This window comes from Vibrio floridensis (assembly GCF_021852965.1).
Taxonomy (GTDB): Bacteria; Pseudomonadota; Gammaproteobacteria; order Enterobacterales; family Vibrionaceae; genus Vibrio; species Vibrio floridensis.
On record NZ_JAKGCY010000001.1, the window covers coordinates 461,370 to 519,040 of the forward strand.

The following is a 57,671-nucleotide window of genomic DNA, read 5'->3' on the forward strand; positions in this document are numbered from 1 at the left end:
AATCGCTATGCATATGCCTATTGATTTTGCATAAACAAACGCAAGTTATGCACTTGCTTACTCTTCACCCACCTGAGGAGAGAATGACTTAGGGTGATGACGAGCATCTTGCTGATAAGCAAAATCGGCCAAACTCGCAAAGTTCTGATGCGTCCAGACTTGCTCTTTTTTCAGGGTGTCAGGCAAGGCTGAAAAGTGTTTCTCCTCGTTGCTGGCAATCAGTTTCAGACTGATCCAATCGGAAATCGGACTACCATCAGAAAAGTACTCATTGAGCGACAGAGTATGCTCGCTTCCCGGGTAATTAGGCTGAAGGGTGTAACCTAGATGGTAGTCACGCTTGAGCAGCAGCCATTTGTCAGGCAAACGACGTGCGCTGTCCCACCACAGCCCATCGAGCGCTTCAATCTTCTGTTGAGTCATCTTTTTCGATTGCGCTTTGAGTTCGCTCAGGCGTTCTTGCAGGGCGCGATCGACGTTTTTAGAGAAGGTTTTCTTATCCAAGGTTGGGTTGGTAAGAATCACCTGTTTCGCCAGTTGAGCGCCAAGCATGTTGGAGTAGAGATCTTCTGGGGAGAAGGCCGACGCTAACTCGTCGAAGCCGCCGACGGACATCAAACCAAACCACTGGGCAATTTCATGCCATTGCGCTAATTGAAAGGCGATGAACGCAGCCGCTTCAGCACTGCGTTGCACTTTTTCGGCTTGACTGAGAGACTCAGCCTGAAACTGAGGCTGCCAATGGATCTGCCGCACACGCAGCTCTTGTTTGAGCTCAACCTGATATTCCTGACCAAGATGGGCGAGATTTTCTTGATAGAGATAGAAGGTGTAATCCGCGGTGTCTCGAACGTGGGCGGTATCAATAAAGCCTGCTTGTTGGGTAAAAATTAGGCCGTTGCTTTCATCGCCCAGACCGAGCAAATTGCCCGACACGGATTGTGAGCCATCGTTGTAGCGGTGCTGGCCAATTTTGTCGGCGTCCACCACGTTACCCACCGAAAAGAACGGGACGGGAATGCCCCCCAACTGAGCTTTTAAGTCGTAACCAAAGGCGCAACACGGTCGCACGCCCACGGGGGCATCAACTTCGGCAAACGCCGAGGAAGAGACGCTGGCGAGTAATAGAAGAAGAGTTGTTTTGTTCATTTTCATCATGATTTTCTAAAACGCCTCATTGACATGAAAATAGAAACCGCTGCTCTCTTTGCCAAATCCCATATCGACGCGGACATTGATACGCGCTTTGAAGGCAAAACGATAACCGATGCCAACGGTGGGGAGCCAAGATTGTTCGAGCAACTCGTTGTAGTGAGGGGCAATGGTGCCTGCGCCGACCCAAGCCACCATCCCATGACGTTGATTAAAACTATGGCGCACCTCCACTTGGGTGGAGAGCTGATTGCGATCGCGATATTGGCCTTGATAGTAGCCGCGCATCCGTTGGTCATCGCCCAGCATGGCTTGATCGTACCAAGGCACGTCACCGGTAAACGCTTGGCTATAGAGTTCCATCGCCACAATGGTTTGCGAAGAAACTCGCAGATAATGGCGTACATTCATCAACCATTGTTGGTAGTTGGTATCACTGCCGTACTGATGGCGAAAGTCACTCCATTCAAGATTCCAATAGCTGCCCATTTCCGGATTGGGTTCAAAATCGCGGCTGTCGTATTCCATACCCAGCAACATGCCGCTGCTTCTGCCATTACTCAGCGCTTTGGCTACGGGTGTCTCATCGTCAACGGTCACCCCTTGGTAGGTTTGCCAGTGCCATCCCGCTTTGAGATAGACGCTTGGTGCAATCTCATAAGCGATTTTGGGGTTGAATTGGTAACGTTGCGCATTGTACTGAGTTTTGTTGCTGTCGGTCTGCGCCGCGCTTTCGCCTTGGCCCCAGTAATAACCGGGTGTATGGCTCACCCAACCATCGATCAGTAGTCGAATACGATCGCCACAAAGATAGGTGCGATTTTCAACCCCTAACCCGTAAGAGCCTGAAGTCGAAGCATAGGAAGTCAGCGTTAAGGTGGAATAAGGGTCTGCAGATTGCCAGCCCGTTGGTGTATACAATCCCACGGCCGCGATGCCGATACCGAGCCCTTGCTCTGGATTGACAAAGGGGCCCGGTAACACGCCCCAGTCGATCAGTTTGCTGGTATCGACGGTGTCGCTGGAACCCAGTTTCTCCAGTAGGTTATCTACCCAACTGCTTTGTGGTTTTGCAAAGGCACTGACACTGGTGAGAGCCAGCAGAGCGTAACACCCAACTTTGCTCATGGGTTAGAATCTCCGATCGACTGAGAAGAACATGCTCTGGCGGTCACCAAAACCAAACTCACCGAGCAGATACCAACTCTCATTGATTTGATACTGCATGCCCACAATGGGGTTCCATGGGTTTTGTAGGTGTTGCTGCACCTCAAAACGGAGGTCGGATGGAAGCCAAGAAGTGACAGACGAGGGTAAGCCAAGATCCGATAGGGAGCCTTTTAAGGTTTGCTCTACATCTTGGTACATGGCGCCAGCCCACAAACGCAGTGGAATACCGTTGCTGTTGAAGTCGTAACCGACGCGAGGTGACACCACAATCGCATCGATTGTCCCGTCGATCACCGTCAAACGGCTTTGCGTGAAGCTCGCGTCCACCAACGCAAACCAGTTTTCATATCCCCCGACTAACACAGCGCCAAAGCCAGTGGTGTAGCCATCCAGATCTAAACGAAAGTCTTGGATTTTATGGGTGATAAACGGTCTGTTGGGGTTAAAGCCTGCGGTTAAGGTGACGTCTGTGGTCGAATAGCCATCTAGCTTACCCACCAAACCATACAAGTTAAGAAAGGGAAATAGCCAAACGTCAGCCCGTAATGTCAGCACTTCGGTATATTGGCGTCCGGGTTCTGCATCCAAACCGATATCGAGATAGTTGAAGTCCAACCCTTGCAGATCGATGGAATCGACATTAATACCTTGCTCCATCGTCATGTAACTCAAGTTAAAACCGATCGGTTTTGGCAAGGTGTAACCAAGCGCTTCTGCGTCTTCTTTCCAGATAGGCAGTGAAAAGGAGTCTGCTACGGTTGGGGTGGAGCAAGCAGCAAACAGTAAGGAGAGCAGAACGGCTTTTTTCATTCGTTAAACATCAATAAATAGAGCAAAACCGACATAAGTGGTTCAGCCATTGTTGTACATCGCCTTGGTTTAGGCACCTGTCAATGGTCTCTCATCCGTTGAACGCCATTTTGTCACGATCATACACCTAATTTTTTACAAGTAAACTTGAAAGTGTACTTTTGTTATTTTTGCTCTATACTAAGCGGCAATGGAAAGAGGATGGCTATGAAAGTTACCGAGCAAAAACGGCTTGCCCTTATTGAGGCCGCCAAAGATGAATTTATAGAATTTGGTTTTAATGCCGCCAACATGGATCGTGTATGCGAAAAAGCATCCACTTCAAAACGCACTCTTTATCGACACTTTGAAAGCAAAGAGTTGCTGTTCACTGCAGCCATTAATGCCATGGTGGAAAAGCAAAAAGAGCACACCACATTTTTATATCAAGCTCATGTGGCGCTGGACTCGCAGCTCAAAGCGTACTTGCAGCGCAAAGTGACCGGTCTCTACAGTGAAGTGGGTTTGCCTGTAGTGCGTATGATCGTGGGTGAATTCATTCGAGAGCCCGAGCTGGCACAGCGATACCTAGCCTTGATGGGAGGCAAAGACGTAGAACTCAAACAATGGATAGAAAATGCCATCAGTGACGGAAGACTCATCTCTGGCGATAGCCAACAAATCATGGCCACCTTGTTAAATCTGTTCCACGGTCAATTTTTATGGCCGCAATTGGTGGCGAACCTTTCGCAGCCCAATGAGCAAGAGCAACAGGCGCACATCAATGAAATTGTGCGTATCTTTCTTTGCGCGTATAGCAGTTAACGAAAAAGTGAGATTCATGCTCTAAGAGCGGACGCTGGTAGGCTAAACGACAAAAGCAGAGCGAAACTGAGCTCTGCTTCTCGTCATGTCATCAGTGTTTGATAATCACTATTTGGTCGCTAAGCCTTTGCTGTGTAAATAGGGCAAGATGTGAGGGCGAGACTCCCCCGCTAGTTTCCCTGTTACTTGTTCAGACCAACTGGCCTGTTTTTGGTTTGATGAACGCTTGCCATAGTAGTCGAGCATGGTTTGATCGTATTGCTCTACTTTACTGAGATCGAGCGGCTGATAGTGGTTCTCGTGGAGAATCACCTCCGCGGGCAACCGTGGTTTCAGTTCAGGGTCTTGGTCAGGATGGCCTAAGCACATACCAAACAAGACGGCACTGAACGGAGGCAGTTCGAGAAGCGCATCCACCTCGGCGGCTTTGTTTCTCAGCCCACCGATGTAAACGCCACCTAACCCCATTGACTCTGCGGCCAATAAGCAGTTTTGCGCCATGATGCCGGCATCCACCGCGCCGATCAATGTCAGCTCGGTAAAGCCCGCTTGTACTTCTGAATTGAGCGTGGCATGGCGTTGATAATCAATGCAAAACACGAGGAATTCGGCGGCTGTTTCGACATAGTGTTGTGGTCCTGCGAGTTCGGCAAGCTGCTGACGTTTGGCTGGATCGGTAATGCGAATGATTGAGACCACTTGCAGCAAACTGGAAGACGAAGCGGCGAGTCCCGCTTGAATGATGGTGTTGAGTTGCTCTTGCGTTATCGCTTGGTCGGTAAATTTGCGAATAGAACGGTGGGAAAGCAGAGTGTCAATAACAGCGTTCATAGCTCAATCCTTAGCAGTAAATGTGCACAAACTTTATCCGCTCTGATGAAGAATGTCGAATCTCTTGTTATTAGCCCTATTAATCGTAATGACAAATAATTGGAATGGTCAATTGCTGGCAGAAGAATAGACTGCCGTTTTCTTTTTTTGGTTGCGATTGCCATGTCCTGTCCTTATTTTGAGCAAAAGAGCTGCACTTCTTGCACACACATGAATACCCCTTACTCTCAGCAACTTGAAACTAAAGACAACGCGTTACGTACCTTGTTTTCTGATGTTGCACAAAGTGCGTGGTTGGCTCCGGTTCAAAGTGACTCAATGCATTGCCGCAACAAAGCGAAAATGGTCGCGCTTGGTGCCGCGCATCAACCCACGTTGGGGATCGAAAGTGTCCAAGACGGCACGCCCATCTCCTTAGTCCATTGCCCGCTCTATACCCAAGACAGCCAAGAAATACTTGCCTATCTGCAAGAATGGATACGCACATCAGGTATTCCACCGTACAACAAAGTGAAGAAAAAAGGTGAGCTTAAGTTTGTTCTGCTGACACGCAGTCAGGCTCGTGGCGAGTTCATGTTGCGTTTTGTGGTGAAAAGTGAGGCCGCACTTGAACGCATTCGCCACAACTTGCCGAGGTTGCAACAGGCGTTTCCTGCTGTTCGCGTCATCAGCGCGAATATTCAGCCGATCCACATGGCTCGCTTGGAAGGGGAGCAAGAGATCTTTCTCACCGATGCGCATTACTTGTTGGAAGAATTTAACGGTGTACCGATGGTGGTGAGACCAAAAAGCTTTTTCCAAACCAATCCGCATGTGGCGGCCCAGCTTTACGCCACCGCGCGCGATTGGGTGGCCGAGCTCAAACCACGCCAAATGTGGGATCTTTTCTGCGGCGTTGGTGGCTTTGCGCTTCACTGCGCACCGCACGCAGAGCAAGTGATCGGCATCGAAATTGAAGAAGAAGCGATCAACAGTGCGAAGCTGTCCGCTCAACAACTCGGCATTGATAACTTACGTTTTTCGGCGTTGGATTCGGCGGCTTATTCTCAAGCGCAAACGCAAGCCGCGGATCTTATTTTGGTTAACCCACCACGTCGCGGCTTGGGGCAAGCGCTGAGTGAACAGTTGGAGCAACTTGCGCCACAATATTTGATTTACTCCAGTTGTAACCCAGTAACGATGCAGCAAGATCTGGCGCATCTGTCCAGCTACCGAGTCGAACGTGCTCAGTGGTTCGATATGTTTCCGCATACTGATCACGCTGAAGTGATGATGCTGTTGGTGCGCCAATAAGCGATTAGCCTTAACTGAGTTCAGCTTAATTAAGTTGCGTTGCTTGTGGTGCACAAGGGCTACAATCGGTCACAGCACAGTGTTGGGCTCCATTTTCATTCATAGTCCTCATTTTTCGTGGTCAATAGCGCAACAAATGTGCGTCAGATCATTGGTTTGGTTTTTGTTACTTTGGTTGAGTATTTGTTCGACTAATATTTCATATGAAAATATGAGGTCGTTCACTGGCAGCATGGCCTAAACAAGCAACGAAAACCTGACGGGGCAAATGATGAAATCAGATTTTCCCACTTCACACGATTTTACTCATTTCAATATATCGCCTATTGAGTTGGAAGAGATCGTATTGCGCGAGTTGTCTCTCGCAGGCATCGAAAATGTGGTGTTTATGATTTTGGATCCGTATCAGGTGCCGCAGTTGCAATTTGATTTTGGCTTTTCTACGCAACAACTTGAGATATACCAACAGCATCAAGGCCATGATTCATTTTTACAGCATTACCTGCGCAAGGGATTGATTGGGCAGTATCTCTATATGCAGGAAATGTTGCCCGTTAAGCAGATCCGCAATCCGATTTTTCGTGAAGTGCTGATCCCGACCATGCAACTTCATCACTCATACTGTGGCCTATTTCGATTGGTCGAGCACCACTACTTGATGCTGAGTTGCCACAGTTTTAGTACTTTACAGCCTAAGCATCGTGATCATTTGGATCGATTGTGGTGGTTTTTGATCTCTTGGGGCAACTACTGGGTCGCTCAGCAATCCATGGCTAAACGTCTGTCCCAGTTGAATCCAGTGCGCACCCACATTCGAGAAGGCGAATCGCTGACGGATGCCGAACTGGAAGTGCTAAGCTTGTTGGCTCAGGGGATGGATGGCAGTGAAGTTGCCCGATATCGCTCTGTGTCAAAAGAGACGGTTCGTAGTCAGATAAAACGAATTTTGCACAAGACTGGGTGTCGTCATCAAAATCAATTGATCTCACGCTATTACCGTATCGGTTCCCATTCTTTGGCTGTATAGATAAGTTCTTATTATTAATTCTATTGATGCAAATCAAACCCCGCTCAATTGCTCGTGCTGCGTCACCCACATGGGTGATGAAGTGGCCGAGTTCCCTTTTTAAGCTCCATGTAACCGTTGCGTAACTGCGCAACATTGCGATGTGAGAAAGAATAAAGGAATTCGGAGGGAATCATGAGAGCCAATAAAATCGTCATAGCACTCAGCATGGCGGGGATGGTCAGTTTGGTTGGATGCGGTAGTGACTCAGCGGACAGCAGCGCACCTGTGGCGGCTAAACCATACAGCGTCACTGCCATTGATGGCTATCTTCACAATGCGAAGGTGTGGTTGGACACTACCCCAAACTGGGTTCACGATGAAGGTGAGCCCATCGCGTACTCAAATCAGCAGGGCATCGCGCAATTGGATGTCAGTGGCGTTGCTAACCACCGAAACTTCCCCGTTATCGTGCAAGCGATAGCCGGTGAAACCATCGATACGGAAGGCGGAAATGTAGAGCCCATCACTGCCGGATACGTCATGTCTGCTCCCGCAGGAGAGGCCGAAGTCACACCGCTGTCTACGCTTGTTCATATCGATATGGTGAATCACCTAGATGGTGAAACGGATGCACAATTAGTGGCGGCTCAGCAACAGAAATCAGTGGAGAACATTGCCACACAATTAGGCCTAACGCCTGAACAAGTCTTGGGTGACTTTCTTAAGGAGAAACATCAGCGAGCGGCGTTTGCTGCACGCAGTTTGGTCACCTCTGGGGTGGTGTTAGCAGAAACACCAGAGCAATATCAAACCACGATGGATGATCCTGCGGCCATCCAAAAAATGGCGCACACTACGGAACTGGTCAATAAGGACATTAAACAGACCATCGAGAATACCACGGCAGAAGATCTGGCCGATAAGAAGCCTGAGTTTAATTATGATGCCGACAACGACGGCAACATGGACGATGATGGCGATGGCGTTCCAGATTTGCTTGATGACTACCCAGACGATGCCACCGAATATCGCGATTTTGATGGTGACGAGCTGGGAGATAACGCCGACCTTGATGATGATAATGATGGTGTCGACGATGTCGATGACCTTTTCCCATTCGACCACACACAAGCAGGTGACCCAGACCAAGATGGCTATGACACCATTTTGGATGAGTTCCCACAGGATGCCACCAAAGCAGGCGACCATGATCACGATGGTGTGGACAGCCTCGTTGATGCCTACCCCGACAATGCGGACAAATCAACCCAAGACCAAAGCACAGAGCTAAGCTATCGCTGGCCAACGGTGACCCACCTCGGCAAAGAAGCCAAAGTTCTTGATGTGACCTACCACACAAGCGTCGAGACCTTTAACAGTGGCTTGGTCACCACGGAAATTGAACGGACTTTCCGTACCGTAGAGGGGGATCTGCTGGGCGAAGAACACAGCATTGAACAGACGCAAAAAGATGGCAGCTTTAGCCGCATTAGCGAATGGCGTTATGACTTTAATTTAGACGGTGAGATTCTGTTTGTTGGTCAGTCCTTGGATATCGGGAACAAAACCGCGCAGGGTGAGCAGTATTGGCGATATATTGATGAAGCCGATGCTGCCCTAGAAGGGACTGACAATGGTGGCGGTCGCACGTTTGATGAGGTTAACTTTGCCAGCCGCCAGCATCCACAATCGTTGCTTGGCATCGATACCATACAATATCTCACCGTTACTCGAGGGGCTGATGGCGAGTTAGATACCATCACCACTCAACTTGATCAATTTACCGTCAACGGCTTTGACGTTGGTGACGACGCTACCCACGTGCAGGATTACGCTTATCGCGGAGTGGAAAAACGTCGTGAACAAATTCCAATCTGGTTGGAAGAACATCGAGATTGGCAAGCTAATGGCTCGACAAACCAATACCGCTTGTTCGTTGCTGACAGCGAAAACAGTTATCGCTTAACAGAGCATCAGCCTATTTGGTCGAGCCCAACAGACAGTAGCTACGAAGAGTACGCTGACTATAACTACAACTACCTCAAATGGGAGAATCGCACCGCGTATTGGGTAGAAAGAACCACCGAGTTGTTGGCCGACAGCAGTACGAAAGTGTCTGGTTCACGCTACTTGCTTGCTGATTCGGACGCCATAAAACGCACGTCGGCAGAGAAGCCAGATGGTGAGAAATTCAGTGAGTTCTCACTCCATGAACGCACTATCTCTAGCACGGAAAAACGTGCCTACGAGACTTGGCATCATATTGCACTCGAAGGGTACGATTTTACCGCGACCGCAAATGTATTTGGCCATCAATACACGGTGTTTAATCTGTATGACGATATCTGGATGGGTTACAGCTATACCCAGTGGTTTGATCGCGATATTGATTTGATCGCCGAAGTCGATAGCTTACTAGAGCAAGGCGTACCGGTTGACCAAATCACGCCAGAAATGATCCCAAATTTGAATCTTTACGCCAAACCGGCGTTTACACCATCATTCCGTTATCACGACAGCGGCGAACCACGCGAGTGGTATTTGGTCACCGATGATCCTTTCTATGGCGCATCAGGTCATGAGTTGCAAACGATCACCTTTACTCCAGGTGGATTGGCCAATGCGTTTGATGTGTTCGATGTGGTGAACGGTATTTATTTACTGAAAGGCAAAGTTGAGCAGCCACAGCAGTGGCAGGACATCATTCCTCGAGCGATCTTTATGCTCAATGCGCAAGCGGACAGCAGCGGCATTTCGTTTATGACCGAGCGAGGCGATGAGTACTTTGCCAGTCGTGAAAAAGCGCAGCAGCGTTTGAAAGTGCTGCAAGCACAGCAATCACTCTGCACAGATGGCGACACCGTATGGGATGAACAAAATGATCGCCCTGCCGGGTCGCCAACCGAAGCGGATTTCTATCAAACGTTAGAGACGTGTTTGTATCTACCGCTGACGGCTGAGCAGCTAGTGAAAATGCAATGGCACTACTATGACGCCGAAGATCGTGTCCACGAAAGTTACCTCTTCCTGGAAGGCGGCACTGGAGTGATGCTCGAAAATAGCATTTATCTCAAGGATCTGACCTGGACAATCAATGACAAAGGGATTGTGATAATTCAGTACCCACAAACCGATGATGTCGACATGTTTGCCCTTACCGGCGAGTATCAAACGGGTTACTACCTCAAAGGCTACTTCCAATGGGACGAAGTGGTTGCGGAAGGAGAAAATGAAAGACTCTCCGAAATCGCCGCCGTTGAATACATGAAGTATCTACCACAACTCGATCTCGCGGTGAGCTGTGATACGGGCAATACCCCTTGGGATGAACCCAATGACAAACCCGTATACTACGAAAGCTTTGAGGCTTATCAAACCGCAGTGGCGCAATGTAAAGCCCAAATGGGGGATGGCAGCGTTCTAACTGCCGAGCTCATTGTTGGCACAGACAGCGGCAAAAGCGCTTATTGGGCGGTGGGCTATTACGAGTATGTTGATCAGCAACGTGTGTTTACCGCTGACGAATGGCTTTACTTTAATCCGCAGGGCACTGGGGCGTTTGTCGATGCCGAGGATGGCGAGTTTCCGTTTAACTGGGCGATAGAAAACGGTCAGTTGAGGATTGACGTCACGCATGCTGATTATGTCGGTTCTTACGAAATCAGCGAACTGATCAATTCAGATACCACCGATCTGTCCTTAAAAAGCTTTTGGCACAGTACGGAGTGGAGCGATGTGAATGCGGGAGAAGGCGAAATCCTCGATCAAGTTTATCGTTTTGATGGTTTCCGCTAACCCTTTGTGTTTAGAAGATAATCACCAAGAGTGTCGAATGGGCTGTTTTTTCAGCCCATTTTTATTGTCTCTGTGGCTCAATACATTGCGCCGTGAAAACAGGATTCTGGTTGTAATGCCTCGCTTGTTTATAACACCTTCGCATTATCACTCCTTCTACTGATATATCTATAATTAACTCGGTGCGATTTAAAGGAGAAAGCGATGAAGGTTGTTATTGAGTTCCTCGAGTCAGGACGCTTCAGGGATAACTTTTGGGATGGCGAATTCAGAGTGGAAAAAGGTGAGCACAGGGCGGTAAGTCCTTCGTTAGCAGCTCAACTTATTCACAACCGACAAGCCTCTCTTTATCATACTGATGATCCTGAACAGACGGCGTTTATCAACCCAGCTGACGGTACGCCAATGAAGTAAACCCAAATCGAATAGGTAAACGGCCACCAACGAACTTTGCTTTTTTTGGTGGCCGTTTGGTTTGTGCTGGTATGTCAGAAAAATGCATTGGCCCCGCCGAATTTGACTTCTCCGTGATGTGCAGAGTTAAACAATCCCAAGTGGGGGAGCGTCATTTGACGGCTTTCTATCATCTGTTGGCGCGCAAAAATAGCCGGGAATAGAAAAGGGACCAATGGTCCCTTTGGATAAACGCGTCATCGTGAAAGTGACTATTGGTTGGCAACATTCATTGAGGACTTATCAATGCGGTAGTCGTAACGCATTTCTAGGCCTTTATCATTCACATCAAAAACAAAATTGAGCGTTGAATCCAGCGCTAAGGCTTCACTGATTTCAGTTGGAATGGGCTCACCGCTGAGCTCAGAAGCCATTGTTGCGAACTCGAGTATGCGTGAGGTGTTGATATAGGTTTGCCACAAACCCCCTGCTTCTAACGGCTGCTTGAGCACGACTTCTGACCCTGCTGCGGCTTTATCACCAGCATAGAGCGTGAGGTGTTTGTCGTTCATGCGTGCAAAGAGTGGCGTTTTCATTCCCGTTTGCGCTTCAACCAGTGCACTGAGATCCACGGCTTGACCATTGGGTTCAATGTTCACTTCTGCCAGTTGTGGAACAAACATTTTTGCCGTTTGCACCAGCATTGACGGATCCTCTGCCGAAAGGCTGAATAGGAAATCCAGTTTTTCAAATTCAGGTCCATACTGGCCTTGTAAGTTCATCGTAATATCATTCAGGCTAAACTGAATGCCTTTTACGCCATTTACCATGCCTGCGCCCATGCTCACGGCCGCCGCTGGGTTTTCACCTCGAACCTCTCGTTGGACTTCTGCGAGGAGTTCACAAGAGTAACTTGGTTGCGTCAAATCATTCCAAATATTGCTGATCGCTGGCGCTAATTTGGCGACATCTAAGCCAAAGCTGATACCAAAGATGCTGTCACGGTTAATTTCATCACTAGGAATAAAGCCGCGTACGGTTTTGAGTGCATTGATCAGAACTTGGTTGTTGCTCTCGACGACAATGCTACCATCCATAACCAGTTGTTTGTCTTTAGATTGGTAACTCGCGACAGACACAACACGAGGCCAATTGCTGGCGATGGCCGTCAGTTCAGTATGACAAGTCGGCTGACGCAGCACGTCAATTTGATCTTCTGGAGAGATCTGTTGCAGCACATCAATTTGACGAGCCAACTGGTTGCTGCCTTTGAGCGTGATCCCTTTGATCACTTCTTGGTTATCAAGGTAGGCGTAAAATTGGTAATTTTGGCCATATTTAGTTTGAAGCGCGGCTAACTTGCCGCTATCTGCAAACGAGTGTTGAGGTTTTTCTGCCCCAAGTGCCATTTTCAATGTGTTCTCAGCGCCAAACATCGGGACATCGAGCGTGAAGGTGACTACCTTGCCTTCAAGAGCGATCACAAAACCAAGGTTTTGTTCTGCGCTTGGCTCTGTCGCGAGAACATAGCGGCGGTAATCGGCTTGGCCAAGTTTACCGACTTCATGCATCGCGCCTGTCTCTTTTTCCTTTTTATCGATGGTGGCCCAGAACGCCGTTGGGTTTTCAATCTCGAATTTGTAAACCGGTACCATGCCTAAGGTGTAGAGCAGTGGTTTCACGTTGTCGCCCGTACCGAGGTAGTTCTTGAGGCTTTGTTCATTGCTGGCGCTGTTAAGATAGCCATCAAAGTAGGTGAGAAGAAAGGCTTGCTCTGGGGTGAGCTCATTCAGATCGAACGCATCGGCGAAGCTTTCATTCTGATAACCCATAGAGGTTAAGTATTCGTAATGATTAATGGCGTTGGTCTGCAAAGAGATCAGCGGGGTATCCGCGGGTACATAAGCCAAGAAGTCATCGCCTGCTTGAGTATTGAGTCCTACTTTATAGAAATACGCGCCACTAACGGCAGCCGCTGCAACTGCAGAGGCAAGGATAAGTTTTTTCACGGCCAACTCCGTTGTCTGTTATTGACTCTCTCATTTCTCGCTCTATGCAAACGAGTGGGAGAATTTTGAACATTGATAATAAAACAAAACACCATGCTATATATGCAATTGGTTTTGTAGTTTCATCATATATAAGTTGTTTTATTATTCAATGCGTTATTTGTTGAGACGAGTGTTGTGTCTCTGCTTTTGGAATCGAGCAGACATTCAACGATGGCGTCGAGGTGAAGAAGAAGGTGGAGGAAGAGGGGACTAGGAAAAAAGCAGAGCCAGCACGTGGCTGGCTCTGGATATCGATCATTTATCGACCATAGGTTTTGACGATGTACGCTTCAAATTGATCGCACATATCGGCGTCAGAGATGGCGTTCGAAGCCAACACCTTACTGCCATCGACGATGGTGATGGTTGCGTTAAGGCTAGCAGGAGCGTGAACCTCTCGTTCGGCAAGGGCGGCGATTTTCTGCTGCTCTTTTTCCCACGCTTGCTGTGCAGTTTGGTTACAGGCGTCAGCGAGATATTTCGCATTAAACCCTTCACCCGTCAGGCGCTTAATTGACTCAGAATGAGACACACTGTTGCCTGCATGCCAGTAATGCTCTGCCAACAGAGGGCCAATCTCTGGGTTATCACATAGGTAACCAAACTTCTCGGTGAAGTAGGCGCGAGTTTGGTACACCGCCATATGAGCCAGCAAGTAACCTTGGTAGGCGCAAGAGGCTTCATCCGACAGCAGGTGTGGAATGGCCATCAGTGGGCGCGGGCTGCACGCCAAACCCAGAATGCGCATTTCGGTATCACGGGCCAGCTGGGTGACACTTTCTGCAGTGAGTTGCTCGTCACTCATTTGATAAAGCGCACGCTCAAAGTACGGCACAACGAGAATGCTGCGTTCTGCATAAGCCTTGAACGGCTGACGGTTATTGACCATGGCTTGAATGATCGAGTCTGGCACTGGACTGCCAGCGTCATCCAATGCGTAGCGCTTCAACCAATCTGCGTCGTCAAGTAGGCTATCGCAGAACATAGATTGTGTTTCAGCGTAAGCCATGGAGGTTGGCGCAAATTCTTGCGAGAAACAAGGCGCATTGAGCTTCACGTTGGCAAAGTGAGCGGCGTGGCCTCCTTCGTGGAACAAGGTATTCATGCCATCGTAGCCACAACCGACTTGGTCTGGTTTGGCATTGGAAGTGAAATTCACTTTAGCGGCGATCCACTCTCCTTGGTTATAGAAAGAAGGAATAGGGCCATGGCAGAAACCGTTCGGGTATTTGCCTTTGCGATCCAACAGATCGAGTGTGAGCTCCGCTCCGGAGTAATCAATATTGAGGCGACCAAACGATTCTACCCAACGACGTAGCGATTTAGAAAACGGCACATACGGGTCCAAGTCACGCATGACATCGCCAGAGAAAGAGTAAACAAAGTTATGCCCTTTTAAGGCACCGTTGCCTTTCTCTTGCGCCAATGCATCCAGGCTATTTTGATGACTTTGACGAGTGCGCTGTTCGAAATCCTCCAAAATCACAAACAGTTCATCACTGGTCATGTGCTCGGTTTTCACCACGGAATAATCGAAGAAGTTGGCGTAGCCCATGGTGCGGGCAAAGGCGTTACGTTTTTTCACCAGCTCAAGGAAACCGTTTTGCAGTAACCACTGTTCGAGATCCAATAACGCTTGATGCGCAGATTGGCGAACGGATTCTTGATTGTTGGCGCGGATTGCCGAGCTCAGGATCGGCAGGCTGCCTTCAACCGTTTCACCCTTCTCGTTCACGTAAGTCAGAACGTGCTTTTGCTTCTTCTCAAAAATCTCCGCTTCAAATTGAATCAGATCAGTCTTAAGCTCGCCCGCTTCGGGGGATTCAATGGCGTGCGATTGGAACATGGCTAACCAGCCATTGAGTCCTTGAATCGTCTGCGCTTTCTCGGTTGAGTCTGCGATGGTTTCTGCGGCTTCAAGTTGTTGTCTAATTTCGTTAATTTTTGAAGCTTGAGAAAGGAAGTTGGTCCATTCGGTCTGTGCTTTGGTTGAGCCTTGATGATCGTCGCTGATCCCCATGTAGGTTTCCCAGAAGAAATCTTCTTTGGTGCGATGAATCGTCAGATATTGCTGGTTTAGCTTATTAAGATAGGCAGTTGCAGTCATTTTTGTCCTTTAAAATGGTTGCCTGAAGAATCGGCGATTATGTCATGATGAAGCGAGAATGACGAATGCCCACATTGTACGGTTAATCAAACCCGCGTAAACGGAAATGTACTTAGCGTTTACAGGGAATATCAAAGATGACGAGCGATGAGACGAACCAAGGTATTGATGGCGGGTTGCCAATCGTGATCACTCGTAAAGTTCGCGACACAAAAACGCACGCAATGTTGATATTGGTTGTGTGTGCCAAATACCGTCCCCGGCAATAGGCTAATTTTTTCTTTGCGACAATCGAGATACAACGCATGGCTATCCACCCCTTCAGGCAGGATTAACCACAGCAAGAACGATCCTTGATTGAGATGCAATTGATAGCGATTTTCCAGCGCGGGAATCTGGTTTAATGCCTTGCTAAGCAGGGTGTGGAAGCGCTTACTGTGGCACTGGTATTGTCGACGCATTCTGGCGGTGTGAGCACGGTATTTGCCCGTAGTGAGAAACGACGCGACCGCACTTTGCATCAGGTTCAAACTGCCCATGCTATCGCAGAGCAGCCGCTTTTCCACTTGGTGATGATAACGTCCGGCCAACAGCCAACCGATCCGCAAACGAGAGTCGAGTGTTTTTGAAAGGGAGTTGACGTAGATGACTCGCCCTTTGCTATCAAGAGATTTCAAGCTTGGCAGAGGGGCATCAAAGCTCAATGCACCAAATACGTCGTCTTCAATGATCGGCACATCATGGCTGACTTGCAAAAGGGCCAGACGTTTTTCCAACGTCATGGTGGCGCCAGTGGGGTTGGTAAAATTCGGTGTGACTAAAATCGCTTTGATCGGCCACTCTTCCATCGCTTTGGCGAGCGCGTCGATTTCCATCCCCGTTTTAGGACAACTGGGGATCTCCAACACATTCAATCCTAGGGATTCCAGTAAAAGGAGGTTGCCAAAATAACAAGGGGATTCAACGGCAACGATGTCACCAGTCACCGTCGTGGCTCGCAGGGCCAGACTGATGGCTTGTTGCGCGCCGTGGGTCGTGATGATCTCGGAGAGCTGGACAGGGACACCAAGATCGGCGGTAATCTTGGCCAGTTGTTTGACTAAAAGGGTATCACCCGGTGGTAACTGGTAGTGGCTAGGAAGTTGACTTTGTCGTCGGCTATGGCGCCCAATTTCCGCATACAAACTTTTGATGGCAGGGGCATCGATGTTGGGGTGTGCAGAACCCGTTGGCAGTTGCTCTTTTTCTTGCGGATAGGTGAGGAATTCTTTACAGACAGAAAGCAGGTCGACCTTGGTGGGTTTAGCATGAGCGTGCTCTGGAGCGATCGCGACGGGTTTCACACGATAGCCTGAGCGTTCAACAGAATAGACCCAACCTTGCGCTTCCAGCTCTTGATAGGCACGAATCACGGTGTTTTTACTGACTGACAGCTCCTGCTGGAGACGACGAATCGAAGGCAGTCTTTCATCGTGTTGGAACAAGCCGGATTGGATGGCCGAGCGCACATATTGCTCGACCACTAAGTACTTGTTGTGTGTGATATCACGCTCATCTGTACCCATAAATTCCCTTCAAACTGTCTCTTATTTTCATTTCTGTACCCAATTACAGTAACAGCAAGTTGATAATAATAGCCACAAGGAATTTTCATGCTGCTCCGTTCGATCCCCTTTTTGTTTGTCCTGCTTTGGGCTTCAGGTTTTGTTGGGGCCAGATTGGGCCTGCAATACGCAGAACCTGCGACCTTGCTGGCGATCCGTATGTTGGCAAACATCGCGCTGTTTTTGTTGCTGATCGTGTTGCTGCGCCGCCGAGTGCCGACTGGGGCCGCCTTCTGGCACTCATGTGTTGTGGGGTTGGGCATTCATGGGTTTTACCTCGGCGGAACCTATTGGGCCATTTCGTTGGGGATGCCGGCCGGATTGAGTTCCTTATTGGTGGGGATTCAACCGATTTTAACCGCGCTGATTTTGGTGGTCACGGTTCAAGAGCGCTTTCGGTTTTCGCAGTGGTTGGGTTTAGCGCTTGGATTGCTGGGTATCAGCTTGGTGCTTTCTGGCAAGATGGATTGGCAAACCGAAGCGCACAAAACGCTTGCGATTACGCTGTGCCTAATGGCGCTGGTGGGTATTACATTGGGCACCTTGTACCAAAAACGTTTCTGCCATGGGGTGGATATGGTGGGTGGCGCTATGGTGCAGTATCTCGCCGCAGCATGCCTGTTCCTGCCTTTTGCGTGGCAGTTTGAAACCATGCAAGTGCAATGGACAACAACCTTTATTCTTACACTGGTTTGGCTAGTGGTTGTGCTGTCGTGTGCGGCCATACTGCTGTTGCTCTATATGGTGAAAAATGGCGCTGCGTCGAGTGTGGCATCGGTTTTTTATCTTGTCCCTCCCGTCACCGCGTTGCAAGCCTGGTTGATGTTTGGCGAGTCGTTTGATACCAAAGCCATGGTGGGTTTTCTATTGGCTGCGGTGGCGGTGTATTTGGTGGTAAGAAAGCCGAAATTGGCCGTCGAGCCCGTTAGATCAGAGACATGTCAGATAAAATGATTTGGTTTCTACCGGATCGTTTCGCGACATAGAGTGCGTTATCGGCGAGTTGCATCAATTCTTCAAAGCCTTGATTAGGAGAACTGGGCAGGGCAATACCAATGCTTACTGTGCACTGAATCCGATGCTGGTGATGTTCAATGGTGAGTTGTTCTACCGTCACGCGTAGAGTCTCAGCAAGGGTCATGGCTTCTTCGGCATTGACATGATGCAGCAATATGGCGAACTCTTCGCCGCCAAAGCGTGCGAGGAGATCATCAGAGCGGATCTGTTTTTTTAAGGTCGCTGCGATTTGCATCAGTACCTTGTCACCCGCAGGATGGCCAAATTGGTCGTTGATCTCTTTGAACTTGTCCAAATCGATCATTAACAGTGCGGTATGGTGATCGTAATGCCTTGGTTTGTCATTGATAAAGTAAGTCGCTTCAACAAACGCACGCCGATTGAGCGCGCCAGTGAGTGGGTCAATGTGCGCAAGCTCAATCATCTTGTTGATTTGTTGATGCTTATGTACTTGTGCAGCAACCCAGTTGGCGAGAGTTTCAAGCACTCGAGCATCCAGCTCGCTATAGGCATCAAGCTGTTTATGGGCAATGTTGAGCGTGCCATAGCATTCGCCTTTGTGCTTTAGAGGAGCAATCATAAAGGTGGTGAGGCCAGCGGCGGAGAGCCTTTTGCAATAGCTTGGCACTTCAGAACGATCATGGCTCGACATCACCACTTTTTGTTGTGTAAAAGCTTCGCCAACCAAGGTACCTCCAATTGGAATCAAACATTCTTGCGGTTGAACATCATTACCATCAAATGCATAAAGCCGCATTTCTCGCTCATTTTCGTCGAGGGTAATACTGGCGCGATCGGCCTGAAAGATCTCTCGCACCCAGTACGAGGTGCACAGTAAGACATCTTCCAAAGAGGAAGATTGCGCCAGCTCATCCAGAAAACCCAATGGCAAGGCAGCGAAGCCATCATTGTGTTCTCTTCGGTGATGAGATTTGGCGTCATTTTCTGGCGGTTTTCTTCCTTTACCTAAATATGATTCCATCGTTAGCCAACTGTAATAATTTATAAAACGAACAAAGTTTAGGATGGGGTGAGTTGAATATCTAATCACATTCTTGAGACGTCATATAATTTATTAATAGTTTTCGTTATACGTGATCCGTATGACAATCTGTGCAGATTTTTCATCTAACGCTATACTCTGGCTCTTTTTTGCAAGCGTGCGACCGATGACTAAAAAACCTGATAGACAAACTGCGATGCGCAATATCATTGACGCGGTGAAAAAAGAATTACCATTGTACGAATCAGAGACGTTTGTCTGTGGTCCGAAAGGAGAGTGTGTAGGCTGCCCGAAAAAACTGCTAGAGATGGTGGATGGTGAACTGAGCTATTGGGAACATGCAATGAACCGTGGTGTGATTCCCCATTTTGATGAAATTCGACGTTTTGGTAAGTTATGCAGCAGTGTGCGCAAGGGCTTGGCGAGAAATAACCTGATTTCAAACACCTAACTTTTGCTCTGTCCCAAATTTTGCCAAGTAAAAACGGCGTTTGTGATGATCTGGTCCTAGACGGTCATGTGATCTTTGACTAGTTTTTTAACAGGACCAAACGATTGACGGAGCGATCATGAATGGCTTTCAAAAAAGCGGCTTGGCACTTTGCGGAATACTTGCATTCACCTTTTCCGTCAGTGCAGCAACATCACCAGTCACCTCATTACAGCAACTGGCATTTTATTCAGAGTCTTACCCGCCGGCCAACTTCTTGGAAGGTAACACACCAAAAGGGTATTCCATCGACATATTGCGTCAAGCCGCAAGCATGGTCGGAGAAAACGTTGGTGATGGGCAGATTGTTATTCAGCCTTGGCCTCGTTCGTACCGAGCTGCGCTGACAAATGAGAACGCGGTGCTTTTTTCAACCACACGAACAGAGCATAGAGAGCACTTGTTTCAATGGGCGGGGCCGATTGCAGGAATTAAAGCTGTTGTGATGGCAAGAATCGATGCAGATATCGAAATCATGGAACCGATCGATATGGCCAATTATCGCATTGGGGTAATTCGCGATGATGTCGGAGAACAGATGTTGCTCGAGTTAGGCGTACCACGTGAAGCGATGCAAGAAGCCAATTACGTCACTCAATTGGCTGAACAGCTAATGAAAAGACGGATAGATTTGTTGGCGTATGATGAGAGTGCGGCTTTATGGTTTACTTCACAAGCGGGTCTTGATCCTAAGTTATTTAAGACAGTTTATGTTTTGAAAGAAGGAGAACTGTACTTTGCGTTTAACAAGCACGTGCCCAAAAACCTCGTTGAAAAACTGCAACAGGGCATTGATGCACTAAAAACAGAGAAAAACGCGCAAGGCGTGACCTATCATCAAGCGATATTGAATCAGTATCGATGACGAGTTGGCTGCCAGTAAGGTGGGTGAAAGTCGTTTGGTTTTCTTTTGGCATAAAGATTGTATGTTTTTAAATCGTCAGCCAAGTGGAACAAATTTGCCATTTTTCTGTCATAAGCAGAGGATAGAGTAGTCGATGCAACAAAAATTAACGGGATCAGTTGTTCAAAAACTAACTGTAACCATGTTGTTTTTGTAGTTAATTTGTGAAAACGATCACTGTTAAACTTCATTATCCTCGCTATGTTGTTGATGCAAAAAAATCAACCGAACAACCCAATAGATTGGGATTAATAACTAACTATAAGGAAGATGGCTATGAAAAAAACGAGAAAAGCTCAGCTTCATCGCATTCGAATTCAATACTGGAAAGACAGCAAAGAAGCAACTAAGCAAGCGTAATTGTTCATTCATTTCATTTAGACGAAAGAGAGCTGGTGCCGTTTGACAACAACGGTTTGAATACCAGCTCGTTAAACCCCTAAACCCCTAAACCCCTCAAATACTCACGGCTATCTAAACACTTTAAACATTCTTCGCTTAACCTCCATGTGCCTGGTGCTATCCGTGGCTAACATACCTTTATCCGTAATGTCTCTCAGCCCGGAAACAACAACATGATTCAGCGCTGTTGTCTCAATGATAGATACGACACTCTTGGCAATCAGAGCCTCTTCTCTTTGCAATTCATACAGAACTCAGCCGATATTCACCCAATCGATAATTTAAATGGTAATTATTTGCATTATCATCTTGTTTGGTTACAATGCGCTAGGAAATACGTTTTATATCATCTGGATTTTCGGTATCTGGCTTTCTGTCTAACCAGTGGCCTTTTGAACGTATGTCACCCGCAATAATTGCAAAAAAAACATGGTCTCTAACCGCCGGTAGGTGGAAAACCACTTTTTGACTTTCTATTCTCGATTTTGCCTTGTTAATCAAAAGGGGAGGAGAAAAGTGTGCAGTGGCCATGGAATAGGAACACAACTCAGTTGTTGATTTAGAGTTAAGGAGAAATTCAAATGGCAGCTTTACGCCCAGCGCGAGCAAACGTTGCAGATAAAAAAACCTTTAAACTGCATGCTTTGTCCGCAGTCGTGATGGGGCTTTGTGCCAATGGTCAGGCATATGCACAAACAGAGAACAACAAAACGGACAAATCAGAGCAGATGCCGGTTGTCGTTGTTATCGGTGAGAAAACAGAAAGAACGATTTATGACACGAGTGCCAGTGTTCAGGTATATGATCAAGAAACGATCAACAGCACCCCAGGTGCAACAGAAGTTGGCGACCTTCTGCAGTTAACACCAAACCTTGTCGATTCGGGCAATGGCAACAGTTTGCCCTCTGTACGTGGTATCGACGGTTCAGGCCCGTCGGTGGGAGGCTTGGCTTCCTTTGCCGGCACGACGACTCGTTTAAACTTGTCAATTGATGGCCGCTCACTCAACTATGCAGAAATTGCTTTTGGTCCTCGCTCCCTTTGGGACATGAAGCAAGTGGAAGTTTATCTGGGGCCACAAAGTTACATCCAAGGCAGCAACGCTTCTGCAGGTGCTATTGTGATGAAAACCAACGATCCTACTCACTACTTTGAAAGTGCGGTAAAGGCAGGTATGGGAGAGCGAAATTACTCGCAGACCGCAGCAATGATTTCCGCTCCGATAGTTCAAGATGAGCTCGCTTTTCGTCTCAGTTTTGATCAGCAAAAGAAAGAAAGCTATGTTGATCTCGCCGCTTATGAACCTGCTGGTAATACAAAGCAGATTGAAATGAACTCCGTCAGAGGCAAGTTGCTCTATGAGCCTTCATCGGTGGCAGGTTTTAAAACGACGTTGGGTGTTGCCTATATGGATTCACGTGCTCCACAATCTGAGAGCACAAACCTTGAGGGGCTAAACGCCTATCGAGCCGTATTTGAAACGAAATCGTTGAGTACAAGTTGGGATGTGTCATGGCAATTGAATGACCAGTTAACCTTTGAAAGCAACGTTGTTTACGCCAAATTTAGCAACGATCGCATCACTTATCCTTTGGATTTGTTTGATTTCACTACCGACGGTTCAGAGTTCCATATCGAACCGGTTTTAAAATATCTTTCTCATGATGGTCGTATCAGTGCCTTGATGGGGGCTCGTTATTACACTTCTGAGCAAGATGAGTCATTTACCAATGCGGGAGGGACGAAACCGATGGAGGGCAGCAAAGAGACACAATCGCTTTTTGCTGAAATGACGTATGCGATTACCCAATCGATCGATGTCACGCTTGCTGGTCGTTTTGAAAAACAGCAAGTGACACGTAAGGTTGATGCATTCAACATTGACTATGATGAAACGCTAGGTGTCTTCTTACCGAAGTTTGATATAGCGTATAAGCCTGCCGCGGACCAAACCATTGGTTTTAAAGTGGCAAAAGGCTACAACGCTGGCGGTGCTGGCTTAGGTTTCAAATTGTTTCAACGTGGACTTCATCCGTACGAGTTTGACGAAGAGCTCTTGTGGAACTACGAGCTCTACACTCGTCACAGCCTAGGCCATTCTCTAGAGCTATTGTCGAATGTCTTCTATAACGATTTTGATGGCATGCAGATGACTCAACAGCGAGCAAATGGCGATATGTTTGTTACCAATTTGGACGAGGCAAAAACCTATGGTGCTGAATTGGGGACACGTTGGTATCCGACAAACGCGCTTGAACTCTTCGCTAATCTGGGTTTGTTGAAGACGGAGTACAAAGAAGTTAATGGCACTTCGAGGGAGCTTGCACGAGCTCCAAGTATGACAGGTAATGTTGGTGCACTCTACAGCTTCTTTGATGGCTTTGAAGTGAGTGCCAATGCTGCTTACACGGGTGATTACTACTCCGACAGAAGCAACACAAAAATTGCCATGATTGATGCATATTGGGTTGCCAACGCTCAATTGGCCTATGTCTTTGAACACGGCCGTGCTGCATTGTTTGCAACTAACTTGTTTGATTCGGATAAGACAACGCATTACCCGTTTGAAAACAACGTCGTTGATCAGCTAAAACAGCAGCCTCGTATGATCGGTGCTTCGTTACAGTTGAACTTCTAACTCGTTTAGTATGTAAAAGCAAAACGCCTCTGATTTGCATCAGAGGCGTTTTTATTGAAGTGTGACTAAAGTTCGATGGTTCCTTTGATATCGGCAATCATTTTTTCAGTGGCAGAGACCCCCGAGATTGAGAGATACCAAGCATCGAGGTCGAGTAAGGTGATGCGCTGGTTTTTGTACGCGTTGGTGGACTTGACCAAGTCATTGTCAAGGTAGGGCATATCGACGTCATTAATCTTGCCGGAAAGTTTGTCTGCATCGATGACAAGCAGCGTACTTGGATTTGTCTTGCTGATGAATTCGTAGGAAATAACATCGCCATGGCTATTGTTTTTCAGATTCGATGCGCTTTCTTTAAAACCAAAATCTTCATAAATAGCAGAGAAGCGTGACTGAGAGCCAAAAGTCGTCACCTTGTTGCTTGATGCCATAATGGTCAGTGCGTCCACTTGCTTCTGCTGGTTATGGTGTTTTATGGTGTCGAACTCTTGACTCAACTGGTTTATTTTTTGTTCTACTTTGTTCTCTGAGTTGAAAATTTTGCCCAGGTTACGCCATTGATTCTGAGTGCTTTCCCAATACCCTTGATTCATGTCCGTTGTGAAAACAACGGTAGGAGCAATTTCGGATAGCTCTTTGTATTTCGGCGCCGCACGTGGACCGATCACAATCAAATCCGGTTTCTGTGAGTATATTGCTTCAAAATCAGGCTCAAACAGGCTGCCTGCCGAGACGTACTTACTGTCCTGAAACTTATCGAGATATTTGGGCATAATAGGCGCTTTGGCCACGGCGACAGGTTCCACACCCAAATAGGCGAGCGCATCGAGAGCGCCGTGCCCAATCACCACGACACGTTGAGGTGATTCAGAGACAGTTGTTGTTCCCATATAGTGCTCAATGACAACATCTTTTGCCCATGCACCGTTTGCGAGTAGTACGCTAATCAGCATTACACTTTGTTTAATTTTCACGTGGTTCATCCTAGTCAAACGTGGTTTATACCATTTGTTGTCTTGTGCCTTTATTTGCAGTTAAGAGTCACAAGAGTTTAGATTTGGTTGCATATTATATACAAATGATTACTATTATCATTATTATTTTCACGCTTGATCATCATTCTCTATAAGAGTTAGCGTGAGAACTCAACTGTTCAGTATTCTCGAGTTCATTATTGGATGAACCGGGTTGGCGATATTTTTAGTCATTGGTTTAAGTGAAAATGGAAGAAAAAAAAACAACGGTGGAACGGATAACTCCGATGCGTTTGGAGTTTGTTCGTAAGGCGTGGATTTGCAAAAATTTACTGAGAGTGACACTCACCGGGATAGATTTGAAAGGGTTTCCTGACGATCAAAATGGGTCGCACATCAAGGTGTTTTTCCCCAATCAACAGAGTGGTATTCTTCAATTGCCAGTGCGTCATGGTGAAGAAATTATCTGGCCTGAACATAAACCTGTGGCACGGGCCTATTCCGTGAGGCAGTACCGAAAAGCTGATAATGAGCTTGATATTGATTTTGTCACGCACGGCGCCGCTACCCCTGGTGGTGGCTGGGCACTGAAAGCAACCCTAGGTTCGACTATCGGATTAATCGGCCCGAGTGGGCCTGAACCACTATTAGCACCAGCCGATTGGCACGTTTTGGCTGGCGATCTCTCAGCGGTTCCTGCAATAAGTGCAATCCTAGAGAAACTCCCCTCTGATTCCATTGGATATGTCTATCTTGAAGTAGACGACGAAGCGGATATACACCCCATTCAAGCCCCTGTAGGCATGGAGATTACTTGGTTTGTTCGTCAGGTTGATGCAGAAAAACCAGTGTTGGCAAGTGCGATTGAAGCACTCTCGAATCGGCCGAAGTTAGGTACGCTTTCTGTGTTTGTTGCAGGCGAAAATGAAAGTGTTATCGCATGTCGCAAGATACTTAAGAATCAATTCAAATTAGAAAAGAAAGCCATTTATGCCATACCTTATTGGAAAAGGGGCAAAACAGAAGAAGCCTACCACGCAGAGCGCCATGAAGTGATGGATAGTGAGTACTAATCGTCGAAAACGAAAACCCGACACACATTGCCGGGTTTTCCTGTTCTGCGTTAGCTAACTAGGGCTTAGCGAAGGATCATTTGCTCACGACCAGGGCCAACAGAGACCATAGTCACTGGAACGCCCATCAGTTCTTCAATGCGCAACACATATCGCTGAGCGGCTTGAGGCAGATCTTCAAAACGACGGCAGGCGGTGATGTCTTCGCTCCAGCTTGGCATTTTCTCGTAAACTGGTGCTAATGCTGCGGTTTGAGGCCAAATTGGGTTCTCACTGTGATCGCCTTGGTAAGCCACACAGATTTTCAGATCGTCAAGGCCAGTCAAACAATCCAGTTTGGTTAGAGCGATCTCGGTTGCCGCTTGTAGCTCAACCCCATTTTGGGTGGCTACGGCATCAAAGTAGCCCATATCGCGAGGGCGACCGGTTGTTGCACCGAACTCGTTCGCTGCTTCACGGAAGGCGTCTTGTTCTTCCATTGCTGTGATCAGCGTACCAGTGCCCACCGATGAGCTGAAGGCTTTAGCGACAGCGATAACGCGCTCTGGGCGAAGGGCTGGTAAACCACTGCCAATGCCTGCGTACGCAGAAACCACGTTGGAAGAGGTTGTCCAAGGGTATTCACCATAGACGAGATCACGGCCAGCACCCAGTTGCGCTTCAAAAAGTAGGTTTTGCTTTTCTACTTGCAGTGCTTTTAAAGGAACAGACACGTTGCAAATCGCATCACGCCAAGGGGCAGATACCTCAAGTAGCCAATCGGCCATCTCTTGCGCCGTTTGTTCAAACTTGAACTCAGGGTAGAGTGCGCGCAGTTGTGGCAGTTTCCAATCCAACATAAATTGCAGACGCTCGACTAAGACTTCAGGTTGTTTTAGCCAGCCTAGCAGAATGCCTTTTTTCATCACGCGATCACCGTAAGCAGGAGCAATACCTTGGCGAGTGGAACCGTAAGCCTTGTCGCCTAGGCGCTGTTCTTCTAGGGTATCTTCTAGTGCGTGAAGCGGTAGACACAGCGTTGCACGATCAGAAATACACAGATTCACTTTCACGCCAGATTGTTCAACTTCCGCAAGTTCCTGAGAAAGCAGAGCTGGGCTAATTACCATGCCAGGGCCAAGCACCGCGAGGCAACCTGGGTTGAAGACACCACTAGGCAGTTGATGAAGTTTGAATGTACCAAAATGGTTCACCACGGTATGACCTGCGTTGTTTCCTCCTTGGAAACGTACGCTAGCCGCTGCGTTTTCTGCTAGAAAATCAACGATGCGGCCTTTGCCTTCATCACCCCAGTTTGCACCCACAACAACGATAGACGTCATGACAATTCCTCCGAAATAAGACCAAAGCATCTTAGGGTGATAGTCTTAATAAGAGAAATTAATTATACTCATCAAGTCAATAAGAAACTCATATGGAGTCTGCGGTGTTGGATCTGAATTGGTTGAAGACGTTTATTACCTTGGCGGAAGTGAAACATTTTGGCAAAACCGCCAACGAGCTGCACATGACACAACCCAACGTCAGCCTGCATATCAAACAGCTAGAGCAGACAACCAAAGCCAAATTGATCGAACGAAACCCGGTTCAGTTAACGCCGGCGGGGCGTCGATTGTTAAAGTCTGCTAAGTTGATGCTCAATGAACTGCAAATTTGCCAATCCGATCTCAATGCCATTAATGAATTAACACAAGGGACGCTCTCGATTGCAGCCAGTGACATTGTTTCGCGTTTGCTGCTGATTGAACCTTTTCAACGCTTCAAAAATGACTATCCGGGTATCGATTTGGCTTTGTTCAATACCACCTCTTCTCAAGCTGTCGAATTGGTCAAAAGCGCCCGCGCTGATATTGGTTTTGTGATCGCACAAAAAGAGAGTCAACCACTGCACTTCACGCCTTTGACTCAGATTAAATGGTGTGCATTTGGTGATGATTTATTGGAGAAAGAGTGGGAGGCGCAAGACAAGCCGACACTCATCTTGCTCGGGCACGATACTCGTACTCGGGAGCTGATTGATGCCTCTTTGCCGAAATTGAATCTGCCTCGTTTTCGAGTGATGGAAGTGGGGAGCGTCGAAGCGCAAATCGATTGGGCGGAGGCTGGGTTTGGCACCGCGATTGTGCCGGATTTTTCTTTGCATACCAAAACCACGTTAAGCAGGAAAGTCACGCATTTGGAGGATTTTCCTGCAACCGATTTTGGCTATATTGTTCGACAAAACCAAGTTCTGTCGAAAGCGGCGAAGCAATTACTTGGGTGGGTTGAAGAGTATGCACAATCGACCGATTGGCATTAACGCGAGACTTCTTCGAACTCACCATCGATGACTCGATGCTGCTGTCCGTGATCGTATTGTGTGCGTTGTGCTTGCGCTTGTTGTGCGGCTTGTTTTAGCTGCTTTTCGATTCTTTTACCAGTGATCAGCGCGACGATGGTCAACGGAATTGCCAAGAGCAAGCTGAACATAAGCGTGAACAGAGCGATAATCGCAGTCAATGCAGTCATAATAATGCGGTTCATAAATATTGCCTCTTTGGTGGTTCTATGGAGTCATACTGCGGTGGTGAAGATGAACGAAATATGAATATGATTCAAAAAGTACAAAGCGCTGACATTTGACCAAGTTGCTTGGTGGATGAAGAAAGCCGATGTGTGCTTCGACGGTCACAAGGTAAGATAAATACAACGATATGATGGTTAAAAGGCGCCTGTATCAGGGGGTACAGGCGCAATGGGGGAGAGATTATTATTGTCGTTATAAGAGAACAAATATTTGAACCAGCGGCTTTGCCGTAGGTAAACAAACCCGCTGGTGGTTTCGTTATCAAGGTGTCGTTAGTTGTGGAGCAAGCTAATTACACACGAGGGAAAGTTTGATAACGAACGCCCATCATTTGTTCCATACAGTGAACAACTTGGCAGCTATAGCCAAACTCGTTGTCATACCATATATACAGCACTGCGCGGTTATCTTGTGCAATCGTCGCTTGACCATCCACAACACCCGCATGACGTGAGCCGACCAGATCGCTAGAAACAATCTCTGTCGAATCGGTATAGTCAATTTGTGCAGAGAGTGGTGACGCCAGCGCCATTTCACGCAGATACTCGTTAAGTTCTTCTTTTGTCGTACCTTTTTCAAGGTTGAGATTAGCGACTGCCATCGACACGTTCGGGGTTGGAACGCGAATCGCATTGCCAGTTAAACGCCCAGCCAGTTCAGGCAGTGCCTTCGCTACTGCTTTGGCTGCACCCGTTGAGGTCAATACCATGTTCAGTGCAGCGCCTCGACCACGACGTTCGCCCTTGTGGAAGTTGTCGATCAAGTTTTGATCGTTAGTGTAAGAGTGCACTGTTTCGATGTGACCTGAGATGACGCCATATTTGTCGTTAATCACTTTCAGCACCGGTGTGATGGCGTTGGTGGTACAACTTGCGGCAGAGATGATGGTGTCGTCTGACTTAATTACATCTTCGTTCACACCAAATACCACGTTTTTGATATCGCCTTTACCTGGCGCGGTCAGTAGGACTTTTGCGGCGCCTTGGCATTGCAAATGTTGGCCTAAGCCTTCTGCATCACGCCACACGCCAGTATTGTCGACCACTAAGGCGTTTTGAATGCCATATGCGGTGTAGTCGACCTCTTCAGGTTTGTTCGCATAAATGATCTGAACGAAATTGCCGTTGATCACCAATGCGCTGTTTTCTTCATCAATGACGATACTGCCGTTGAATTGGCCGTGTACAGAGTCGCGACGAAGCAAGCTTGCGCGTTTTTGCAAATCACCATATCGTCCACCACGGACAACAATGGCCTTCAGTTTTAACGGGTAACCTGGGCCACTCTTTTCAATAAGAAGGCGGGTTAATAGACGGCCAATTCGGCCAAAACCGTACAACACAACATCTCGTGATGCGAGTGAAGAACCTGCATCTAATGCGCCAATTAATGCGGTTTGTAAGTAGTCATCCAGTGCAGACGTATCGTCGTGGCTTTCCCAATATTGATGAGCAAGTTGGCCAACATCAACACGGCAAGCAGAAATGCTCATGTCACATACTTTTTCGATGATAGGTAGTGTTTGCTCAAGAGAAAGAGGAGTGCCAGTGTAGTGTCGAGCGACACGGTGAGTTTTGAGAATGTCGATGGTGGTTGCATTAATCAGGGTTTTACCAAAAAGAATGATTTCGACACCTTTTTGGCGGTACAGCTTGCCGATGAGTGGAGTGATGGATTCCGCAATCGTTTGGCTGGTTTGCCAGTCTTGGAGATATTTCTCTGGACTCATGTTTGTATTAGACCTTTCACGTTTTTGGGGCTGACCTTACTTTCTGAATGTAGGGGGAACAGAAAGTAGGGATAAGGGTTGTAATAGTCTTGTAATATTTATGTGGCGGGATTTTACAGTTCAAGTCGTTATTCTGCTAGGAAAAATAAAGTCAGTGAAAAATACTTTAAAGTGGGAAAATTGTTGGCATTGATAGGTTTTTTGATGTCCAAAGACCTATTGACTTTTTTATTTTTGCGAACTTATTTTGTGCGAATAATGTTTATTAGCACTCTATAAATGAAAATAGATCATCGATTTGCGCTTTAAATTTGGAATTCGTCACGTTTAAAACTCAAAACGTAAACGAAATTCCTAAACTAAAGAGATCCACTTCCCCTATCGCTTGGTCGGGCGGCAATTGTGGTTGTGTAAAGTGGCCGCTAATCACACTTTTAGGGCTTTGTATGTAAAGCCATTCGCCATAAAGACTCAAATTAGGTAACAGTGAGTATTTCAAGCCCACGCTGTATGTTTCGTTTTCGACGGATTTTCTCCTTTGACTGTACGTGACGTAGGGAGTGATATCGTTCCATTGGTAGTTGAGGCTGACATACCAATGGGCGTGATAGCGATTACTGGTCAGCAACTCAGCAATAAATTGCCATTGCTGCCAGTTGTATATTGTGCCCAAACTGAACAAGGTTAACGATTGTTCCCCTCCGGGAATAATGGTGGTTGCAGCATATGTTTGTTCAAATATCGTGTGTATGAGCGCTGCACGAACAAGATTCTCATCAAAGTCGATTTCGGTGGTGATGCCATAAGAAATATCGGTATCGATGGTCAGGGGTTGTCCATATAAGGAGTAATCGTCGCTGCTCGATTTGGCAACAAAAGTAGCGAATCGCACTGGAATATCAGAGGTTATCCACTTCTGTACATCGAGAGAAAGCCCATCGTAGTTTGAAATACCTAACACGCTTTCATAGACATCGATGGGAGGTCGCAGCCATGGGTAGGCTTGTGAGACAAATAAGTACTCAGACATAAGAAAAAGTGGAATTCTCTGACGGCCTACTTTTGTGCTCCAATCATCCCAGCGATATTCGACAAAAGCCCATGCGAGCGCAGGATCTGAAAACTCATCGTGCGGTTGTTTGACGACTTGTAGTGATGCTCGCCAGTTTTCGTTCATTGACCAATCCAATTGCAAACCGAGGGTTGTTTCACAGTCGTAACACCATTCTTCGGTGAACTCTTTTTGTTGGATGATAGGGATAGATTGGTTAGATTTGCTTGCCGATGCTGAGCCAAAACCACTAAGCGAAAGTGTGTCTGATAGTGCCCACTCTCCATATGTGGGGGGGCAGAGTATTAACAGGGGTAAAATAAATTTAAGCCTCATTTATTCTTCCTCGATAGTGAATTGATAGAGCACATGCACGTCACTGGGTACCTCATTCGCTGGAAAATAAGCAATACCTGAAGGTGTAATGGCTAGCCATTCCATTACCTCTTTAATGCTTTGTTCGGAGAGCTGAAAAGGTTGTTTTGTGCGTCCTGAAAAGGTTTGCTTTGCCCAAATAGCGGCCATTTGGGAAGGGTTTTTGTTGAGTAAGTGCTGGTAAAACAAATGACGATTCTCTGAATCGGAAGGCAGATCAACTAACTCAATTGGAGTGCCTTCGATTTGAGTCATTTTTCCTCTATAGATCATCTTAACTTGACTGGTGCTTAGTGTAGGTATCTGTTTATTTAGTGAAAAAATGACAAACTGTTCACTTGCTCTGACACTGTGTGGAAAGAGCATAATAAGCACAATTATTAAAGCCAAGCGACGAAATTTAGGCATTAACCTCTCACTGTTAAACTCGTTATCTGCGACGTCAAAGAAGTTTTGTTTGGTTGTTATGAAATTGGTCTAGTATTAAGGATAGGCTAGGTCCCGATGCTTGCAAGGACGAAATAACATGATGAAATTCTCTATAAAAACTCGTCTCGCCCTGCTTTCACTATTACCCGCTATTTTTATCACGGGTTTTACGGTGCAGGAGTTAGTGAATAATCGACGTCAATTGGAGTCTCTTGATAAAACCATCAGCCGTATTCACATTCAAAATGGGATTACGGAGACCGCATTCAAAATCTACCAAGGTGTTGAAGGGGACATGCATTATCTGGACGAGCTCTCGAGCAGTGATTCCTTTAACCAGTTTATGGCCTCTTTGTCGCAAACCCCCGAGTTGGCGAGTTTACAGACAGAGTTGATCGAATCGCTTTCAGAGATAAAAAGCCAACCTAACGCGGAAAAGCTGATCTCCGCAGAATGGGGCTTTGATGTTCTGCAAGAGATTCTGGAGCAAGTACATAACGAACATACCCATCTTTACTCCGATCGTGCCGATACCACCGAAATGTTGATATCTCAGCTAATCTCTCTCTCTTTTTGGGCGCAGAAAGAGGCATTACTAACCTACAAACGTCAACATGATGACAGCAACCCTTTTGATTCAGGGGCGTTTTATCAAGCAATTGTTCGCCAGCAGCAAGCTCTGGAACGTTTTCTTGATACGGGAGCTAGTCACCTGCAAGTGGAAAAGTTATTAGAGTTTTTCTCTTCAGAGCGGTATCAATCGAGCGTGCAAGAGCGTGATGCGATTGCTGCAGGTAAACTTTCCAAAGAAGATCTTAGTGTCTATAACGTCGAGCTGAACTACCGTTTGCAAACGCTACTGCTACTGATCAACAGTTTTTCCATTCAGGCGGAAGCGGAGCTTAAAAAAGAAATCGAACGCCAACAGTGGTACTTCACTGCGATGACGGGAGCGGTGTTTGCGGTGCTGTTTTTTCTATTCACTTTGGGCACATCAACTTGGTTGAGAGTGTATAGCAAACTCAATGCGATACTAAGTGCGCTTCAAGGGTTAACCAAAGATGACGAGTTTAACCAACACTCCCGCATTGTGACGGATGGTAATGATGAGTTTACACTCTTTGCTAAGCAGATTAATCAAATCATTGAAGAAAAGCAGCAGCAGATGCTGGAAATTATTCATGCGAAAGAGTCGGCCATTTCTGCAAATCGAGCCAAATCGGTATTTTTGGCCAACATGTCTCATGAAATACGCACACCGCTCAATGGCATCATAGGTATGACGGAGATCTTATCTCAGAGCGATTTAACCGTGCCACAAAAAGAGATTTTGGGCGATATCGATACCTCTTCTCAATCGCTATTGATTCTATTGAACGATATTCTTGATCTCTCAAAAATTGAGTCGGGAAATTTGAACATTTCTCTCCAAGAGTCAGATATTCGTGAAACAGCGTACCAAGCGATGACGCTGTTTCAATCCAAAGCGACCAGCAAGAATATTGAGTTGCACATCACGTTAGGTGAAGACATCCCCGCTAAAGTGATGGCCGACGATCATCGGATAAAGCAAGTGCTCACTAATCTGATTGGCAACGCGATCAAATTTACTAAAGAAGGCTATATTTCGACGTTTGCCAATTTCCAAGCAGATGAATCGGGCCGTCACGGGCATCTAACGTTCAAAGTGACAGATACGGGAATTGGTATTGAGCAAGAGAAGCTGGAAACCATTTTTGAGCCGTTTACTCAGGAAGACGACAGTATCACAAGGCAATTTGGTGGTACTGGGCTGGGACTGGCCATTTGTCGACAACTTGTTGCCATGATGGGCGGGGAATTAACCGCTACATCAACCAAAGGGTTAGGCAGTTGTTTCTCGTTCACCATCCCAGTCGAGAGATTAGCAGGGGAAGTTTGGCGCTCTGAAGTAATAAGAAAGGGCCTGTTGATTGCACAAAACTATGGCTACACCAGTCAACTAGTGAACGAATGTCGATTAGCGGGAATTGAGCTTACGATGGCCGAAGATGTTGAACAAATCAGCATGCTGAACAAAGACTTTGATGTGGTTTTCTACTGTCACAGTTTGCATCAGAATGCATCGAATGATTTGGAGGTGTTGGAGCAGAGTTTATCCCTGCAACGCGTGATTGTTTGTCAACACCACTTGTTTGTTAGCCATGTTAATACTGAGCGAGTACATGCCGTTCTCACCCAACCTTTTTTAGGGCAACGTTTCAAAGCGAGCATTGAAGCGTTAGAACAGAAAAATAGGCAGAGTAATAGGGCGTCTGAAAGTGTGTTCCCAAGGCAAACAGCGCGAGTCGTTCAAGGTTATGGTCGTAATCATCGACGTATACTCATCGCAGAAGACAACCTAATGAATCAGAAGATTGCTAGCTTCTTCCTCGAAAAAGCGGGCTTCGACTATTTAATTACCAGCAATGGACAGGAGGCATTGGATGCCATTACTCAAGGTGGTAAGTTTGATGCAGTTTTAATGGACTGCATGATGCCCGTGATGGATGGCATTACCGCCACCAGAGAAATTCGACGTTGGGAAAATGAGCAGGGTAGTGGAAAGACACCGATTATTGCGCTAACCGCTAGCGTGCTTGAAGAAGATATTCAAAGTTGTTTTGAAGCGGGTATGGATGCCTATTTACCCAAACCTTATAAATCCAACCAGCTTTACGACTTGTTCAGTGAGTTGAAAATCGCTTAGTTAATATCTGTTTGCCGCGTCACTTGCATGTAGTGTAGATGAAGTGTGTCGAGCTGATCTGCTATGAAGACAAAAACAACCGAGAAAAGAATCTCGGTTGTTTGTGGTTATTGGTTGTTTAAGATTTCGATGTGCTATTTTCACTCGTACTTAACTCGGTGAGCTGATGAATTACAGAGCGATAAGTTAACCAAGCGGCAACTCCGGCTAATAGATTACCCACAGCAGCCCCTATCAGCAGTCCTTGAATACCACCAATTATTGAACCCATCCACAATGCTGGCAAGAAAAAGGCAAACAAACGTAAAGCAGAAATGCGTAGCGCAGTGTACGCACGTCCTAATGCGTTACAGATCGAAACCATCAACATACAAATGCCCAATCCACCCAAACTAATGGGAACAATCAATAAGTGCATGTGCAAAATTTGCTCAACGGCTTGCTCGCTGGTCATCAAGGCAGATAAGGCGCCAGCTGCGAACATACTCATGATCGCGAGAAGTGTTTGAAACACTATAATGAAACGGCAAGCAATGGAAACGAGCATTCGAATATCCGTAAAGTTTTTTGCTCCTAACAGTCTTCCTATCATGGGAGGCATTGACATGGTTAGAGCCAGTACCGAAACAAGGGTAAAGAACTCAAAACGTGAGCCCAACGCCCAAGAGGCAACCGCTGCCGTACCAAAGCCAGCAATCAGCTTGGTGGCAAGCATCGATGACAGAGGGGGCAACAACTGACTGATCATCGCAGGCCCCATAATGTGCCCAATCGCTTTGACACTTTCAGCTACATCTAGTCCTTCTTTGTCGAAGCTAACCCACGAATGGCGGTGCACTTTGGGTGCGACAATCACGATGCCAAACCCGAAGGCGACGATTGTTGCAATAGCTGCGCCATTAATGCCTAAATCAAAGGTGAAAATGAAGAGTGGGTCGAGCAGCAAGTTGAGTCCACTGGTTAGCATCATCATGGTACCCGGTAACATAGTGTTTCCGTTTGAACGACAGATACTGTAGAAAAAGTAGAGCATCGCGCCTACCCAAGCGCTGACTAGCCAATAAGGCCAGTAGCTATCAATTACTGCATAAACGGATTCGGGTGCGCCAAGCAGAGACAAAATCAGATGTCGACTCAACCAAATCAGCAAGCAGACCAAGGACACACCGATTGCGCCTATGACGAGAATCAGTCCAGCGAGTTGACGGGCATATTGTTCGTTTTGTGCACCTAGCGCTTTGGATATCACCGCTGTCGTTGCAATACCAAGCCCGACTTGAATACCAATGATTACCATCTGCAGAGGTAAAGTAAAACCTTGAGCAGCAAGCGGAAGTATACCAAGTTGGCCGATGAAGGCACTGTCAACCAACTGAAAACTCATCAGTGACAGTACCCCAAATAGCATTGGCCAAGTCATTGAGAAAAGTTGGCGTGCTAATGGAGAAAAGGAGTTTGTCATAGCGTATTAGTATTGTGGAAACTGCTGGTAGTCTATCGTAATAAAAATTAATAACCTAATAGTTAGGAATGGTAATGTCTTTTCATCTGGTAGAGAAAAGAGTGATAACAAAAAGCCTCGCATGGCGAGGCTTTGAAACTTGGCAAATGTGTCATCGAAATTATTTTTTGCCACTTGTTTGTTTGTCTTCTTCCGTTAGTTCACGGATACGGCGGCTGATGTCACGACGAGCTTTAGAAATTTCTGCGCTCTTGATAATGTGGTCATCAACGCGATCTTCGTAATCTGCTTTCATGTTTTTGATGATGGTCATGATCTCATCTTGAGACATGTTTGGCTTAATGTAGTCCAATAGGTTTTCAAGCAGTTCAACACGTTTACGGTTGTCGCGAACTTTCTTTTCGTTGTCTAGTAGTTCGCGTTGTAGTTTGTTCTTACGGCGTGCCTGAGCAACAATTTCAAATACGGTATTCATAGGTCCCTTACCTTCAATAAAAGTGAATGATAACTCTCAAAAATGACTTCAAGATGTGTATTTCACTGCTGTTAGAAACATCTTGAAGTGACTTTTACCAACCACGCTGAGATTAAAGCACATCACACATATTCATAACAGTCTTTAGATCAATCGATTGTCTGTCTGGTTAAGAAAAATACACTTCCCAGCGATGCAATTGTGTTTGTGTACCATAACAAGATATTATCAGCACCATGAACGAAATCTCTCTCAAAGACAGTAGCATGAAGTCCGATGGTTCCGATCTTGATTCACCAAATAGTGAGAATCAAGAGCCAGCAAAGTGTTCCAAAACCAGCTTAAAGCTCAAGTCCGCTTATATAGATGAAAGAGTGAAAATGGAAACCGTTGAGGTTGAACTAAACCGTTCAAAGATCGTCTTCATGGACGAAAACGGAAAATTGACCAAATTCACTCTCATTTCAGAACACTAACCTTTTGTCTCATCTGGATAGAAACATGCTAAGGTGAAGCAAAGAAACGAATAAAAAGGAGAAGCAACATGAGAACTGAGTTGACCCCCATTGAAGCCCGTGTCATTGGTTGTTTAATTGAAAAAGAAGTCACAACGCCAGACCAATATCCATTGAGCTTAAATGCACTGACCAATGCGTGTAATCAGAAGAGTAATCGCGAGCCTGTGATGTCCTTGTCGGAATCTGAGGTTCTTGATGCTGTCGACCAACTGATTTCACGTCGTCTAGTCAGTGATGAAAGTGGCTTTAATAGCCGTGTGAGCAAATATCAACATCGATTCTGCAATACGGAATTTGGTGATCTCAAGTTGTCTGCGCAAGAAAAAGGCATTGTTTGTTGTATGCTGCTGCGGGGGCCACAAACACCGGGAGAGTTGAGAACGCGCACCAATCGTTTGGCGACTTTCGCAGATGTTAAAGAAGTCGAAACCGTATTAGATAAGTTGGCGAGTGAAGAGCGTGGCCAGCTTGTGGTTAAGTTATCGATTGAGCCTGGTAAACGTGAATCACGCTATATGCACCAGTTTTGTGGCGATGTCGATGTGGCCTCTTATCAATCCTCATCGCCTGTGAACATGGCGACTGCTTCTCTAAATGACGAGCGTATCGTGCATCTTGAGGAGGAAGTCGAAACCTTGAAACAAGAGTTGTCAGACCTCAAAGCACTGGTTCAATCTCTTCTATAATGACAACGTCCAAGTCGTGTCCTGATTGGTCTGTGTACTTGATCAGAACGCGCCATAATGCTTTGTACTGCGGTGTCACCAACAATTTGGAACGCCGCTTTTCTGCCCATCAGCAGGGTAAAGGGGCAAAAGCGCTACGCGGTAAAGGTCCTTTAGAGCTGGTATGGGTCTTTGCTGTTGGCGACCACAGCACTGCCTTGAAAGTCGAGCACCACATCAAATCTCTACGCAAACTAGACAAAGAGCGCTTAGTAAAAGGTGATCTGATTCTTCAAATGGATAAAATTTTGCGACATACATCAGTTGACTGAATGCAATAATGTTTCGTTTTTACTAACATTAAGAGCAATGTTAATCAAATGGATCTTATAAAATGAAACAGTGGAACAAAGTGGCTTTTTGTGTCGGTGTGGCTCTTACTTCGTGTTCGGCTTTGGCTGCAAATCATGTTGCAGATGGGCGCAGTAATGGTATGGGCAACACGGGCGTTTCGTCTGCAGACTATCTGAGCGCTGCCTTCTTCAACCCAGCATTAGTTGCAAACTATAAAAATGAAGACGACTTCGCACTGCTATTACCAGCGATTGGCGTTAATGTGCGAGACAGCGATGAAAGCTTGCAAACGATATCCGATTTGCAGGATTCCATTGATGAGTTCGAATCTGTAATGACTCCTAGTCAAGAAAACATTGATGAGTTGAACCAGTACTTAGATGATTTGCAAGGCAACTCTCCATTAACCGTGAGCAGCTCTTTAGGCTTAGCATTGGCTATTCCAACCAAGTGGGTATCGGCAAATCTGTTTGCTAGAGGTTATGTCGAAGTGATTGCTGCACCCGATGTCGCGGATTATAAAGGAGATACGGCGCAAAACGTTGAAGACCGTTTCAATGAGACCGAAGTTGCGGTAGCTGCGTTTGGGTATACGGAGTTTGGCTTAGCGCTGGCAAGAGAGTTTGTTTTATATGAAGAGCGCGTTTCTTTTGGTGTAACACCGAAGATTCAACAGCTCACAACTTACTACATGAAACCAACGGTAAAGGACTTTGATGTTGAAGATTACGATCAAAGTGAAAACTCACAAAGTGCCTTTAACTTGGATCTCGGTGCCGTTTGGTACAAAAACAATTTTCAAGTTGGCCTAGCGGTCAAAGACCTACTAAGTCAAGAAATCGATTTAAATGATACCATGGGTGTTAAAAGAGACGTTTATGAACTGAACACTCAAGTGTCAGCTGGCGTTTCCTACCATTCCGAGTTTGTGACGGTTGCATTCGATGCGGATTTAACAAAGCAAGAACGTTTCAAATCGCTCAATGATGAAACACAATTTGTTCGTGTCGGTGTTGAAGGTAACGCATGGGGTTGGGCTCAACTACGAGCAGGTTATGAAATTGATTTGGAAGACACGGTAGAAAATGCGTTTACAGCAGGTATTGGTATCAGCCCATTCGATGTGGTGAGCTTAGATATTGCGGGCAATTATGCTGGAGATAATCAGTTTGGCGTTTCGGGCAACTTAGCGTTTACTTTTTAATCTCGGGTTTAGTGACGTATCAATGTATTAAAGCCGCCGATCTCGGCGGTTTTGTTTATTTTTAATCACCCAAAAGAAAGCGACGCTTCAAAAGCAATTGATGTGGAATCAGGTGAAGATTCACGGTACTCTTTACCACAGTCAGGCTTAATGTTTGTTAAAAGAAAAACAAAAAGATAATTAAATGAAGAAGATAACACTCAGTTGTTTGCTAGCTACCGCCAGTTTTAATGTGAACTGTCATACATCAGAAGTGCTCAATGGTTATTGGGCCTATCAAGAGTTTTTAGAAAAATTTCCTCGCCAAGGCACGTTGACCGAAGCGTTGTCTGAAGTCGTTCGACATGCCCCTGTCCCTTTGCAGCGCGGGCAGTCAGCACCTATCAAGATTTCTGTGGTCTTGCCCGGCCAACAAATATCGGATTATTGGGTAAGAACGCTTTCTGCATTTGAGCATCGTATGGATGAGCTTCAGATTAGTTATCAAATTAATCAAGTGTTTACTAGACCAAATGCCGATATCAAGCAACAAAGCGTGTCACTGATGGAGGCACTAAAAAGTAAATCGGATTACCTTATTTTTACGCTAGACACCACCCGCCATCGCAAGTTTATTGAGCACGTGCTCGATTCGTCGGAAACCAAGTTGATTCTGCAAAACATCACCACACCAGTACAGGCATGGGAGAAGAGGCAGCCTTTCCTTTACGTTGGCTTCGACCATGCAGAAGGGAGTATTGCACTAGCGAGTAAGTTTAAAGAGCTTTACCCCCAAGGAGCGAGTTACTCTGTGCTTTATTATTCAGAAGGTTATGTCAGCGATGCTCGTGGAGACACGTTTATTCATCAAATGAACCACAGTAATCGCTTTGAATTAAAGAGCTCTTTTTATACCAAAGCGACCAAAGAATCAGGTTATCAATCGGCAAAAACGAGCTTGGCACGCTATCCTGACATCGACTTTATTTACGCTTGTTCAACGGATGTTGCTTTAGGGGCAATGGATGCTTTGAAAGAGATGGGGCGAAGTAACATTGTCATTAATGGTTGGGGGGGAGGTTCTGCTGAGCTCGAGGCAATTGAAGCGGGAGAGCTCGATCTGACGGTTATGCGCATGAACGATGACACTGGTATAGCGATGGCTGAAGCCATCAAATGGGATTTGGAAGGTAAGCCAGTCCCTACTGTGTTTTCGGGTGATTTTGAGGTCGTGACCAAAAACGACTCTCTGGAACGAATAGAAAATCTCAAGAAACGTGCTTTTAGATACTCCGACCTACCACAATGACAGACAAAATATCACGTAAACATCACTCGCTCGCCACTTTAATAACTCGTATCATTTTTTTGGTACTAGGGTTTATTGCGATTGGTATCTTTGTTCAAAGTTACTATTTTAGTAGCCGGATCATCAAACAAGAAGTGCGGTTGACACAACAGCAAACTTCCGCCTTAGTGAAGAGTTTGCTCAATAACCATCTTTCCATTTTGCAGATTCACCACGATAGCAACTCCAAAAATGAGTCGATTAGGTCTTTTTTTGTAGATGGTGACGAAGAGGAACTGGAATATTACTTTTTAAGTATGGATCAGGCGGATCCCACTCATACTCCAGAATTTCGCTTCCTAACGACGACAAAAGGGCTGCTGTGGGACGATGGTAATGCTCATTTTTATGGTGTAAACGAAACACTCCTGCACAAAATGTCCCAAAGTGTGTTGTTTGGCAATAACTGGCATTTTATGTCGTTGCATACCTTAATGGGGCCAAGGAACATGCTGGTCAGGCGTTCTCCTGTTATTGCAACAGAGACGGGTGAGGTATTAGGTCAGTATTATATTTCTGTGGTGCTCGACAATAATTTCCCTTTAGTGGAAATGCTAGAATCGGGCAGTAATAGCGACAACATCGTGATGCTTTTTGGGGATAAAGTCATTGCTCACTCCTTAAGTGGTCGAGAGCCCTATGAACTGAGTGAGTTGTTGAGAATGCGTGATAAGCCGACCGCTTTTGATGACTGCCTCATCAGCCAAACCCCAATAGAAATCAATTCAACGGATACGTTATTAAGTGTTCTAGCGGTGCAAGAAAATAGTCACGTGGCTTCATTGCAGCGACAGCATTACTTAAGCCTAGCCGCATCTTTGATTCTAATGTTGTTATTGTCTCTAGTGATTCGATCTTGGATCCAAAATCGTGTAGCGAGAGCTTTGGAATCTTTGATGGCGTACAGCCGTTTTGCAGGAACGGGTGAGCAATATAAGCGTTTTGATGGCTCGGATATTTTAGAGTTTTCACATATAGGCCATACGCTAGAACATACGTTTGAGCAGTTAGAATCTCAACGACGCTCATTTCAGGATCTGTTTAATTTTGCGCTTTCTCCAATGATGGTTTGGTCGGAAAGCGGTTTGCTCATTCAAGTGAACCCAGCCGCGATGAAAGAGTTGGCGGTGGAGCATAGCACTGCGCAAGATTTCACTAATCCCTTATTTCAGTTATTTAAGTTGAAGTTGTCACCGCATCTTAAGATGGCGGCACAAGGTGCGACATTAACAGGGATTAACGTGCCCATTGGAGAAAAAGTTTTCCGTTGGAACCTCTCCCCGATTGTGGTGGAAAATGGCATTAGCGGTATCATAGTGCAAGGTCAAGACATTACGACGCTAATTGACGCAGAGAAGCAAAGTAACCTCGCACGGCGTGAAGCCGAAAATTCAGCCAAAACCCGCGCTGATTTCTTAGCCAAAATGAGTCATGAGATACGAACACCACTCAATGGGATCCTAGGTATCGCTCAGTTACTGAAACGTTCGGTTCATGATAAAGAGAGCCTAAGACAAGTCGATGTACTTTGTGACAGCGGGGAGCATCTTTTGGCCGTGCTGAATGATATTCTCGATTTTTCAAGAATTGAACAAGGCAAGCTCAACATCAAGAAGCGAAACTTCAGCTTTTCCAATACGGTGAACACCCTCGAGAATATCTATCGCCCTGTCTGTGTGGAAAAAAACGTTCAGTTTATCATCCACAACCAAATACCTCTCAACTGTCAACTCTACGGAGATCAAGTCCGTCTAAATCAGATCATGTTCAACTTGATCAGTAATGCAGTGAAGTTCACCCCTAGCGGAAAAATTGAGATCTTTTTTGAGTTAGAGCAGTTCGCGAAAACAGAGTGTGTTTTGCTGTCGATAAAAGTCAAAGATACCGGTATTGGTATCGATGAGAGTAAGCTGGACAGTATTTTTGAGCCTTTTGTCCAAGCAGATTCACTGTCTACAAGAGAATATGCGGGTAGTGGCTTGGGTTTAACCATAGTGAAAAACCTTGTTGAAATGTTGGAAGGTGACATCTCGGTTTCAAGTAAGCTTGGGAATGGGGCGACATTCTGCGTCACTCTTCCTGTTGAAAAAGGGGAGGTTCATGTTGACAATCCGCATTTCACTGAAAGATTCGAGACGCTTTTTACACAATCACCTAAAGTGCTTCTTGTGGAAGATAACCACACCAATGCTTTTATTTTAAAAGCTTTTTGCCAAAAATATCGGATGAGTGTTGAGTGGGTACAAGATGGCACGCAAGCACTAGAGATGCTTCGCGAGCACGTATTTGATTTGATCATGATGGATAATCAGCTACCCAAAATGGGAGGAATTGAAACAACACGTGAGATTCGCGAACAGTTGAAACTGGGCACCCCTATCTACGCTTGCACAGCAGATGCACAAGAAACGATTAAAAATCAGTTTTTAGCAGCTGGCGCAAATCGAGTTATTGTCAAGCCAATTAAAGAGCATGAATTGCACGAAGCACTCGTGCATTTCAAAAAGAACTTTTGGTTTGAGTCTTGACCTCCTAGGTCAAACTAAACCTGCATGAAAAGAGAGTTCAAGTAACTCTCTTTTGAGCTCTTTACTTAGCAGAACGGGCTTCTCGTATTTAATGCCCACAGACCACCCATTAGCGAGTTTACGGATACTGGCGACTTTCGCGGGATTATCCGCGGACAAAAAGCGATTTAAAGGTGTCTCTACTTTGACGATTTCACCTTTATGAAACTCCGGCTGAGCCAAGGTAATAAACCCACAGCCCGACAGGGAAAAGTCGCTCATCCTTCCTTCATACAAATTTCCATCGTGATTGAGCGTTCCTTGTAGATCAATCTTATAGCGCTCATGTTCGCGTATCGGTTTTGTTGCCAAAGCAGTAGGAAAACGTAAAAAGAGCAGAAAATCTGGCTTAGTGATCACAGATAGTACGCTGGTTTTAAAGGCGACGACGTGCCCTAGTTCCGTGTCGGCGATCCCACGTAAAATAACATCGGCGTTTTCAAGTTTTCTCAAGACGAAATCTTCTTTATCCACGACTTCAATAATCAAGTATTGAGCATGTTTCAAACCAACAAAGAAAGCAGGTAAGGTGAGAGAGTCTTGAGGCCCAAATTCAAAGGTGGCGTTTAGCCTCATCCCTGGTTTTACAAAGCGTGGGATATCCTCTTTGGTGTACGTCGCCGGCATGGTTATTCACTTTTAAAATCAACTCCCTAAACTATAAACCGCCCAGCCTAATATACAAACCGTGGTGCTGCGTAGATTGGAGATTTTGTTTGGTTTCGTGAACTATCCCGAGTGACGTGATTAGCTAAACTTTCGATTCATCCGAGGAGGAGGCGACAGCATGACTCGGAGGTTGATAGTTCAGAGAGGCATCATGTCGCAGAAATACATTACTCGCGACCAAACTGCCAGCACTCACGAGAAAAAGCGCCGCCCAAGTTATGGTGTTTGGCATCTCAGAGAAAATGGGAATAGCGAGTAATGTGGCAATCACGGGGGTGGCGCTGCCAAAAGCAGCACTTCTTTCTGCACCAAGTGTTTTTACCGCGTAGAGATAACTAAAAGCGGCGATCAGACCCGCACCCAAGCCTTGAGTGAGCAAATGCCCAATTAGGCCATTTGTCGGCCAATTGGATATGGGTGTGACAGCAAGATAACTCGGTAGCCAGCCAAATCCAATAGCGATGACAAGAGTAACCAGAGAAGCAAGCGATATCGTTGCTGATGTCAGTAGAGGATTCAGATTGGCCACTCGGGCACAAATGGTAAATACTGCCCACATCAAGCTACCAAGGAGGAAAAGTAAGTGACCTTGTGTCTCGGTAGAGTTGCCAGATGAACCTAAGTTCGGCACTACAAACAGTGCGATACCCACAAGCACTAAAGCCAGCCCCGCGATACGATGAGTGCTGAGTGGTTGCTTAAACAAGATAACGGCAATACTTGTCACAAACAGAGGAAGCGTGCCAGGGACGAGTGCGCTGCCATGTGATACAGGAACATAGTGCATCGCACTACTTGCAACCAGAAGATAGGGTAGGCCACTGCCGACAAACATCCCGAGCCAATAGCGAAGGGGGACAGCGTTCACTTCTGAGTGTGATTTCATCAACATAGGTAACAGCAATAAAGCAGGAATGAGAAATCGACAGAGCGCGATATCCGCTGGTTGCAGTAATGAGTTTGCACCACCTTTCAACGAGAGAAAGAAGCCAGACCAAAGTAATAGTGTGGTTCCGATGGCTAAGTATCCTTGCAGCATAATTTTAACTCCCAAAGGTTAGTTAATTGTTATTCACTAGGTGCTAATTGTTAACTATCTTTGAAGGTAATAATTGGCAATAATGATTCTGATTGAAGGCATATTTGCCAAAAATAATTAATTTACACTCGTGATTAAGGGAAGGTTGGCAAGCATGGATCGCGTGGATAAAAAAATATTAGAGCTGTTGCAAAAAAATGCTCACATTACAGCGGCTGAAATTGCAGATGCAGTAGGGCTTTCTCCATCACCTTGCGCCCGTCGAATTAAGCGACTCGAGCAGAATGGCGTGATTGCGGGTTACCATGCGTTGATTGCTCGGGAGCGCGTCGGTATTGCGATGACAGTATTTGTAGAGGTGAGCTTAAACAATCATCAAGTGAAATCGATCGATGACTTTGAACAGTCGATTTTAGCGATGGATGAAGTTGTGAGCTGCCACGTGGTTTCGGGCGCTTATGACTATCTGTTAGAGGTGGTTGCAAATGATCTTGTTGGTTATGAATCTTTTACTCGGCAATTACAGAGATTACAGAATGTCAAAGACATTCATACCCACTTAGCCATTCGGAAAGTAAAAAACTCACACCAAGTGCCGATTTATGGTCTGAATCAGAAATGAAAAAACGGAGCTTATCTGCTCCGTTTTAGTATTCGTCAACAGCTACGAATCTGCGAAATTTCGCAGCTTCCTGTTTGTTTATCAATTTTGAAGGAGAATGCTGCGGAATGATACTCACCACCATCGCTCCAAATGGTTTCACCAAAGATCTTACAAAGTTCGAGATCGTTGATTGAACCATACTCTTTCACGTGCCTAACTACTGAGAGAAACTTGTTTTTCGTAACGCTTTGACTATCCATGTGACTCAACCACTTGAAAACCATGTCGTTTTGCATTTTCACCAGCCAATTGTTATGTTTTATGAAAACTTATGAATAGTAAATTACTCAAAATTCGAACATAAGTAAAGCATTATTGTGATGTGTGTCGCTATTTTTAGTTTGATTGGTCGGGTTTTGTTCAGTTATTAAGGTGAAATAATCTGAGCTAGTTTGTTTGCCCAGAATAGAGTTGTGCACTCTCTAATTGTGTTGCTTCTTTCTCATAGATGTGACCAAGCAAGGTGAATTTTTGTTCTAATTTTGCGAGTTCTTGAGCGAGATCTTTTGAAGAACGGCTATACCACAACGCAGAGTTGAAATTAGCGGTGTGTTTTTGTTGTTTGCATTCATCTGCCATGGCAAACCAACTTTGGGACATCGTTTTTGCTTCTTGCTGCTTATCGACAAGCTGCTGTTTGAGCGATGTAACGGCATTAGCATATTGACGTGCGCTGCGAATTTGCTGCTCGAAATCTCGATGATAAATAGGATCGGCATGTTGCCAAAGCTGAACCAGTTCTTCAAAGGTAAACTGCTGAGAAAGCAAACGTCGTTGCTTATGAATACCTAACAGTGCGTTGTATTGTGTTGCACGAGTATTGTAGTAGGACTCGAGCTCCAATTGATAAGATTGAAGTTTTTTCCAGCCGCGCTGACTACACTGAGCGGCTTCAACGAAAGGAGCCGTCAGTATAAACATGAGCAGTGTTGTCAGTGCGCGTTTCACCATGAGCGTTAGTCATTACAGGGCTATGCTTACAGTATATGTGATTTTGTGAGAACTATTGGCGTCCGTAATTAGAGAAAAATGCCTTGAGCTGGCAGAATAGATGCACGTGGCGTGAAGATCTGAGATTCAGAGCATCGCTTATCATGCATGCAGAGAGGAATGCGTTGTTTCAATAACTCACTTGCAAAATGAACATCTCATTTGTCCTGCTGGCACAAGAGATAAAGATGGTGGTACTTATTCATGAAAAAAATCATGATCATACTGATTATTGTTTTGCTGCTGATTGGTGGTGGCGCGGGGTATTACGTCTTCTTCATGCAGAGTGAACAGGAAGAGGTCGTTAAAGCATTACCTCAGGAAGCCCCAGAGATGGCGACAAAGCCCATCATGGAGCTTTCTAAAGCTGAGCCAGAAATCGTCGAATACTACGTGATCGAGCGACGTGTCGAGGTGAGAAACAAAGCGGAATCGCAAGCGCTGATTGTTGATGCGTTATACAAAGGTGAAAAAGTGACGATCCTTGAAAAACAAGATGGTTGGGGGAGGATCACCGATTATATTGTTTACGAAGAGGGTGGTGAAGAGAGAGCCGAATGGGTTGAAATGGCCAAACTCTCAGCGGAAAAGCCTCTGATTGAAGAGATGGAACGATTGGAAATTCTGGATGGCTATTTGGTCAAATCCGATGATTTAAAAGAGCATCGAGATATTTTTCGCAAGTACACTCAGAACTTGCTAAACGACGGTACCTGCAAACCCGAGGACTTTGAGGAGCTAGGTGGTTGGGTGCGATCGGTGACGTTTCAGAATAGGGATGTCTATTTCATCTACTGCGGGGGGTTAGCCCAAGAAAACAAGATTTATCTCGATGTACAAACGGGCGAGATTTTTTATCGATAATCAACGTACCTTATTGGTCGGTCGGCTTTTATAGGGTTAACTTTTAGAACTTTTTAGTTGAGCTAAATCACATCCGGGCATACTATGCGAGAGCAGGCAAACTTGCCTGCTCTTTTTGATCTTCAGAGAAGAGTTATGCACAACAGCTTACTGCGATTATTTGCTTTACTGCTTACATTGGTGATGATGCCAGTGGAAGTGATTGCATCTATTGCAGAGAGCAATCAGCGTAATCATGCATCAAATGGTCAATTTACGGTGCTCAAACACCAAATCGACCACACGACACAAGAAACAACGAAGAGCGAAGAATCAGACTCTTCACCACTGCCAGTATCAGAATCCCACTTCAAAACAGACGCAGCAGGTATTCTCAACGCAGGTCGCTGGAATGTATCCCAGCGAGAAGAAAACGCATCCGACACAACGCCTTTGATGTTTGGCGATGGGCACGCAAGCTCAGATGCGCTACCAAACATTCATGTCAATGTTTTCTGTGCCATTGCTCGTAAAGCACTTCAGACTCAGTATCACTACGTCGCCAATCATCGTTTAGCGGGTTGGAAAGAAACCAATGCCATGTATGTGGCGCTCAATAGTCAGTTCTCGTAACTCAGTCCAACAAAAACACATTTTATTTTGACTGTATTAACTCTGTCTTTTGCGACGGAGGGGAACTCTATGACAAAAAAACATAAAGCAGCGCAGAAGTTGCTTAACCACTATTCCGCTTGGAAATACGTGGTGTTGATTACGACACTGGTTATTTTAACGTTAAGCGCCATTCCAACATGGTTTGGTGAACAGCCTTCTATCCAAATTTCTTATCAAAATAACGCCAAAGGGCAGACAACCGAGCATTACGACGTTGTACAGCTAAAAGGCTTGCTTGAGCATCAATCGGTTTCAGTCGACAAAGTGACGGAAAAAGAAGGCGTGACGACTTTAGTTTTCTCTGATGAAAATGCGCAAAGCCAAGCGAGAAAAATTTTAGACAACACTCTTGGTGATGATGCCAGCATCAGCTTTTCTTATGTTTCTGTGGCACCGCAATGGCTTTCTGATATGGGATTCAACCCTATCAAGTTGGGCCTAGACTTACGCGGTGGTGTGCAATTTTTACTTAACGTCGATGTAGATAAAGCGTTCGATGAACAACGTGATGTTTTATCGGATGAAATTCGTGCTATGTTGCGCACGGAAAAACTTCGTGGTGTTCAGGTTCGCAATACAGGCACTGCCCAACTGACCGTACAAAGCGACAACGCGGTGGCGTTGGAAAAAGTGAGCAACTATCTACGCAGCAACTATCCTAACTGGCAAGTTCGCACCCATTCCGACTCATTGGAAGTGAAACCTTCGGACGCTTATGCTGCGGAGTTTCAAACCACAACCCTCCAGCAAAACTTGAAGATCATGCGTGGTCGAATTGAAGAGCTTGGTATTACTGAAGCGTTGGTTCAACGTCAAGGCGCTCACAGCATTCGTATTGAGTTACCAGGTGTACAAGATCCAGCGCAAGCGAAGAACGTGATTGGTGCAACGGCGAGCCTAGCATTCTATTCCGTCAAATCACCAAGTGATGCCAGAAGTGGTGATGATTTGGTGCTGCAAGACGCCGATGGCCGTTCTGTCGTGCTTGAAAAGAGACCAGTGTTAACGGGTGAGCATATTGTCAATGCACGAGCGGGTGTTGACAAGATGGGCATGTCGGAAGTCAACATCTCTTTGGATCACGCTGGTGGTAAGAAGATGAGCGATTTTTCCGCCACTCACATTGGTAAGCCAATGGCTACCGTTTATCGTGAATACACCACTCAAGAAAATGGTGATATTGCTCGTAGTGAGCGCGTGATTAGCGTTGCCACCATTCAGTCACAATTAGGCAGCCAGTTCCGCATTACTGGCGCAGGCAGCATGGATGAAGCGCAACAACTTGCGTTATTGCTTCGTGCTGGTTCGTTGACTGCACCGGTTTCGATTGTTGAAGAGCGCACCATTGGCGCGTCATTGGGGGCTGAAAACATCCAAAATGGCTTTGCGGCACTTGCTCTCGGTATGGGCTTAACACTGACGTTTATGGCGCTGTGGTATCGCCGTTTAGGCTGGGTTGCAAACGTTGCACTTGTTGCAAACATGCTTTGTTTGCTTGGCCTAATCGCCCTGCTACCGGGGGCCGTATTAACCTTACCCGGGATCGCAGGTTTGGTGTTGACCGTTGGTATGGCCGTGGATACGAACGTGATTATTTTTGAGCGAATCAAAGATAAGATGCGAGAAGGGCGCAGTTTAGCGCAGGCCATTGATAGCGGCTTTGACAGCGCGTTTGCCACCATTCTCGATGCCAACATTACGACCATGATTACTGCTGTTGTGCTGTATGCCATCGGTAACGGACCGATCCAAGGTTTTGCCTTAACGTTAGGTCTAGGGCTTTTAACCAGTATGTTTACTGGAGTGTTTGCCTCTCGCGCCATGATCAATTTGGTGTGGGGTAAAGATAGTCGTCGTAATGTGAGGGTATAACCATGGTTGAATTTATGAAAAAACACATCCGCGCTATCCGCTACCTAACCAGCGTGATTTCCTTGGCGTTGATGGTGGTCTCTTTAGTGGCATTGGGCCTGCGTGGCTTAAATTTAGGTTTGGACTTTACTGGAGGGATGGTGACCGAAGTGAAGTTGGACGCGGGGTTAACCAATCACCAACTTCTGGATCAATTAAAACCCGTATTAGGTGAGTCAACAACGGTCACTAAATCGGGTGAAGAGGGGAGATGGATTATTCGTTACTCTCTTCCTGAAGGGGAAACTCAAGCACCAAACATTCAGCAAGTGTTAGATGGTGTGTCCCATCATGTCACTACCATCAGCAACAGCGTAGTCGGCTCGCAAGTTGGCCAAGATCTTGTTGATCAAGGTGGTATGGCGTTGTTGATCAGCATCTTGTGTATTCTCGGGTATCTTTGCTTCCGTTTTGAATGGCGCTTAGCGAGTGGTTCTCTACTCGCACTGCTTCACGATGTGGTGCTTGTGTTGGGTTTTTTTGCGATCACACAAATGGAGTTCAACCTAACGGTATTTGCCGCCATACTCGCTATCCTTGGTTATTCATTGAACGACTCAATTATCATTGCGGACCGGATACGAGAATTGCTGATTGCCAAACAGAATGAAACCACGGAAAACATTAACGACCAAGCGGTACTAGGAACCTTCTCGCGCACAATGGTGACATCGGGAACCACCTTAATTACGATTGCCGCACTATGGTTTATGGGCGGTAATGCATTGGAAGGCTTCTCGACCGCGATGTTTATTGGTGTGCTATCGGGTACATGGTCATCTATCTCGATCGGTACCGTGTTGCCAGAATGGCTGCATTTAAAACCGGAGCACTATTTACCAGTACAAGTGGACACTGCACCATAAAAGAGCAGCATCTTTATTCGAAGTTAATAATAACTTTGGAATAAACCAACAAAACTAAAAATAAAAGCCACAGATAATTGTGGCTTTTATTTTATGCGAGCAAAAAATGGAAATATATATATGTTCCATTAGTATGAAAGAGAACTTAATTTTGTTGTTTATCATTAAATAGCACTGTGTTTATTGATTTATTTATACTTAAGTATAATGTCTGAGTTTCTGTTCATATCTGTTATGTAACACGCAAAAAAGAGAAAATCCCTTTCCTAACAAATGCTTACAATTGCATGTCTCAAAAGTGAGTTATTGTAAGCTGTTGTTTTAAAATGCTTATTGTCGCCATTAACCTTTTTATAACATTTCATTCCTTATGGGATCTAGCTCAACCTTATGCTCAATTTTTCAAATTTTATTTGAAATGTCACATTTCTAAGTTAGCTTAAATATATAGATAAGTGTCAGTGAAGACACATTGAATAATATTTAATTTGTCAGTTGGTAATTATTTGCCAATGGATGTGCGCTAAATTTTTTGCTGTTAAGAATGGAGTTCTTAGATGAAAAAAGTCGCTTTGATCACTGGATCAAAAGGCGGGATTGGTTCTGCAATTTCTTCCCAACTTGTTGAAAATGGTTACCGTTTAATTGCTACTTATTACACGGGAAATCATCAATGTGCGTTAGATTGGTTTAATGAAAAAGGCTTTACCGAAGATCAGGTCCGCTTATTTGAACTGGATGTGACGAATACAGAAGAGTGTGCCGACCGCTTGAGTAAATTACTGGAAGAAGAGGGGACGATCGACGTCGTCGTCAATAATGCCGGTATTACTCGTGATGGGGTGTTTAAGAAAATGACCCCGCAATCTTGGTTTGATGTCATTAATACTAACCTCAACAGTGTGTTCAATGTGACTCAACCGCTCTTTGCCGCCATGTGCGAAAAAGGGGGCGGTCGAGTGATCAATATTTCTTCTGTAAATGGCCTTAAAGGTCAGTTTGGCCAAGCTAATTATTCTGCGGCTAAAGCTGGCATGATCGGCTTTTCCAAAGCCCTCGCTTACGAAGGTGCCCGCAGTGGTGTGACGGTCAATGTCGTTGCTCCAGGTTACACCGCTACGCCGATGGTCGAGCAAATGCGCGATGAAGTGCTCGAAGGCATCAAATCTCAAATTCCTATGCAAAGACTGGCAACACCAGAAGAAATCGCCAAAGCGGTTGCTTTCTTGGTGAGTGATGCAGGCGCATACATTACTGGTGAAACGCTGTCGGTAAACGGCGGCTTATACATGCATTAAAAGGATGTTGAGATGGAAAAAGTATTTATTGTTGCGGCCAAACGCACCCCGATTGGCGCTTTTGGCGGCTCGTTGAAAACGGTAGCGGCTGGTGAATTGGCATCTGTCGCCATCAAAGGTGCAATTGAACAAGCCAAAGTGGATGCTTCACTGATTGATGAAGTGATCGTGGGTAATGTGGTGAGTGCTGCGCAAGGTATGGGCATTGGCCGTCAAGCCGCAATCCTAGCCGGTATTCCAGCAAAAGTTCCGGCTTACACCCTCAATATGGTGTGTGGCAGTGGCATGAAAACCGTCATGGATGGCGTTTCTCATATTCGCAGTGGCGACGCAAAAGTGGTGGTTGCTGCTGGTGTCGAAGTGATGTCACAAATCCCATTTACAGTACCTGCAAACGTTCGTGATGGTAACAAGATGGGCCATATGGCACTGCAAGATTTGCTGATTGCTGATGGTTTGACTGATGTTTTCAATCAATACCATATGGGCGTTACAGCAGAAAATGTCGCGAAAGAAGTGGGCATTACTCGTGATCAGCAAGATGAATATGCATTGGCGAGTCAACAGAAAGCAGTGGCGGCGATAGAAGCTGGCAAATTTAAAGACGAAATTGTGCCCGTTGAAGTGACCGTACGTCGCCAAACAGTGACGTTTGATACCGATGAATATCCAAAAGCCAACGCAACGCTTGAAGCGCTAAAAGGGTTACGTCCTGCCTTTGATAAAGAAGGCACGGTCACCGCGGGCAATGCTTCTGGCATTAATGATGGGGCGAGTGCCGTCATTCTGGCATCCGAGCAAGCAGTGAAAGAATACGGTTTGCAACCTATCGCAGAAGTGGTGAGTTACGCACAGTCTGGCCTTGACCCAAAAATCATGGGCTTAGGTCCTGTTGAGGCGGTTAGCAAAGCGCTTGAAAAAGCACAACTGAATACAGCAGACATTGATGTGTATGAGTTGAATGAAGCCTTTGCCGCACAAGCCCTAGGCGTGATTCATCAGCTTGCCGATAAACACCAAGTGCCAGTGGCATCGATTCAAGACAAAGCGAACCCGAATGGTGGTGCCATCGCATTAGGGCATCCGCTAGGTGCGTCGGGTAACCGAATTCTCGTGACGTTAGTTCATGAGCTTCAAAAACAAAACGGTCAGTATGGCGTTGCGTCACTATGTGTTGGTGGCGGTATGGGAACGGCAGTGATTGTGAAAGCAGTTAAGTAATACGGATTAAACAACATCTACAATTGTTAGGAGACACACCATGTATACGGATTTTTTCAAAACTTTCAGTGATCAAACAGAAAAAAATCTTCAGCCATACTTCAAGTTCAACAAGCTTGTGACAAAAAATGTTGAAGTACTGACAGAGCTTCAGCTAAACGCGATTCGCACATACAGCGAAATGGGTCTAGCGCAAATGAAAGCGGCATCTGAAGTGAAAGATGTGACGTCATTGGCTTCTTTTAACGGTCAACAACTGAATGTACTGACTAAGCTTTCTCAGCAGATGCTAGACGACAGCAATAAACTTCAAGCGATTGCTAAAGAGTTTAAAGACGACGTTGAGAAGCTAACTTCGGAAAACCTTAAGACTGTTACCCCAGCGTAACAAGTCCCACTATTACGCCGCCAGTTAGGCGGCGTTTTTTTCCGAATCAGGGAGTACCATTATGTTACAGCACTTCTTTTCGGACTATCTTGTTAAGCTCCAAGAGACCAATCAACAGTGGTGGCAGGATTTTGAAGTTGGCAAGGCAGCCGTCAATTCTCCTTTAAACAAGGCAATGCAAGAAGTGAACTTTGAGGATACCGCGAAATTCTTTGAAAAAGCGGCGAATCAACCACAAGCCATTCTGCAACTGCAAACGCAGTGGTGGGAGCAGCAACTGCAAATTTGGCAGAATGTTGCGCTATCTGGCCATACTCAAAGTATCATTGAAGCGGACAAAGGGGATAAGCGTTTCTCAAACGAAGCGTGGCAGTCCGAAGCTATGTATAGCTTTATCAAACAGTCTTACCTTTTATTCAGTAAGACCTATATGGATACCATTGACGCCATAGAAGGTCTGGATGAAAAAACCAAAGAGCGCATTAGCTTTTTCTCTCGTCAAGCCATTAACGCACTTTCTCCATCAAATTTCATCGCGACCAACCCAGAGTTGTTGAAATTGACGATCGAAAAAAATGGTGAAAACTTACTTGCGGGGATGGAACTGCTGAGAGAAGACGTTGAGTCGAGCGCAGACATTCTCAAAATTCGCATGACCAACAACAATGCATTTCGCATTGGTGAAGACATTGCGACAACGGCGGGTGACATCGTTTTCCAAAATGATCTGTTTGAATTGATTCAATATCGTCCGTTGACAGAGCAAGTGAACGCCACTCCGCTTTTGATCGTTCCTCCTTTCATTAATAAATACTATATCCTTGATCTCACGGCCAAAAACTCCATGGTTCGCTGGCTGCTAGAACAAGGCCACAGCGTGTTTATGATGTCGTGGAAAAACCCGGGTAAAGCGCAAGCCAATGTCGAGTTCGGGGATTATGTGACCGAAGGCGTCGTCAAAGCTGTGACTGCGATTGAAGAAATTACGGGTCAAGAGCAGATTAACGCAGCGGGCTATTGCATTGGTGGCACTGTATTGGCGTGTACGGTTGGTTACTACGCGGCGAAGCGCATGAAAAAGCGCATAAAGTCAGCGACCTTCTTTACAACGCTACTCGATTTCTCCCAACCAGGCGAAGTAGGTGCTTACATTAATGACACCATCATCAGTGCCATTGAGCTGCAAAATAACGCCAAAGGTTACATGGATGGTCGTTCGTTAAGTGTGACGTTCAGTCTGCTACGCGAAAACAGTCTGTACTGGAACTATTACGTCGACAACTACTTAAAAGGCAGCAGCCCTGTTGACTTTGATTTGTTGTATTGGAATAGCGACAGTACCAATGTGGCGGCGGCAACCCACAATTTTATGCTGCGTGAGCTGTATTTGAACAACAAACTTGTTCAAGACAAAGGCGTGAAAATTGGTGGCGTTTGGATTGATCTCGATAAGATACGTATCCCGAGCTATTTTGTGTCAACGAAAGAAGACCATATCGCGTTGTGGCAAGGTACTTACCGAGGCGCACTCAATATGGGTGGCAATAAAACCTTTGTACTAGGTGAATCAGGCCATATTGCGGGTATTGTTAATCCACCAGCCAAGAACAAGTATGGCTTCTGGGTGAACGACAATCTTGATGAGTCGGCGGATGAATGGCTTTCCAATGCACAGCATAAAGAAGGTTCTTGGTGGACACATTGGGATCAGTGGTTAGCGCAGTTTAACCCAGACGAAAAAGTCCTTCCTTATCGACAAGGCTCTGAAGTCAATCCGGTGATTGATGTTGCGCCAGGTCAGTATGTGAAGCAAGTGCTGCCCATTGCTGATAGCTAGTACATCCAGTACACAGCGATCAGCAGCGTAGCCCTGGTTAAGGTAACACCGCAAAAGAAAACCCCAGATGGGAAACCATCTGGGGTTTTGTCATCAACAAAATAGGCAAAATAGTTGACGAATTCTTAAATGTCTTTGTCTTTACTCAAAGACAATAACCAGAGTGAGACGGCGGCAACACCGACAAACCCAGATAGAATAATGACAGGCATAGCGCTATAGCCAAGAACATGCCAAATAACCGATTCCAGTGTACTCATGCTTGTTCTCCTCTATTACCAGCCTTCAACGCCGTGCATGTCAGGCAGTTTATGAGCGATACCTTTGTGGCAGTCTACACACGTTTTTTCACCAGTAGCTAAGGCCGTTGAGTGCTGTTTGGCACTACGCGAACCTTGTTCAGAAAAGTCCATGTATTCAAACTCGTGACAGTTACGACATTCCAATGAGTCGTTCTTTTTCAAGCGAGCCCATTCACGCTCAGCAAGGTGAGCACGACGCTCTTGGAACTTTTCAGGTGTATCGATGGTACCGATAAAGTGAGCATAAAGCTCTTTTGACGCCTGTACTTTACGAATAATTTTGTCTGTCCATTCATGAGGTACGTGACAATCGGAACAAATTGCGCGTACACCTGAGCGGTTCGAGTAGTGAATCGTTTCCTGGATTTCCGCAACAATTGGAGCGTGACAGCCTGAACAAAACTCCTCGGAGTTTGTTGCTTCCATTCCCGTGTTGAACGCGCCCCAGAATAGAAGACCACCAGCAAATCCCATAAACAGCAAAATACCCGCTGCCGCTTTACTAGGAGTGCTTAGTCGCTTCCAAAACGCTTTAAGTAATTTCATAGATAGCCTCTTTGATTCTGTTGTTGGCTATTACTTGCGTAGTGAGTCAACGCGTTCAAAATCGTTTTCTACAAGCGGTTTTGCGTTCGCTTGAGGAACATGACACTGTAGGCAGAAGTAGCGACGAGGTGATACGTCAGCCAAAACAGCGTCTTCACGGTTTACAAAGTGAGTTACGCTTATTTTTGTTGCACCCATTTCTTTCGCGTTTTTCCAGCTATGACACGCCAAACATTTGTTCGCGTTGAGTGACACCTCGTAGCCACGAATGTTGTGTGGAACTAGAGGTGGCTGATAGATGTAATCGCTCTCTAGTACTTGCTCACGAGGGAACTTTTTAAAATCATCTGCAGGACGAGTGTCTTCTAGGTTGGTTGCACCACGTAGTGACTCTAAACCACCGATACCACCTGGGTTATCCAGCTCAGCCTGTGCAACGCCAGCAACCAAGGTTGCCAATGAAATTGCGCTGATAGATAGCAGTGCCATTAATCGTTTTTTCATCATGTAATCTCCGCCTGATGGCTTAATTCTTTCAAGCTGCTCTATTAGATGAAGAGCAGCTTATGCATGTCGGTCTGTTAGGCAATCTTAGTGATCTTGACAGGACACTTCTTAAAGTCTGTTTGTTTAGACAAAGGGTCTGTTGCGTCTAGGATCAGCTTGTTGATCAGAATTCGTGCATCAAAGAATGGGACAAATACCAAGCCTTGAGGTGGACGGTTACGACCACGAGTTTCAACACGAACACGTACTTCGCCACGTTTGTTTGAGATAAGAACCTCATCACCACGGCGCAGATCACGTGCCTTTGCATCTTCTGGGTGGATGTAACACACCGCGTCTGGAACCGCTTTGTAAAGCTCAGGGACACGACGAGTCATGGTGCCGGTATGCCAGTGTTCAAGAACACGGCCTGTACATAGCCACATGTCATATTCAGCATCTGGTGCTTCTGGTGGCGCTTCGTAAGGGGCTGAGATAATCCACGCTTTTCCATCTGGCTTGCCATAAAAGTCCCAGCCAGAGCCTTTCTTCGCATATGGATCGGTGCCTTCTTTGTAACGCCAAAGCGTTTCTTTGCCATCAACGACAGGCCAACGAAGGCCTCGAACCGCGTGATAGGTGTCGTATGGTGCCAAATCGTGTGCTTTACCACGACCAAAGGTTGCATACTCTTCAAACAACCCTTTTTGCACGTAGTAGCCAAAGTGATGAGAATCGTCGTTAAGTTGGCGAGCTTCTGCCAGAGGGAATTTGTTCACTTGGCCGTTTGCGAATAACATGTCGTACATCGTTTTGCCACGGTACTGAGGCGCTTTCGCAAGCAGTTCTTCTGGCCACACTTCTTCCATCTTGAAGCGTTTAGAAAACTCCATCACTTGCCACAAGTCAGATTTCGCTTCGCCAACCGTTTCTACTTGTTGATACCAAGCTTGAGTGCGACGCTC

51 protein-coding genes (1 of these 51 only partly in view) are annotated in these 57,671 nt (G+C 46.0%); 27 read left to right on the forward strand and 24 right to left on the reverse strand.

Features of this window, described 5'->3' with window-relative positions; genetic code table 11:
• Positions 1-57: 57 nt before the first annotated feature.
• The 3 genes from LZU85_RS01855 to LZU85_RS01865 are packed head-to-tail and all read right to left on the reverse strand — an operon-like array spanning position 58 to position 3,132.
• A complete protein-coding gene (locus LZU85_RS01855) occupies positions 58-1,158 on the reverse strand; it encodes a DUF4056 domain-containing protein (protein ID WP_237286226.1) in 1,101 nt (366 codons plus the stop codon).
• Between the two features lie 6 nt (positions 1,159-1,164).
• Positions 1,165-2,280 carry a BamA/TamA family outer membrane protein gene (locus tag LZU85_RS01860; RefSeq protein WP_237286227.1) on the reverse strand — a complete coding sequence of 372 codons (1,116 nt, stop codon included), beginning with the start codon at positions 2,278-2,280 and terminating at the stop codon, positions 1,165-1,167.
• 3 nt (positions 2,281-2,283) lie between these two features.
• Positions 2,284-3,132 carry a TonB-dependent receptor gene (locus LZU85_RS01865; RefSeq protein ID WP_237286228.1) on the reverse strand — a complete coding sequence of 283 codons (849 nt, stop codon included), beginning with the start codon at positions 3,130-3,132 and terminating at the stop codon, positions 2,284-2,286.
• A gap of 207 nt (positions 3,133-3,339) precedes the next feature.
• On the opposite strand from LZU85_RS01865, the gene LZU85_RS01870 reads away from it, so the two are divergent.
• Complete coding sequence (locus LZU85_RS01870; RefSeq protein ID WP_237286476.1) at positions 3,340-3,936, forward strand: TetR/AcrR family transcriptional regulator; 597 nt, start codon at positions 3,340-3,342, stop codon at positions 3,934-3,936.
• 108 nt (positions 3,937-4,044) lie between these two features.
• Here the strand turns inward: LZU85_RS01870 and nfsA are convergent, their stop codons facing one another.
• Positions 4,045-4,767 (reverse strand): oxygen-insensitive NADPH nitroreductase, encoded by a 723-nt coding sequence (gene nfsA, locus LZU85_RS01875; protein ID WP_237286229.1) that lies wholly within the window; start codon positions 4,765-4,767, stop codon positions 4,045-4,047.
• A gap of 162 nt (positions 4,768-4,929) precedes the next feature.
• Between nfsA and rlmC the strand changes: the two genes are divergently transcribed.
• The 4 genes from rlmC to LZU85_RS01895 all read left to right on the forward strand — a co-directional run bounded on the left by rlmC (position 4,930) and on the right by LZU85_RS01895 (position 11,278).
• Positions 4,930-6,060 carry a 23S rRNA (uracil(747)-C(5))-methyltransferase RlmC gene (rlmC, locus tag LZU85_RS01880; RefSeq protein WP_176296995.1) on the forward strand — a complete coding sequence of 377 codons (1,131 nt, stop codon included), beginning with the start codon at positions 4,930-4,932 and terminating at the stop codon, positions 6,058-6,060.
• A 271-nt stretch (positions 6,061-6,331) separates the two neighbouring features.
• Positions 6,332-7,087 (forward strand): helix-turn-helix transcriptional regulator, encoded by a 756-nt coding sequence (locus LZU85_RS01885; protein ID WP_176296996.1) that lies wholly within the window; start codon positions 6,332-6,334, stop codon positions 7,085-7,087.
• A gap of 174 nt (positions 7,088-7,261) precedes the next feature.
• The gene (locus LZU85_RS01890; protein ID WP_237286230.1) at positions 7,262-10,864 is read left to right on the forward strand and encodes a hypothetical protein; all 3,603 of its coding nucleotides are present in this window, start codon (positions 7,262-7,264) and stop codon (positions 10,862-10,864) included.
• Positions 10,865-11,068: 204 nt separating this feature from the next.
• Positions 11,069-11,278, forward strand: coding sequence for a hypothetical protein (locus LZU85_RS01895; RefSeq protein ID WP_237286231.1), 210 nt, complete (start codon positions 11,069-11,071; stop codon positions 11,276-11,278).
• A gap of 251 nt (positions 11,279-11,529) precedes the next feature.
• Here LZU85_RS01895 and LZU85_RS01900 read toward each other — a convergent pair whose 3' ends face one another.
• The 3 genes from LZU85_RS01900 to LZU85_RS01910 all read right to left on the reverse strand — a co-directional run bounded on the left by LZU85_RS01900 (position 11,530) and on the right by LZU85_RS01910 (position 16,980).
• Complete coding sequence (locus tag LZU85_RS01900; RefSeq protein WP_237286232.1) at positions 11,530-13,266, reverse strand: hypothetical protein; 1,737 nt, start codon at positions 13,264-13,266, stop codon at positions 11,530-11,532.
• 301 nt (positions 13,267-13,567) lie between these two features.
• Positions 13,568-15,415, reverse strand: a complete 1,848-nt coding sequence (locus LZU85_RS01905) for a M3 family metallopeptidase (RefSeq protein WP_237286233.1) — start codon at positions 15,413-15,415, stop codon at positions 13,568-13,570.
• 131 nt (positions 15,416-15,546) lie between these two features.
• Positions 15,547-16,980, reverse strand: coding sequence for an aminotransferase-like domain-containing protein (locus LZU85_RS01910; RefSeq protein ID WP_237286234.1), 1,434 nt, complete (start codon positions 16,978-16,980; stop codon positions 15,547-15,549).
• Positions 16,981-17,067: 87 nt separating this feature from the next.
• Here LZU85_RS01910 and LZU85_RS01915 point away from each other — a divergent pair, with 87 nt between their 5' ends.
• Positions 17,068-17,973 carry a DMT family transporter gene (locus LZU85_RS01915; protein ID WP_060533286.1) on the forward strand — a complete coding sequence of 302 codons (906 nt, stop codon included), beginning with the start codon at positions 17,068-17,070 and terminating at the stop codon, positions 17,971-17,973.
• On the opposite strand, the gene LZU85_RS01920 is transcribed toward LZU85_RS01915, so the two are convergent.
• Positions 17,945-19,018: a sensor domain-containing diguanylate cyclase gene (locus LZU85_RS01920; protein ID WP_176297003.1), complete on the reverse strand. Its 1,074-nt coding sequence runs from the start codon at positions 19,016-19,018 to the stop codon at positions 17,945-17,947. The two genes, LZU85_RS01915 and LZU85_RS01920, sit on opposite strands and share 29 nt — an antisense overlap.
• 187 nt (positions 19,019-19,205) lie before the next feature.
• Between LZU85_RS01920 and LZU85_RS01925 the strand changes: the two genes are divergently transcribed.
• From LZU85_RS01925 to LZU85_RS01935, 3 genes are all read left to right on the forward strand, one after another.
• Positions 19,206-19,490 (forward strand): hypothetical protein, encoded by a 285-nt coding sequence (locus tag LZU85_RS01925; protein WP_043921217.1) that lies wholly within the window; start codon positions 19,206-19,208, stop codon positions 19,488-19,490.
• A 118-nt stretch (positions 19,491-19,608) separates the two neighbouring features.
• Positions 19,609-20,394 carry a substrate-binding periplasmic protein gene (locus tag LZU85_RS01930; RefSeq protein WP_176297004.1) on the forward strand — a complete coding sequence of 262 codons (786 nt, stop codon included), beginning with the start codon at positions 19,609-19,611 and terminating at the stop codon, positions 20,392-20,394.
• Between the two features lie 1,022 nt (positions 20,395-21,416).
• Positions 21,417-23,474 carry a TonB-dependent receptor plug domain-containing protein gene (locus tag LZU85_RS01935; protein WP_176297005.1) on the forward strand — a complete coding sequence of 686 codons (2,058 nt, stop codon included), beginning with the start codon at positions 21,417-21,419 and terminating at the stop codon, positions 23,472-23,474.
• A gap of 65 nt (positions 23,475-23,539) precedes the next feature.
• On the opposite strand, the gene LZU85_RS01940 is transcribed toward LZU85_RS01935, so the two are convergent.
• Complete coding sequence (locus LZU85_RS01940; RefSeq protein WP_336886256.1) at positions 23,540-24,448, reverse strand: siderophore ABC transporter substrate-binding protein; 909 nt, start codon at positions 24,446-24,448, stop codon at positions 23,540-23,542.
• A 248-nt stretch (positions 24,449-24,696) separates the two neighbouring features.
• Here LZU85_RS01940 and LZU85_RS01945 point away from each other — a divergent pair, with 248 nt between their 5' ends.
• A complete protein-coding gene (locus LZU85_RS01945) occupies positions 24,697-25,521 on the forward strand; it encodes a siderophore-interacting protein (RefSeq protein ID WP_237286235.1) in 825 nt (274 codons plus the stop codon).
• A 65-nt stretch (positions 25,522-25,586) separates the two neighbouring features.
• Here LZU85_RS01945 and LZU85_RS01950 read toward each other — a convergent pair whose 3' ends face one another.
• A complete protein-coding gene (locus tag LZU85_RS01950) occupies positions 25,587-26,843 on the reverse strand; it encodes an adenylosuccinate synthase (RefSeq protein ID WP_176297008.1) in 1,257 nt (418 codons plus the stop codon).
• A 104-nt stretch (positions 26,844-26,947) separates the two neighbouring features.
• Between LZU85_RS01950 and LZU85_RS01955 the strand changes: the two genes are divergently transcribed.
• Positions 26,948-27,820 (forward strand): LysR family transcriptional regulator, encoded by an 873-nt coding sequence (locus LZU85_RS01955; protein ID WP_086016905.1) that lies wholly within the window; start codon positions 26,948-26,950, stop codon positions 27,818-27,820.
• Here the strand turns inward: LZU85_RS01955 and LZU85_RS01960 are convergent.
• The 4 genes from LZU85_RS01960 to LZU85_RS01975 form a co-directional block, all read right to left on the reverse strand.
• Entirely contained in the window at positions 27,817-28,044 is a 228-nt protein-coding gene (locus tag LZU85_RS01960) for a hypothetical protein (protein WP_237286236.1), read from the reverse strand. The two genes, LZU85_RS01955 and LZU85_RS01960, sit on opposite strands and share 4 nt — an antisense overlap.
• Before the next feature lie 335 nt (positions 28,045-28,379).
• Positions 28,380-29,816, reverse strand: coding sequence for a glyceraldehyde-3-phosphate dehydrogenase (locus LZU85_RS01965; RefSeq protein WP_237286237.1), 1,437 nt, complete (start codon positions 29,814-29,816; stop codon positions 28,380-28,382).
• A 334-nt stretch (positions 29,817-30,150) separates the two neighbouring features.
• Positions 30,151-31,203 (reverse strand): porin family protein, encoded by a 1,053-nt coding sequence (locus LZU85_RS01970; protein ID WP_176297010.1) that lies wholly within the window; start codon positions 31,201-31,203, stop codon positions 30,151-30,153.
• Positions 31,204-31,497: a hypothetical protein gene (locus LZU85_RS01975; protein ID WP_237286238.1), complete on the reverse strand. Its 294-nt coding sequence runs from the start codon at positions 31,495-31,497 to the stop codon at positions 31,204-31,206.
• A 271-nt stretch (positions 31,498-31,768) separates the two neighbouring features.
• On the opposite strand from LZU85_RS01975, the gene LZU85_RS01980 reads away from it, so the two are divergent.
• Entirely contained in the window at positions 31,769-34,399 is a 2,631-nt protein-coding gene (locus tag LZU85_RS01980; RefSeq protein WP_237286239.1) for a hybrid sensor histidine kinase/response regulator, read from the forward strand.
• Positions 34,400-34,517: 118 nt separating this feature from the next.
• Here the strand turns inward: LZU85_RS01980 and LZU85_RS01985 are convergent, their stop codons facing one another.
• Both LZU85_RS01985 and LZU85_RS01990 read right to left on the reverse strand, forming a co-directional pair.
• Positions 34,518-35,861: an MATE family efflux transporter gene (locus LZU85_RS01985; RefSeq protein WP_237286240.1), complete on the reverse strand. Its 1,344-nt coding sequence runs from the start codon at positions 35,859-35,861 to the stop codon at positions 34,518-34,520.
• Positions 35,862-36,021: 160 nt separating this feature from the next.
• On the reverse strand, positions 36,022-36,336 hold the full coding sequence (locus LZU85_RS01990) for a DUF496 family protein (RefSeq protein ID WP_176297014.1): 315 nt from the start codon (positions 36,334-36,336) through the stop codon (positions 36,022-36,024).
• A gap of 266 nt (positions 36,337-36,602) precedes the next feature.
• Here LZU85_RS01990 and LZU85_RS01995 point away from each other — a divergent pair, with 266 nt between their 5' ends.
• The 6 genes from LZU85_RS01995 (at position 36,603) to luxQ (ending at position 42,932) form a co-directional block, all read left to right on the forward strand.
• Positions 36,603-36,812, forward strand: coding sequence for a hypothetical protein (locus LZU85_RS01995; RefSeq protein WP_176297193.1), 210 nt, complete (start codon positions 36,603-36,605; stop codon positions 36,810-36,812).
• Positions 36,813-36,880: 68 nt separating this feature from the next.
• Complete coding sequence (locus LZU85_RS02000) at positions 36,881-37,540, forward strand: YceH family protein (RefSeq protein WP_176297015.1); 660 nt, start codon at positions 36,881-36,883, stop codon at positions 37,538-37,540.
• Positions 37,540-37,851: a GIY-YIG nuclease family protein gene (locus LZU85_RS02005; protein WP_176297016.1), complete on the forward strand. Its 312-nt coding sequence runs from the start codon at positions 37,540-37,542 to the stop codon at positions 37,849-37,851. The genes LZU85_RS02000 and LZU85_RS02005 overlap by 1 nt, the downstream gene beginning before the upstream one ends.
• Before the next feature lie 62 nt (positions 37,852-37,913).
• Positions 37,914-39,077, forward strand: a complete 1,164-nt coding sequence (locus tag LZU85_RS02010; protein ID WP_176297017.1) for a conjugal transfer protein TraF — start codon at positions 37,914-37,916, stop codon at positions 39,075-39,077.
• Positions 39,078-39,261: 184 nt separating this feature from the next.
• Positions 39,262-40,365 carry an autoinducer 2-binding periplasmic protein LuxP gene (locus LZU85_RS02015; protein ID WP_176297018.1) on the forward strand — a complete coding sequence of 368 codons (1,104 nt, stop codon included), beginning with the start codon at positions 39,262-39,264 and terminating at the stop codon, positions 40,363-40,365.
• Positions 40,362-42,932, forward strand: coding sequence for a quorum-sensing autoinducer 2 sensor kinase/phosphatase LuxQ (gene luxQ / locus LZU85_RS02020; protein ID WP_176297019.1), 2,571 nt, complete (start codon positions 40,362-40,364; stop codon positions 42,930-42,932). The genes LZU85_RS02015 and luxQ overlap by 4 nt, the downstream gene beginning before the upstream one ends.
• A 9-nt stretch (positions 42,933-42,941) precedes the next feature.
• Here luxQ and LZU85_RS02025 read toward each other — a convergent pair whose 3' ends face one another.
• Together LZU85_RS02025 and LZU85_RS02030 are read right to left on the reverse strand one after the other, a co-directional pair.
• Positions 42,942-43,598: a PilZ domain-containing protein gene (locus LZU85_RS02025; RefSeq protein WP_176297020.1), complete on the reverse strand. Its 657-nt coding sequence runs from the start codon at positions 43,596-43,598 to the stop codon at positions 42,942-42,944.
• A gap of 124 nt (positions 43,599-43,722) precedes the next feature.
• Positions 43,723-44,679: a DMT family transporter gene (locus LZU85_RS02030; RefSeq protein WP_237286241.1), complete on the reverse strand. Its 957-nt coding sequence runs from the start codon at positions 44,677-44,679 to the stop codon at positions 43,723-43,725.
• 154 nt (positions 44,680-44,833) lie between these two features.
• On the opposite strand from LZU85_RS02030, the gene LZU85_RS02035 reads away from it, so the two are divergent.
• Entirely contained in the window at positions 44,834-45,301 is a 468-nt protein-coding gene (locus tag LZU85_RS02035) for an Lrp/AsnC family transcriptional regulator (protein ID WP_176297022.1), read from the forward strand.
• Positions 45,302-45,336: 35 nt separating this feature from the next.
• Here the strand turns inward: LZU85_RS02035 and LZU85_RS02040 are convergent, their stop codons facing one another.
• Positions 45,337-45,579, reverse strand: a complete 243-nt coding sequence (locus LZU85_RS02040) for a hypothetical protein (RefSeq protein ID WP_336886257.1) — start codon at positions 45,577-45,579, stop codon at positions 45,337-45,339.
• Positions 45,580-45,730: 151 nt separating this feature from the next.
• On the reverse strand, positions 45,731-46,294 hold the full coding sequence (locus LZU85_RS02045) for a hypothetical protein (protein WP_237286243.1): 564 nt from the start codon (positions 46,292-46,294) through the stop codon (positions 45,731-45,733).
• A 243-nt stretch (positions 46,295-46,537) separates the two neighbouring features.
• On the opposite strand from LZU85_RS02045, the gene LZU85_RS02050 reads away from it, so the two are divergent.
• From LZU85_RS02050 to phaC, 8 genes are all read left to right on the forward strand, one after another.
• Positions 46,538-47,197 carry an SH3 domain-containing protein gene (locus tag LZU85_RS02050; RefSeq protein WP_237286244.1) on the forward strand — a complete coding sequence of 220 codons (660 nt, stop codon included), beginning with the start codon at positions 46,538-46,540 and terminating at the stop codon, positions 47,195-47,197.
• A 135-nt stretch (positions 47,198-47,332) separates the two neighbouring features.
• Positions 47,333-47,809 carry a hypothetical protein gene (locus tag LZU85_RS02055; RefSeq protein ID WP_237286245.1) on the forward strand — a complete coding sequence of 159 codons (477 nt, stop codon included), beginning with the start codon at positions 47,333-47,335 and terminating at the stop codon, positions 47,807-47,809.
• Between the two features lie 69 nt (positions 47,810-47,878).
• The gene (gene secD / locus LZU85_RS02060) at positions 47,879-49,723 is read left to right on the forward strand and encodes a protein translocase subunit SecD (RefSeq protein WP_237286246.1); all 1,845 of its coding nucleotides are present in this window, start codon (positions 47,879-47,881) and stop codon (positions 49,721-49,723) included.
• A 2-nt stretch (positions 49,724-49,725) separates the two neighbouring features.
• A complete protein-coding gene (gene secF / locus LZU85_RS02065; RefSeq protein ID WP_011152465.1) occupies positions 49,726-50,628 on the forward strand; it encodes a protein translocase subunit SecF in 903 nt (300 codons plus the stop codon).
• A gap of 557 nt (positions 50,629-51,185) precedes the next feature.
• Positions 51,186-51,926, forward strand: coding sequence for an SDR family oxidoreductase (locus tag LZU85_RS02070; protein WP_015728153.1), 741 nt, complete (start codon positions 51,186-51,188; stop codon positions 51,924-51,926).
• 12 nt (positions 51,927-51,938) lie between these two features.
• Complete coding sequence (locus LZU85_RS02075; RefSeq protein ID WP_101957599.1) at positions 51,939-53,147, forward strand: acetyl-CoA C-acetyltransferase; 1,209 nt, start codon at positions 51,939-51,941, stop codon at positions 53,145-53,147.
• Between the two features lie 40 nt (positions 53,148-53,187).
• Positions 53,188-53,535, forward strand: a complete 348-nt coding sequence (locus LZU85_RS02080; protein ID WP_011081668.1) for a phasin family protein — start codon at positions 53,188-53,190, stop codon at positions 53,533-53,535.
• Between the two features lie 61 nt (positions 53,536-53,596).
• Positions 53,597-55,372: a class I poly(R)-hydroxyalkanoic acid synthase gene (phaC, locus tag LZU85_RS02085; RefSeq protein WP_237286247.1), complete on the forward strand. Its 1,776-nt coding sequence runs from the start codon at positions 53,597-53,599 to the stop codon at positions 55,370-55,372.
• Between the two features lie 125 nt (positions 55,373-55,497).
• Here the strand turns inward: phaC and LZU85_RS02090 are convergent, their stop codons facing one another.
• The 4 genes from LZU85_RS02090 to napA form a co-directional block, all read right to left on the reverse strand.
• On the reverse strand, positions 55,498-55,632 hold the full coding sequence (locus LZU85_RS02090) for a TIGR02808 family protein (RefSeq protein WP_237286248.1): 135 nt from the start codon (positions 55,630-55,632) through the stop codon (positions 55,498-55,500).
• 15 nt (positions 55,633-55,647) lie between these two features.
• The gene (locus LZU85_RS02095) at positions 55,648-56,220 is read right to left on the reverse strand and encodes a cytochrome c3 family protein (RefSeq protein WP_176297032.1); all 573 of its coding nucleotides are present in this window, start codon (positions 56,218-56,220) and stop codon (positions 55,648-55,650) included.
• 30 nt (positions 56,221-56,250) lie between these two features.
• The gene (locus tag LZU85_RS02100; protein WP_237286478.1) at positions 56,251-56,724 is read right to left on the reverse strand and encodes a nitrate reductase cytochrome c-type subunit; all 474 of its coding nucleotides are present in this window, start codon (positions 56,722-56,724) and stop codon (positions 56,251-56,253) included.
• A gap of 77 nt (positions 56,725-56,801) precedes the next feature.
• Positions 56,802-57,671, reverse strand: partial view of a periplasmic nitrate reductase subunit alpha gene (gene napA / locus LZU85_RS02105; protein ID WP_237286249.1) — the 3' portion only. The gene runs 1,620 nt beyond the window's last position; only the last 870 of its 2,490 coding nucleotides appear in the window; its start codon lies off the right edge, out of view; the stop codon is at positions 56,802-56,804.

Coding starts and splice junctions, on each gene's coding strand:
- LZU85_RS01855 (WP_237286226.1), bottom strand. CDS start 1,158: ATGATGAAAATGAACAAAACAACTCTTCTTCTATTACTCGCCAGCGTC.
- LZU85_RS01860 (WP_237286227.1), bottom strand. CDS start 2,280: ATGAGCAAAGTTGGGTGTTACGCTCTGCTGGCTCTCACCAGTGTCAGT.
- LZU85_RS01865 (WP_237286228.1), bottom strand. CDS start 3,132: ATGAAAAAAGCCGTTCTGCTCTCCTTACTGTTTGCTGCTTGCTCCACC.
- LZU85_RS01870 (WP_237286476.1), top strand. CDS start 3,340: ATGAAAGTTACCGAGCAAAAACGGCTTGCCCTTATTGAGGCCGCCAAA.
- nfsA (WP_237286229.1), bottom strand. CDS start 4,767: ATGAACGCTGTTATTGACACTCTGCTTTCCCACCGTTCTATTCGCAAA.
- rlmC (WP_176296995.1), top strand. CDS start 4,930: ATGTCCTGTCCTTATTTTGAGCAAAAGAGCTGCACTTCTTGCACACAC.
- LZU85_RS01885 (WP_176296996.1), top strand. CDS start 6,332: ATGAAATCAGATTTTCCCACTTCACACGATTTTACTCATTTCAATATA.
- LZU85_RS01890 (WP_237286230.1), top strand. CDS start 7,262: ATGAGAGCCAATAAAATCGTCATAGCACTCAGCATGGCGGGGATGGTC.
- LZU85_RS01895 (WP_237286231.1), top strand. CDS start 11,069: ATGAAGGTTGTTATTGAGTTCCTCGAGTCAGGACGCTTCAGGGATAAC.
- LZU85_RS01905 (WP_237286233.1), bottom strand. CDS start 15,415: ATGACTGCAACTGCCTATCTTAATAAGCTAAACCAGCAATATCTGACG.
- LZU85_RS01910 (WP_237286234.1), bottom strand. CDS start 16,980: ATGGGTACAGATGAGCGTGATATCACACACAACAAGTACTTAGTGGTC.
- LZU85_RS01915 (WP_060533286.1), top strand. CDS start 17,068: ATGCTGCTCCGTTCGATCCCCTTTTTGTTTGTCCTGCTTTGGGCTTCA.
- LZU85_RS01920 (WP_176297003.1), bottom strand. CDS start 19,018: ATGGAATCATATTTAGGTAAAGGAAGAAAACCGCCAGAAAATGACGCC.
- LZU85_RS01925 (WP_043921217.1), top strand. CDS start 19,206: ATGACTAAAAAACCTGATAGACAAACTGCGATGCGCAATATCATTGAC.
- LZU85_RS01930 (WP_176297004.1), top strand. CDS start 19,609: ATGAATGGCTTTCAAAAAAGCGGCTTGGCACTTTGCGGAATACTTGCA.
- LZU85_RS01935 (WP_176297005.1), top strand. CDS start 21,417: ATGGCAGCTTTACGCCCAGCGCGAGCAAACGTTGCAGATAAAAAAACC.
- LZU85_RS01945 (WP_237286235.1), top strand. CDS start 24,697: ATGGAAGAAAAAAAAACAACGGTGGAACGGATAACTCCGATGCGTTTG.
- LZU85_RS01950 (WP_176297008.1), bottom strand. CDS start 26,843: ATGACGTCTATCGTTGTTGTGGGTGCAAACTGGGGTGATGAAGGCAAA.
- LZU85_RS01960 (WP_237286236.1), bottom strand. CDS start 28,044: ATGAACCGCATTATTATGACTGCATTGACTGCGATTATCGCTCTGTTC.
- LZU85_RS01965 (WP_237286237.1), bottom strand. CDS start 29,816: ATGAGTCCAGAGAAATATCTCCAAGACTGGCAAACCAGCCAAACGATT.
- LZU85_RS01970 (WP_176297010.1), bottom strand. CDS start 31,203: ATGAGGCTTAAATTTATTTTACCCCTGTTAATACTCTGCCCCCCCACA.
- LZU85_RS01975 (WP_237286238.1), bottom strand. CDS start 31,497: ATGACTCAAATCGAAGGCACTCCAATTGAGTTAGTTGATCTGCCTTCC.
- LZU85_RS01980 (WP_237286239.1), top strand. CDS start 31,769: ATGATGAAATTCTCTATAAAAACTCGTCTCGCCCTGCTTTCACTATTA.
- LZU85_RS01985 (WP_237286240.1), bottom strand. CDS start 35,861: ATGACAAACTCCTTTTCTCCATTAGCACGCCAACTTTTCTCAATGACT.
- LZU85_RS01990 (WP_176297014.1), bottom strand. CDS start 36,336: ATGAATACCGTATTTGAAATTGTTGCTCAGGCACGCCGTAAGAACAAA.
- LZU85_RS01995 (WP_176297193.1), top strand. CDS start 36,603: ATGAAGTCCGATGGTTCCGATCTTGATTCACCAAATAGTGAGAATCAA.
- LZU85_RS02000 (WP_176297015.1), top strand. CDS start 36,881: ATGAGAACTGAGTTGACCCCCATTGAAGCCCGTGTCATTGGTTGTTTA.
- LZU85_RS02005 (WP_176297016.1), top strand. CDS start 37,540: ATGACAACGTCCAAGTCGTGTCCTGATTGGTCTGTGTACTTGATCAGA.
- LZU85_RS02010 (WP_176297017.1), top strand. CDS start 37,914: ATGAAACAGTGGAACAAAGTGGCTTTTTGTGTCGGTGTGGCTCTTACT.
- LZU85_RS02015 (WP_176297018.1), top strand. CDS start 39,262: ATGAAGAAGATAACACTCAGTTGTTTGCTAGCTACCGCCAGTTTTAAT.
- luxQ (WP_176297019.1), top strand. CDS start 40,362: ATGACAGACAAAATATCACGTAAACATCACTCGCTCGCCACTTTAATA.
- LZU85_RS02025 (WP_176297020.1), bottom strand. CDS start 43,598: ATGCCGGCGACGTACACCAAAGAGGATATCCCACGCTTTGTAAAACCA.
- LZU85_RS02030 (WP_237286241.1), bottom strand. CDS start 44,679: ATGCTGCAAGGATACTTAGCCATCGGAACCACACTATTACTTTGGTCT.
- LZU85_RS02035 (WP_176297022.1), top strand. CDS start 44,834: ATGGATCGCGTGGATAAAAAAATATTAGAGCTGTTGCAAAAAAATGCT.
- LZU85_RS02040 (WP_336886257.1), bottom strand. CDS start 45,579: ATGCAAAACGACATGGTTTTCAAGTGGTTGAGTCACATGGATAGTCAA.
- LZU85_RS02045 (WP_237286243.1), bottom strand. CDS start 46,294: ATGGTGAAACGCGCACTGACAACACTGCTCATGTTTATACTGACGGCT.
- LZU85_RS02050 (WP_237286244.1), top strand. CDS start 46,538: ATGAAAAAAATCATGATCATACTGATTATTGTTTTGCTGCTGATTGGT.
- LZU85_RS02055 (WP_237286245.1), top strand. CDS start 47,333: ATGCACAACAGCTTACTGCGATTATTTGCTTTACTGCTTACATTGGTG.
- secD (WP_237286246.1), top strand. CDS start 47,879: ATGACAAAAAAACATAAAGCAGCGCAGAAGTTGCTTAACCACTATTCC.
- secF (WP_011152465.1), top strand. CDS start 49,726: ATGGTTGAATTTATGAAAAAACACATCCGCGCTATCCGCTACCTAACC.
- LZU85_RS02070 (WP_015728153.1), top strand. CDS start 51,186: ATGAAAAAAGTCGCTTTGATCACTGGATCAAAAGGCGGGATTGGTTCT.
- LZU85_RS02075 (WP_101957599.1), top strand. CDS start 51,939: ATGGAAAAAGTATTTATTGTTGCGGCCAAACGCACCCCGATTGGCGCT.
- LZU85_RS02080 (WP_011081668.1), top strand. CDS start 53,188: ATGTATACGGATTTTTTCAAAACTTTCAGTGATCAAACAGAAAAAAAT.
- phaC (WP_237286247.1), top strand. CDS start 53,597: ATGTTACAGCACTTCTTTTCGGACTATCTTGTTAAGCTCCAAGAGACC.
- LZU85_RS02090 (WP_237286248.1), bottom strand. CDS start 55,632: ATGAGTACACTGGAATCGGTTATTTGGCATGTTCTTGGCTATAGCGCT.
- LZU85_RS02095 (WP_176297032.1), bottom strand. CDS start 56,220: ATGAAATTACTTAAAGCGTTTTGGAAGCGACTAAGCACTCCTAGTAAA.
- LZU85_RS02100 (WP_237286478.1), bottom strand. CDS start 56,724: ATGAAAAAACGATTAATGGCACTGCTATCTATCAGCGCAATTTCATTG.